The organism is Ruegeria sp. AF8 (genome assembly GCF_056541825.1).
This window is the reverse complement of the sequence record NZ_JBQFYW010000025.1, coordinates 1-48,499: the sequence shown is the minus strand read 5'-3', so window position 1 is coordinate 48,499 and position 48,499 is coordinate 1. Positions and strand designations below refer to the sequence as shown.

Genomic DNA, 48,499 nt, shown 5'->3' with positions numbered 1-48,499 from the left:
CCGCTTCAATTCCGATCGGCAGGATGTGCCCAAACTCACGCAACAAGCTACGGATCATGTTGGCCAGTTGAGTGCGTTGCCGGACGGCCAGATCGCGAGTCCGGTGGATTGAGAGAATGGCTTGCTGCTCTTCCGTCTTGATCTCGACAAACCGCATGGTTGGCCGACGGACCGCTTCGCAGATTGCCTCAGCATCAACGGCGTCGTTCTTGCCGCGTTTCACGTAGGGTTTGACGTATCCGGCGGGCATGAGCTTCACGTCGTGCCCCAATTTGCGCAGCTGGCGACCCCAGTGATGAGACGAGCCGCAGGCTTCCATCCCGACCCTGCAGGGTGGAAGCGTCTCAAAGAAGCGGAGCAGCTTTGCGCGTTTGATGGCTTTGTTGAAAATCACGCGGCCGTTCTCTGAAATGCCGTGAACTTGAAAAACATCCTTGGCCAGATCCAGGCCTACGGTCTTTACTATCATTGGGTGGCTCCTTTCCTAGCAGTCGGTGATAACTGCACTTCGGCACATTTGATGCCGGTGGAGCAGGAGCCACCCACCTCATCCGCTTCTGGTGTGCGTGCCGCACCAGATATGAGCCCCTTGCTTGTGACTCTTGCGGTCTCCGCGCTGCCGCTCAACACTAAAACCCAAACGGAAGATTCCAGATCAAACCGGCCCTAATCGCGGGGGAAGGTCAAGTGGATTGCTTTCCCGCCGATAAGTTGACTAAGCTAAATTGCGGTATGTGAACTCGTAACCTCGACTGTCGTGACCCAACCTTCACAACATAAACAGCGCCCCAATAACTAAGAGCGCTAATCGTTTTTCGCGCAACCTGAATCTACGGTTTCAATAGGAGATCGAGCGACTTTTTGTTAAACGCTCTCGTAGCCGCTCAATGACTACGTACAACACCGGTACAAGCACGAGGCTAAGTGCTGTCGCGACAATCATCCCGCCAAAGACAGCCGTTCCAAGGGATCTTCGGGCCGCAGATCCCGCACCGCTGGCAATGACCAGCGGCACAACGCCCAGGATGAAAGCAAACGCGGTCATCAACAATGGCCTTATTCGGATACGCGCTGCCTCCATTGCCGAGTCCTCAACCGAAAGACCCTCCATGCGACGACGTCTGGCGAACTCGACGATCAGGATGGCACCTTTACTTGCGAGACCGATCAACATGACCAGTCCGATCTGACAATAGATGTTGTTGTCATAGCCGCGCAGCCATTGCGCAACCAGGGCCCCGAATATCGCGAGAGGAACCGCCAGCAAAACCATGAAGGGCATAACGAAGCTTTCATACTGGGCGGCCAGAAACAGAAAGGCGAATACGACGGCCAGCGCGAAAAGGATCGGAGCCACGTTCCCAGCCTTGATTTCTTGATACGCATTACCAGTCCACTCGAAGGTATACCCCCTTGGAAGCGTTTGTTTCGCCAAAGTGTTCATGGCCGTGATCGCCTGACTGGAACTGTGTCCTTCGCCTGCAGCACCACTGATACTGGTCGAACGGAACAGGTTGTAGTGATTGATGGTGCGCGCGCCGATCTGGGGCTGCAACTTTACCAAAGCACTCAACGGCACCATGCTGCCCTTGTCGTTGCGCACGTAGAGCCGACCAATGTCTTCTTCGGCTTGCCGGGCATCTACATCGGCTTGCAGGTAGACTTTGTACACTCTGCCGTAGACGTTGAAATCGTTGACGTAGACGCCGCCCAAAAACGTTTGCAGCGCATCAAATACATCACCAATCGAAATGCCCTCGGTCAGAGCCTTGGTGCGGTCAAGCTCGATATGCAGCTGCGGAGTGCTGGCGGAAAACGGGCTGTACAGGCCAGACAATTCAGGCCGGGCATTTCCAGCCGCAACCATTTCCCGAGTCAGCTGCTCCAAGTCCTGCAGCGAGCCGCCGGTTGTGTCCTGCAGTTCGAATTGAAAACCACCGGTTGGCGAAAGGCCGAAGATGGGGGGTGGGTTGAATGTGGTAAGTATTCCACCCGGAATTTCGTCAAATTGTGCCTGCGCCTTGGCTATGAGCGCCGCTACGCTCTCACCGGATCCCTTCCTCTTGTCCCAGGACTCGAGAACTGCGAACAGGTTACCCTGGTTGGGCGCTGAAGTGTTCGTCAAGATGCTGAAGCCAGTGAAGGTAATGACGCCTTTGACCCCCGGCAGATCATGCAGAATTTCGTAAGCCTCATCCATAACCTTTTGGGTCTGACCCAACGCGGTGCCTTCCGGAGTTTCCAAACTGATGATGAAATAACCCTGATCTTCGTTTGGGATAAAACCCACAGGCACAACGGTAAACATGTAGACAGTTCCCGCCAGTAATGCCGCAAAGCCCAGGGCCACAGGTTGCCAGACCCGGATGAACCAGCCAACCACCGCCTCATAACGCCGCGTGAACCAGGCAAACCCAGCGTCGAATTTTTGGATTATCTTTGCCTTTGGCCGTGCCCCGCCCAGCAACAAACCACACAAGGCCGGGCTGAGCGTCAGGGCGTTGATCGCCGAAATGGCAACGGCCGAGGCAATGGTCAGGGCGAACTGCTGGTATAACTTACCGGTAAGCCCGGGCATCAGGGCGACAGGTATGAAAACGGCCATCAGAACCAGCGAAGTGGCCACAATCGGGCTGGTAACTTCGTCCATCGCGCGGCGCGCGGCAACCCTGGCATCCGTCTCACCGTTTTCTATATGCCTCGATACGTTCTCGACCACGACAATTGCGTCATCGACAACCAGACCAACCGCCAGCACAAGACCGAACAACGTCAGCAGGTTGATTGAAAAGCCCAGAGCGTACATCAAAGCGAAAGTGCCGATCAGACAAACCGGAATTGTTATCACCGGGATTAGCGCCGCCCGCAGGTTGGGCAGGAAGATGACGATGACAAAAACGACAAGCAGAATGGCCTGTCCAAGTGTGAAGAGAACATCCCGAATGGCTTCTCGATCGAAGTTCGTTGTGTCGTAGATAACCGTATATTCAAGGCCTTCAGGGAAATCCTGTGACAGTTCCGCCATGGTTTCGCGAACCTGCGATGCCAGTTGCAGGGCGTTGGCCCCCGGAAGTTGCATAACACCAAGGCCCACCGTCGGGCCGCTATCCAAGGTCGAGTTGAACGAATAGTCCTCGGCGCCCAGTTCCACCCGCGCCACGTCCTTAAGCCTGATGACAGCACTGTCACCGCCGATGCCCAGAACGATATCCTCAAATTCTTCCTTGCTTTGCAGCCTTCCCTTTGCAGTCAGCGTCAGTTGAAACTTCTGGCTGTTGCGGTTCGGTGGCGCGCCCAACGAACCGGCGGCGACCTGCTGGTTTTGCTCGGTGATCGCGTCATACACGTCTGAGGTTGTCAAGCCGAGGCTTGCCATCTTTTCGGGATCAAGCCAAATCCGCATTGCATAGACCCGCTCACCCCAAACCATAACCGTGCCAACACCCGGAATACGTTTGAGGCGATCCGTGATGTGAATGTCCGCGTAGTTTGAGATGAAGAGTTCGTCGAATTGGCCGTTCGGCGAAATCAGGTTAACCCCCATGATCAGGTCAACCGACTCCTTTGTGACGGTCACGCCAGACGCGACCACCTCGTCCGGGAGTTGCGCCATCGCCGTGGATACTCTGTTCTGAGTGTCCACGGCTGCGATACTGAGATCGTAATCTTCCTCGAATGTGACCGTTATGTTCGAGGTACCGTCGTTGGAGCTGGTGGACGCCATGTAAACCATGCCCTCGACACCGTTGATCTGCTCTTCGAGGGGAATGGTCACCGCCTCTTCCACGACTTCGGCGCTGCCGCCGGTATAGGTGGCGCTGACGACAACCGTTGGAGGCACGACTTCCGGGAACTCACCAACGGGAAGCAGCGGGATCGAGATCAACCCGGCAATCACAATAACCAACGCGATAACTGAAGCGAAGACGGGCCTGAAGATGAAGAACCGGCTCAGCATTCAGCCATCAGCCTTGTCAGCACCCGAGTCCGCAGATGGCTTTTTTACATCAACAGCCTGTCCTGAACGGACACGTTGTTGCCCCTGCACGAGGACCACTTCACCGTCCTTGAGCCCCGTCTCTATGATACGGCGACCTTCGTAGTCACGGCCAACAGTAACCCGGCGCATTTCGGCCTTGTCAGTTTTGTCGACAACAAAAACAAAGAAACCGGCTTGATCTTGTGCAACAGCTTCAGAGGGCACTGTTATCTGGCCCGCCTGCTCGGCCAGCTGGATGTTCACTCTGGCATATTGACCGGGGCGGAGCGTTTTTTCGGGATTGGGAAACACGGCACGCACGGCAATGGTACCGGTCGTGGGATCAATGCCCGGTTCCAAAAAATCAAGAGCGCCAGGGTGCGGGTGTACGCTGCCATCAACCAGCGTTATCGCCACCTTCAGATCCGGATTTGCCGATCTGTATTTTTCCAGCTCCAGAAATTGCGTTTCGCTTGGGCTTACATAGACAAACAGCGGATCCATTTGGACCAGTTCGGTCAGGACGGTGACATTTGCCGAAACGACGTTGCCGACATCCTGATAAACGCGTCCGATACGCCCAGTGATCGGAGCAGAAACCGTAGCATAATCAAGGTTGACCTGTGCCGATTCCACCGCGCCCTGGCTGCTGTCGAGATCACCTTTGGCTTGGGCCGCGTCGGTGGTTGACCGGTCCAATTTCTCCTGCGCAATGGTTCCATCACTTGCCAACGCGGAATACCGTTCCTTTTCCCTCTGCGCAAAATCGAAGCCAGCCTGGCTTTTGTCTCGTTCGCCCTTGTGGCGCTTGAGCTCGGCTTCGTAAGGACGTTGGTCAATTACGAACAGGGTATCGCCTTTGACGATATCTGTACCCTCTTTGAAAGGACGGGCTTCAACGTGACCATCGACGCGCGACCGCACGGAAACTGTGTTGGGTGACTCTGTACGACCGGTTAACTCAAGATAAAGCGGCACCTCTTCTGTCGTTGCCTGGGCGACGACAACCTTCGGCGCAGTGGGGGTCGATTCTTCCGCTTCTTTCTCGAAGCAACCGGTAATGAGGATCAGAAGGCATAATGAAAGAAGATGACGTGCTCCTCGGATCTCACCTATTTTCTCCAGCCCAAAGTGCACTCGCCCCTCCCAAAACCCAAAACCCTGACTAACAGATAACTCATTTTGTCAAATTTTTCACCAACAACAAATTACTGCCCGTCCACGATTTCTCGCGAAAATTTCTGACGTAAAGCGTTCAGCGAATGGATCTATATTTCTGGGCCTCGAATTTGGCCGGAAGCGTGTCGACTTTGGTCAATGTCGCATTGATCGACCCCGCACGATCGTTTTCCAGGTTAAAGCAGGTGAACAATGCTGTGCCATCAGGTTCTGAAGGTGTAGACGCCCCCGCTGGCCTCGGTGTGCCATTGTGGGTTTGCAAACAACCTGAATGGAAGCGTCTATGGAAGATATTAGCATGATTGGCCTGGATTTGGCGAAGAACGTTTTCCAAATCCGCAGGATGGACAATGTAGTATTTTTCCCAAATGGCGGGACATGTGGCTTCCGTCGCTCGTGCATCCAGTTTGAGTGCTGAGGCTTGTTCACGAACCTCTCCAGCCATGATCGGCACAACAGCGAAAACGCTGCGGCCCTATTTCTATAGGACGAATGGCGGGCTTTGCCACGGTCACACTGACAGAACCTTTGCGTAGATTGCCTTGCCGTCGCCTTCCCGGTAGAAATCGTCCAATTCAGCAGCAAGGTGATAGCCCTGGCGCAGATAGAAAGCGCGTGTGCTTGCGTAGGCCGGGCTGGACGAGGTGTCGATGAAGACCTGGCGGCCTTCGGCGCGGTCAATGGCGGTCTCTATGCGATGCAATATCTCGGCGCCCAAACCCTTGCCCTGTAGTTCGGGCTGAACTGCGATCCAATAGAGATCCCAGCTCGTCTCCGAGCCGGGGATCATGCCATAGCAGGCAAATCCCTCTAAACGGTCGCCTCGGCTGGCAAAAAGGAAATGGTACCCAGATGCACGGCCCCGCGCGATGCGCTCTTCCGCCAGTTCTTTTGCAATCGCGATTTCCTCGGCCGAAAACCGATCCGTTGCGGCGACAAGAGCGCTGATTTGTGCCGGGTCGTCGGGTCTGACCACAGTGCGCCATCGTCGCGGCATATGATTGGATTTTGCTTGTGACCACTTTCCAACCGAATGCCGCTTCGAATTAAGCCCGCTCGCGAAGCTTTCGAAAAAGGCTCGTGCGTTCGGGCCGAGTGTCCGGATCCGATATCCACCTTCTTGAACCAGTACCGTCGGATATCCTTGCTGCGCAATCCGCGCGCCGATGCGGCGAAAATCCTCGGGGCGGTTGGACCAGGTTCCGGTCGGGTCGCCACGGCCCGTGTCAAATCCCAGCGATACAACAAGATAATCGGGGCAAAACTCCGCGATCCGTGCCAGCGCCTGATCCAAGGCCAGGAGATACTTCGCCGGGGATACAGTTTCAGGCAGCGGAATGTTGAGGTTATAGCCTGCACCCGCTCCGAGCCCGGTCTCGTCTCGAAACCCGGTGAAATAGGGGTAGGCAAAGCTCGGGTCGCCGTGGATGGAAACTGTCAGCACATCGGCGCGCTTGTAGAAGATGTCCTGCTGGCCATTGCCGTGGTGATAATCAATGTCGAGAATTGCGACCTTGCCATAATGCGAAAGGTAGCTGGCGGCGATAGCCCCGTTGCAGAGATAGCAGAACCCGCCAAACGTCTTGCGTTCTGCATGATGACCTGGTGGACGCACAAGCGCATAGGCCGCCGGAGCGCCACCCAGAACTGCATCAGTTGCGGTCAGCGTGCAATCGACAGCGCGCCGCGCCGCGGGCCAGGCGTTTCGGTTGATGGGTGTGAATGTGTCGATGCACCAATAGCCCGCCAGCACCGATCGCTCTTTCGGGGGGCGCGTCGCGTTGCGCACCGGGAACACATAAGGATAGATTGAGGTCTTTTCCGGCGCTTCCGCGCATGCGCTCTTGAGGTAATCGATCAACCGGGCGTCATGCACTTCGCGTATCCACCGGTCGGGGAAATGGCGGGTCTCGTAGCGGACGAACAGGCCCGTTGCGTCGAGGTCATCGAGGATTGAGTTGATCCGGACCGGGCTTTCGACATAACCCCGCTCGCGGATGTGATGGATGTCGTGCCGGTCATTGACGATCAGCGGAATGGGTCGGCGCATGTCGTTGGGCGTGGCGACAGTCCTCGTCCCCTTATAGCGGGGTGGGCGCAGCGCATACGCTCCTTTGTGGATCGACCCCACGACCTCGGCCACATAGTCCGGCGGGCAGAGCGTGCCGTATTTCCGTTCCAGTATCGCGCGCACGATGTTTTGCAGCCTAGCGGCGTCCGGCAGGTCGAACCGGCCCAGCCCGTCGAAGACGAGATGCGGCGTGTCGGCATCTTCAGGCGAAAGCGGTGTTTCATAGGCTGTGCCGACAATCGGGCGCGCGCCGAACCGTTCATAAAATTTTAGCCGCGCCGAATTCTGTACTCGGACGGTCGGATCAAGGCTGCGCTCGGGATCGTCCGGCAGACATTCAAAATACAGGCCTTCAGCGCCGAGTGCTGCCGCCTCAAGCCGCACACGCTCATAAAGCGCTCCACCCGCGCCACGACCGGGTTTCGCGCCAGGCTCTGTCGCCAGCATGTCGAGGAAGGCAAACGCCAGTTCGGGATCATAGAGCATCACGGCCGCCGCGCGGACATGGGACCGTGCGTCCTCGGCCACCAGCAATTCGGCGACAAACCGATGGGTGAACGGGTCCGCGAGGCGCGCGGGAAGTGTGTCGATGTCTTCGGGAGCCATGCCGGGAAACTGGGCCCGCAGGATGGCTTGAGCCTCGGCAACGGCGTTTCGATTATTTGGTGCTCGTGTATCCGGGACTTTTCGTATGCGGAACATCTCAGGCCGCCTTTTTGGACGACTGCAGACCGGACGACACGATCACCGATATCACGTCATAAAAGCATAGGCCGGCCTCTGCGGCGGCGGCGACAAAACCAGCGTCTGGAGCAAGACAGGGGTTGGTATTGACCTCAAGGATCCAGGGTTGTCCCGCATCATCGACACGAATGTCGATGCGGGCATATCCCGACAGGCCGAACAGGTCCCAGCAGGCGCGGGCTAGGCGTTGCAGCTCTTGCAGCAGTGCATCGTCCGTGCTTGGAAAATCAAAGCACCGCGGGGTGTTCTGATAGCCGTGGCTGTCCTCGACCCACTTGGCGTCGTAGTCGACGATGTGATGGGCATGATCCCCGTAGCCCAGAAAGAGTGTCTCGGCCGGGGGCAGGACACGCACGCCTTCGTCAGTTTCAAGCAGGGACAGGGCGAACTCGCGGCCATCGATAAAGGTTTCGGCAAAATGGGGATCGCCCGTTTGAGCCATCTTCTCGGCGATGATCTGCGCCGCGCGCCTACCCGACATAACTGAGGTCTGGTTGATGCCGATCGAAGCGTGTTCGGTGATCGACTTGACGATCACCTTGCGCGCGCGCGCAAGAGATACGCCGTTCTGGCTCCAGGCCGGTGTCGGCAATCCGGCTGATCGCATTCGTACCTTCTGCGCAATCTTAGACCGGCAGATCCACGATGGCTCCCCGCCGCAGCCGGTGAAGAGCAGGCCGCGACGCGCAAGGCCCTTGGGGATGGCAGCTGCAGGGCTGGCGATCCCGTCAATCGCCTCTACGAGGTTGAAGACAAGATCAGGTCGGTCAGCGGCAAGCGCATCCAAAGAGTCAGCGCCCTGATCCAAAATGTAAAGCCACGACTTGGCCCCGAGGGAGACCAGCGCATCGCGGACCGCAAGCGCGGTTCGCACAGTGTCTCGTTCATCCGGTGTGTTCCCGGTGGCCCCGAGTAGGACGGGGATATTCAAATCTTTCATAGTGTGACGCGCTGCGCCTCCTGGTGTTGGTCAATCCGCAAAAGCGCCGCCGTTACAATTCCAGCGATCAGATCATCGTAGGAAAGCCCGGCCTTGCCCGACAGGATCGGCAGATCTGAATGTGTTGGGTGCAAGCCCGCCAGCGTGTTGACTTCAAGAAACTGTGGTTGACCGGAGGTATTGGATCGCAGGTCTATTCGTGCCGCGTCGCGACACTGCAACGCGTGATAGGCGCCAAGCGCGACACGCCCTGCTTCGCGCGCCTCGGCATCATCGGCGAGGGCGTAGAGGACATGGGTGTCGCACTGTTCCTTGTTCAGGAAGCTGTAGATCTGATCGCCCGAACGGTCGTGCAGCATGACCTCCATCACCGCGATGACACGCGCTTGTGCGCCATTGCCAAGGATACCAACCGTGAACTCGCGCCCAGCAAGGTAGGTTTCGGCCAGAACGGGCTGTGCGAAGCGGGCGATCAGGTCCTGCGTGACACGGACAGCGTTTTGGGCTTCGACAACCTTGGAGGCGTTTTCGTAGCCCTTTCCGGTTCCCTCGGCCAGCGGCTTGAGGAACAGGGGGAACGGCAATTCCGAGTTCGCGACGTCTTCTGTGCTGTCAAACACGGCAAAGGGCGCGGTCGGAAGGCCGGCATTGTGCACGATCCGTTTCGCCATGGCCTTGTCCAGTCCAAGCGCCTGGGTCAACGGGTCAGAGAAAGTATAGGGAATGTCGTAGGCTTCCAACAGCGCCGGGACCTGAGCTTCGCGCGAGCGGCCCGAGACCCCTTCGGCGATGTTGAACACCAGATCCCAACGATCCCCGGCCACCAGCCGGGAGGCCAGCGCGCGAATATTGCCGATCCGGTCTGTGCGGTGCCCGGTGCGCGCAAGCGCGGCCTCCAGCGCCTCTACCGTCTGCGGACTGTCGAATTCGGCCAGCGCTTCCTCGGACAGGCCCATACCAGCATAATCGTCGCGTAGGTCATAAGTCAGGCCGATCAGCATGGCGCGCCCTCTCCAATTGCTGTACCGCCTTCGAGCGGGTCGGGGTAGCGATAGTGCTTGCCTTCAAAGTTGCGCAGGATCAGGTCGTCGCCGTCGCGGCCCACGACATAGTCGGGCAGCAAGGGAATCTTGCCACCGCCATCAGGCGCGTCGATCACATATTGCGGGACGGCATATCCGGTGGTGTGCCCGCGCAATCCTGCGATGATCTCCAGACCTTTCGAAACAGGCGTGCGGAAATGGGCAGAGCCGGTGATCGGATCGCACTGATAAAGGTAGTAGGGCTTCACCCGGCGTTTCAGCAGCCCGTGATTAAGCGCTTTGATCGTTTCAACACTGTCATTGATGCCTTTCAGCAGAACCGTTTGCGAGCCAAGTGGAATTCCCGCATCAGCCAACCGCGCATAGGCTTCGGTGACTTCAGGTGTCAGTTCTTTCGGGTGGGTCGCATGGATCGACAGCCAGAGCGGGTGGTGCTTCTTCAACACCCGGACCAGATCGCGGGTGATCCGCATCGGGAGCACGGTTGGAACTTTGGTGCCCATGCGAACAAACTCGACATGTGGAATGGCGTGCAGCCGGCCCAGAAGGTAGTCGAGTTTCTCGTCGGATATGGTCAATGGATCACCGCCGGACAGAAGGACGTCGCGGATTTCCGGGTGAGCCTCAATGTAACAGAGCGCCTTTTCCCACTGACGCGTCGAGAACTGGTACTCGCCGCCCGATTGCCCGACCATGCGGGAGCGGGTGCAATAGCGGCAATATGTCGAACAGGTCCCTGTTGTCAGAAAGAGGACCCGGTCGGGATACCGGTGAACGAGTCCTGGCACGGATGTGTCGTGGTCCTCGCCCAAGGGGTCATCCGCCTCGCCTGGAGCGCGCAGGTATTCCTGACCCACCGGGATATGGGTGCGGCGGAGGGGTTCCATCGGATCGCTGAGGCCCATGAGGCTGGTGTAATAGGGCGTGATCCCCACGGGCAGTCCGCCCGCGTGACGTCCGACCGCCTGGCGTTCCTCGGCACTGAGATCGAAGACACGTTCGAGCTCGGAAACCGAGCGAATCCGGGCGCGCATCTGCCAGCGCCAGTCGTTCCAGTCAGCTGCCGTCGCATCGGGAAAAAAACGCCGTCGAAACGCGTCGGTCTCTTTTCCAATGGGAAACCGTGCCGCACGTGTTGTCGACCGTCGAGGTTCAGGTTTGGATTGGTTTAGAAAAGAAGGTATTGCGGCTGTCCCGGCGACAAACCTGAGACATGGAGGCTCCGCGCTGGGAGCGTTTTCTTGATCCATTTCGAAATGGTTCCAGCGCTGAATGCGCCGTCGCGCGCCAATCGTCGTTTCTGTCGCGGCATTCAGACGGAGTGAAGATGCGCTCACATTTTTTCCAAATCAAGAAGCTTTCAAAAAATTTCTCGATCCGCTTAGTGTGACGTGGTCATTGCCTGCAAAGCCGCCAGATAGGCCGTTAGCAGCACTGCTCCCTCACCACGTTGGGATCTGTTGCGAAGTTTCTGATTGAACGAAGAGTTGACACCGAATCCGCGGCTTTTGTCACCCAATGGTTCAGCGTCGTTTGATCTACCGCAACGCCACGCTCGGACATGATTTCTTCAAGATCACGGTAGAGGGCTGAGACCTATTCAGCAGGCTGAAGCGGTGAATTAGACGTGAAAGGCGTTGATGGCAGCTTGGACTAGGCCGACCACAAATCAAGGTATTCTCGTGGTAGGGTGGTGACAGAGATGAATACATCACATGGATGTCGGCAAAATGGTCAAGATTAGAAAACGTGAGCAGGACCACCAGAGCGCACTCGTTTTCGCGAGGCGCGACTTTCTCGCTGCATCAGGCTTTGGCGCACTGACAGTCGGATTGAGTAGCTCCGTCGTGGGCCAGACTTCAACGAGTTCGGACGCCGCGATACCTCAACCAAGTGATCCCAGCGACGCCACATTCATGGAGCGCGCTTTCGAGATGCGTCAGTACGCAATTGCACTTGGAGATCAGGGGTTTGGTGCAGTTATTGTGCGCGATAATGTCATTATTGGCCAATCATGGAGCAGGGTCATCATGGATCAAGACCCCACGGGCCACGCTGAAATGGCCGCGATCAGGGACGCGGCGCGCCGTCTCAATGACCGAGATTTGAATAGAGCGGTCATGTACTCATCTTCCAGGCCGTGCCCCATGTGTGAAGCCGCAGCTTTCTGGGCCGGGGTCCGCCACATGTTCTATGGCCGAGGAATCAGGAGCGCGGGATCACCGAAGCTTTGCAGTTAGAATGGTTTTCAGCCATCAGCAAAGTATCCTGTCGCGTTCGCTTTCCACGGTGGAAACTCTTCGGCCCAGAGCGGACACTCAATGGACCGAGCCTTGCCGTGTTGCAGCTTCACCGAACCAGTCGTTCGCTGCGCATGCGAGCTCTGAACTCAGTATGTGCCCGCCAGGAGAAAGACACTGCTGTTCGCTGCCCAGTGCTCGAATATCGGTTACTCGCGCAATCCGGCCTCACGCAGACAATCTTTAATCCGTTCCATCTCGGCGGCGTCTTTCAGTGGCATACGATCAAAATCGGAAACCGATGCGTTGGGCAAGGCAGAGTAACAGCTTTCGACAGCAGCCTTTGCGTCCTCTTGCCGCCCTGCTCTCATGTAGCTGGCAATAAGAAGGAATTGGCCGAAATACCATTGAGGCATGAGGTGAACAGCTTTTGAAGCCCACTCGATTGCCGTATCGAAGCGCTCCGCCAAATAGTGGGCCAAAGCCATACCGCTAAAACGAAAGAATATGCTGGGATCGCGCGGATTGGACCTAATGGCGATTTCTTGACTGACAATAGCCTCGTCCACGCGACTCAACAGCCCCAGTGCGGTTCCCAGTGACCCTTGGGCAACCGAACAATTTGGATTGAGCTCTACCGCTCTTTCCAAGGCGGTTACTGCTTCCTCATGGCGGCGTAGGGCAAAACAGCTGAGACCGAGAGCCCATTGCGCATATTCGTTTCGATCACCCAAACGCGTTGCGCGTCTGCCTAACTCGTAAGCTTTTGTCGCAGCTGCCGAAGAGTCCTCGGCAAACCCCAGAATGACACTGTGATAAAGGATCACAGAGTAAACCAGGTGGGCTTCAGCGCTGTTGGGGTCGCGTTCCAGCGCCCGTTCGAGCAATGCTTCGGCTTTGACATAGCTCTCCGGCGCGAAATCATAGAGCAGATGCCAGGCGCGCATGGTCAGTTCCCAAACTGTCAGGTCCGGGCGCAGGCGCTTTTCCATAGGTTGGCCCGCAGTCAGGTGTACCCGAGTCAGAATTGACGCAACAACATTTCCTGTAATCTCGTCCTGAAGATCGAATACATCGGCAAGCAAGCCATCATATCGCTCTGACCAGACATGCCCACCGGACAGTCCATCAATCAGTTGCGCCGTCACCCGGATCCGGTCGCCCGATCGACGCACGCTGCCCTCGAGTACATACCTTACGCCCAGATCATCAGCGACGCGTTTCACATCAACCTTTTCGCCCTTGTAAGTAAATGTTGTATTCCGGGCGATAATGAACAGCCACGGTGAGCGGGACAAAGCCGTAATGATGTCGTCGGTAATTCCGTCCGAGAAATACTCCTGATCCGGGTCTCCCGACATATTGTCGAAGGCCAGTACTGCTATTGAAGGTTTGTCAGGCAGTGGTGTGCCACGACTGATCGCGTCCTCCGAGCACAGAGATATTTCCTCAAGAAACTTGTGCAACTCCAGCTTTGAGGAAACCCCAAGTTTTCGATAAATGGTTGTCAAATGTGTCCGGACAGTTGAAGGCGCAATGAATAACCGATCCGCAATCTGATTGTAGCTTTCCCCGTTGGAGTATGCTTTTGCAATCTCCTCTTCCCGAGGGCTCAGCTTTTCAACCTGCGCAGAGGGTTTTTCCAAAACTCACCTCAATGACCGTCCAGTGAGAGCGGTTGCAGTCGGGTGTTCATCTAAATGCAGTACACCATTTACTGCAGCCGCAGTAGCCAAAATAGAGCACTCGGCTGATACCACCCTGTTCACCCGCTCCCTAATGTTGCGAGACTACAGTAACAAACGGAGATTTAAAATGCTGGTTACAAAGCCATCAAGTGATGCAGAAATCGTTGAAAGCGGGTGGGGCGCGGTTGCCCGTGGTGATTGGGATACACTGATTGCGGACTACACCGAAGACATGATTTTTGCGATGCCGGGCCAGAATGACGTGCTGACCGGTAAAGGCGCGTTTCGCAATTCATTAAACAATCTTGGGTCAGCTTTGCCACCGGGGTTTGCAATAACTGCGATCCGACAGATCGGCGAATCCGGCGAGGTTATCTCGATTGTTGAGTGGAAGAGCGACAGCGTTCCTGAGGGTAGCCAATTGGCCGTGTTGTTCAAATTCACCGACGCAAAGATTTATGAGGAGCGTTGGTTTGTGGACACTGAACAATGGAAAGCTGCGTTCTGAAACTCCCCCGAATCCTGCTGGTCCTGCGGTTCTGGTTCTAAAACCAACCCCGGGCAAGTGTTCAATGGCAGCCTTGCTGACCTAACGTCGATTAATTTGACCTTTGCCTTCTGCCGTAGACTGCCCAAAGGAGATCTTTATCCAAACGAGTAATGCCGCAGTGCAGCTTTCGTATTACCGCCATTCGTGCGGCCCGCAGCATTTGCCGCTTCCGTTTATGGTGATACGAAACTTTGCATGAATTCACCGTGCTTAATCCAACACCGGATTTCAGGTGTTCCAACATTTCCAGGAGAAGCGCAAGGTGCCACCGTTGGTTGAATGGGTTTGAAAAATCAGCCGACAGGCCTGTCGGCTGAATCCCATGCAAAAAGTGGATGATCCCAGCTATGCAGCGGTGAAATGATGTCAGCCCAAAACAGTCTGAACTGCTCGCGCTGTTGCGGCGACCACTTGATCCGCTTCCGCGCGGCTCAAGCAGAACGGCGGCGCAAAGCCCAGAATATCTCCCTGCGGCATTGCACGGGCGATAACCTTGTCCTGCTCCAACAGCTTAGCCGATATCCGCGGACCGATCTTGTCCGCAGCATCAAAGAAGATGCGGCTGTCCTTGTCCTTCACGAATTCCACCGCACACAACATACCTTCGCCGCGGACTTCACCAACATGAGCATGACACGACAGCGCCTCCGCCATGGCGGCGTTCAGATAGGCTCCGACCTCACCAGCGTTTTGGACCAGATTCAACTCATCGATCAGCTTGAGATTTGCAATACCGGCGGCGGCGCCGATCGGATGCGCCGAGTAGGTCCAGCCGTGTCCGATCGGGCCATTTTCGTCAGTGCCCTGTTCCAGCACTTTCCAGACCTTGTCGGAGACAATGGAACCCGAAAGCGGCGCATAGGCTGATGTAAGACCCTTGGCGATGGTGATGATGTCCGCTTCGATCCCGTAGTGATCTGAGCCGAACATGGCACCGAGCCGACCGAATCCGGTGACAACTTCATCGGCGACCAGCAGGATGTCGTATTTTTTCAGTACGGCCTGGATCGCCTCCCAGTAACCCGCAGGCGGCGGAACGATACCGCCAGTACCCAGAACCGGCTCACCGATGAATGCCGCGATGGTGTCCGCATCTTCGCGCTCGATTAGCGCTTCCAGTTCAGCCGCGCAATGAGCCACAAACTGCTCCTCGCTCTGACCCAGATCTTCGCGGCGGTAATAATAGGGTGCTTCGGTATGGATGACCTGCTCTATCGGCAGGTCAAATTTCTTGTGGAACAGCTCCAGCCCGGTCAACGAACCGGTGACCAGCCCCGAACCGTGATAGCCGCGCCAGCGGGAGATGATTTTCTTTTTCTCCGGGCGGCCAAGGATGTTGTTGTAATACCAGATCAGCTTGACGTTGGTCTCATTCGCGTCCGAGCCGCCGAGGCCAAAATACACCTTGGACATGTTCGCAGGCGCGCGGTCGAGGATCATTTTCGACAAGGTGATCGACGCCTCGGTGCCGTGGCCCACATACGAGTGGTAATAGGCAAGCTCCTTGGCTTGTTCGCCAATTGCCTCTGCGATCTCTTGCCGGCCATAGCCAGCGTTCACACAGTAAAGGCCGGCAAAGGCATCCAACAGCTTGTTCCCGTCACGGTCTTCGATGAAGACGCCGGATGCGGTCTGGATCACCCTGTTCGGGCTTTCACCGCGGGCGTGCTGGGCCAGATGGGTCGATGGGTGGAAAAAATTCTCGCGGTCCCACCGGTCGAGTTGATCATTCTTCAGCATTTAGCTTCCTTTCTCGTCCGCGCGGGGCTCAGGCCCAGTCGCGGCAAACGTATTTAATCTCGGTGAATTCTTCCATTCCCAGCCGAGCGCCTTCGCGGCCAAGGCCGGATTGTTTGGTGCCGCCAAAGGGGATTGGTGCACCCGTGACCTTGGTGCGGTTCACGGCCACCATGCCGTATTGCAGTGCGCGGCTCAGCCGGTAGATGCGGCGCGGATCGTGGCTGTGGACATAGGCAACCAACCCGTATTCGCTGTCATTGGCGCGACAGACCGCCTCCTCTTCGGTATCAAAAGCAGTGATTGGGGCGACGGGGCCGAATGTCTCCTCGGACATGATCAACGCATCCGCGGGGACATCAATAAGAACAGTGGGTTCATAGAAAAGCGGCCCCAATGGGTGCCGCTGGCCGCCGCAGGTCAGTCTGGCGCCTTTGGCCAGTGCATCGGCGACATGCTCTTCCTGCTTCTGCACCGCCTTTTCGTTTATCAAGGGGCCGAGATCACAGTCATCCATGCCCTTGCCGATTGTCAGGGCCTTTGCAGCTTCGGTGAACCTCGCGCAGAACTCAGCATAAACCGGGCGCTCCACGAAAATCCGGTTCGCGCCAAGGCAGTCCTGCCCGGAGGTTGCAAATTTCGCCTTGATGGCCTCATCCACGGCCTTGTCCAGATCGCAGCCCTTGAAAACGATCACCGGCGCGTGCCCGCCCAGTTCCATCACCAACCGTTTCACGGAGTCTGCGGACTGCCGGTAAAGCAGCTTGCCGATATTGGTCGAGCCGGTGAAGGACAGCGCTCGCACCCGGGTGTCGCGGGTCCAGGGCTCCACCACGGTCGCGGCCTTGCCGGTCACGACATTGAACACACCCGGCGGAAAGCCTGCGCGTTCCGCGAGTTCTGCCAATGCCAGGGCGCTGAACGGGGTTTCGCCTGAGGGATGGGCCACTATCGTGCAGCCTGCCGCCAGGGCCGCCGCTGCCTTGCGGGTCAGCATGGCAGAGGGAAAGTTCCATGGCGTGATCAGCGCTGCCACCCCCACCGGTTCGCGCCACAGCTCCACCTCGGCATCTGGCAGATGGCTGGTGACGCCTTCGATATTGGGACGCTTGGCCTCTTCCGCGTAGAATTCCACAAAGGCCGCGCCGTATTCGATTTCACCGCGTGCTTCGGACAAGGGTTTGCCCTGTTCCAGCACCATGATGCGGGCGAGGTCGTCCTTATGTTCCAGCAGCAGTTCAAACCACTGGCGCAGAATGGCGGCCCGCTTTTGCGGCAACAAACCTGCCCATGTGGGAAATGCACCCTGCGCCGCATCAACTGCGGCAGAGGATTCTTCTGCTGATAGGCTCGCCACATGCCCCAGTTCTGCGCCATCCGCCGGATCGCTGACCGGGAAGGTTTCGCCGTTGCCAGCTGCGCACCACCTGCCGTTTATATAGGAAAATGAGCGCACCAAGGCCTTGTCGGCAATGTCCGCACGGGCAGAGAGAGCGGTCTCCGTCATGTTTGTCCTCCTCACGTCTTGCAGAGGAAACTGACGGTTTAGAACAGAGGAAGTGACTGAAGTTGAATGGCCGCGCAGAATAAATAGCTGCCGCTCAGGTGCTTTCGCGCTTAATCAGTCGTTGCCAAGCAGAATATCCAGCGGCGGCACGCCCGCTCCTTTCACGGGCTTGGTCACCACATAGGTGAAGTAGCGGCTAAGGCCGATGCGGGCGTCCAGCATCTCATCGATCAGCCGCTGATAAGCGTCGATATCTCGGGTAACGATCTGCAAAAGGTAGTCAAATCCACCCCCCAGCGCCCAGCAGGCAGTCACTTCGCTGTATCGCCGCATGGCCGCTTCAAAAGCACGGAAACTGGCGGCGGTGTGAGCGGCAATCTCTGCTGCGACGAAAACGGTCACGTGGGGCGCCAGTTTCTTGAGGTTGATTCGGGCGCCGTAGCCTTCGATAAGCCCAGCCTGTTCCAGCTTTTTCAGCCGGTCCCAGCAGGGGGTTGGCGACAGGCCAATCCGCTCAGCCAGCGCGGCCTTGGTGATGCGGCCCTCGGTCGAGAGCACACGCAGAATGTCGAGGTCGCGCTGATCCAGTTGCATGCACTGGCCCTATCAGGCACTGGTGACGCCGACAACCGCCACGCAGTCACCGGACTTGATCAGGCCGGGGAAATGGCGGCTGATCATCAGGCCGTCTCGGCGGGCCCGGTATTCCCGCGGCGGCCGCCCGGTCCGGTCCAGTGGCCAGACGCGGGCGACCAGATCGCCCTTGGAGACCGGTGCGCCCAGATCCACCATCGCCTCGTACAGCCCGTCGTTCTCGCTGAACAAAAAGCAGTCGTCATCCGGCATCGTCAGGTTCACCGTCTCATCAATCTGCATCTCGCCCTGCAGAATTCCGAAATGTATCAGCACGTTGCGCAGACCCTTCTTGGCAATGGCATTGCTGCGCGCCGTGGACGAACCGCCGCCGCCGAGCTCGGTGGTAACCAGCACCTTGCTCATCTCCTCGACCGCGGTGTCATACATGCCCGCACTGTCGATCTCCAATAGCTCAACGGAAAAGGGTGCGTTGAACGCTTTCATCGCGGCAAAGCAGGCCTCCTGCGTGGCCTTGTCTTCCAAGATATGCGCGGCCGCAAAGGGGACGAAGTCCAGCGTTTTTCCACCCGAGTGGAAATCCACAGCAACATCCGCCAGCGGCAGAAGCTTGCGCTGAAAGTAGTCTGCGATCTTTTCGGTCACTGTGCCGTCCGGGCGGCCGGGAAAGGACCGGTTCATGTTGCCCTTGTCGATAGGGGAGGTGCGGGTGCCGGCGCGGAATGCCGGATAGTTGAACGCCGGCACGATGATCAGCCGCCCGGTCACATCTTCGGCGCGGGTGGTTGCGGCCAGCTCATGCAGGGCAATCGGGCCTTCATATTCATCGCCGTGATTGGCACCCGTCAAAAGCGCAGTCGGCCCCTCTCCGTTTTTGATCACCGTCAGCGGGATCATCACCGACCCCCAGGCGCTGTCATCGCGGCTGTAGGGCAGTTTCAGGAAACCGTGGTGCACCCCATCCTGATCCAGGGGGATGGTGGGGGAAATCGGGTTTGGCTTCATGGATTAGTCCTTCACCAACAGTTTGCGCGGCACATCGGACAAACACTCCGGCCCATTCGCCCCGATGCGGATGCTTTCGGTGATCTCGAATCCCCAGTCTTCCATCCAGAGGCCGGTCATGAAGTGGAAGGTCATGTTCTCTTCCATCACCGTCGTATCACCGGGGCGCAGGGACATTGTGCGCTCACCCCAATCCGGCGGGTAGGAAACGCCAATCGGGTAACCGGTGCGGCTGTCCTTCTCGATGCCGTACTTCTTAAGCACCTTGAAGAACGCGTTGGCGATGTCCTCGCAGGTGTTGCCCGCCTTGGCCATTTCCAACCCTGCGTCCATGCCTTCGAGAACTGCCTTTTCCGCATCCAGAAAGGTCTGCGTCGGCCTGCCGAGGAAGACGGTGCGCGACAACGGGCAATGGTAGCGATGCACGACGCCTGCGATTTCAAAGAAAGTGCCTTCGCCAGACTTCATCGGCAAATCGTCCCAGGTCAGATGCGGCGCGGCGGCATCCGGCCCCGAAGGCAGCAGTGGCACGATCGCCGGGTAGTCGCCGCCAAAGCCAAGCTCCGCGTCAAAGCGCAGGGCCGCGTCATAGATGTCAGCCACCAGATCGCATTTGCGCATGCCCGGCTCGACCTTGTCAAAAATCCGCTGATGCATCCGCTCTACGATCTTGCCAGCCTGGCGCATATAGGTGAGTTCGGCTTCGGATTTCACCGCGCGCTGCCAGTTGACCAAGGCGTTGGTATCGCCAAAGCGGGCATTGGGCAGATGTTTCTGTAGTGAGGCATAGGCGGCGGCGGTGAACCAGTAATTGTCCATCTCGACGCCGATATTGCCGCCGTCCAGACCTCGGTCCTTCAGTTGCGCCGACAGGTAATCCATTGGGTGGCGCTCGGTCGATTGCACGTAGTGGTCCGGGTACCCGATGATATTGGCAGGATCCATGAAACAGGTGCGCAGGGCACCGTTGGCATCCTGACCGCGACCGTACCAGATCGGCTCACCTTCCATGCTCAGCACCACACATTGATGCACATAGAAGGACCAGCCATCATATCCGGTTAGCCAATTCATATTGGACGGGTCGGTGACGATCAGAAGATCAAGACCGCGGCGGGCCATCTCGGCCCGGGTTTTTTCCAGGCGCCCCTGGTATTCAGCGCGGGAGAAATACAGCTTGGGATTTGCCATATGTGTGGTTCCTGATTGATTAACTGGTGAAAGTGGCGCCGACACCCGCCGCATCCGCGCGGTTGCCTGCAAGAGTTGCAATGGCAGTGTCCTGAACGCCGGTACCGGTCAAGTCGACAATGATCAGATCACTGTCCGACTGGCGCCCGGCGGCTTTGCCCGCAGTGACATCACCCAACTCGGTAAAGCTGCGGCCCTCGGAGATCAGCCCGGCTTCGATGGCGCTGCGCAGCTCGCCCTTGACGGTGCACTGCGCCTGGCTGTCGGGAACATACAGGTCTGCCTTTGCTAGGCAGGTAGGCTCCAGTTCACACTTGTGTTCCTGATCCGAACCCATCGCGATAACCAATTGCCCCGACAGCAGCCACTCTGCCTTGATTACAGGCGCGACTGCGGGCGTTGTCGTCACGACAATGTCCGCCGAAGCGATCGCCTGGGCCACGTCCGTGCTGACGGAGACTTCGATCGCAAGTTCCTTGCGCAGGCTGGTAGCGGCGACCTCGGCCTTGGCTGGGTCCCGAGCCCAGATCACAGCGCTTTTGATCCCGCGCACCAAGGTCATGGCCTTGAGCTGCATTTTCGACTGCACCCCGGCACCAATAATGCATACATGCGTCGAGTCTTCGCGCGCAAGGTGGCGTGCTGCTACAGCCCCCGCTGCAGCGGTGCGCACGTCCGTGAGGTATCCATTGTCCAGAAGCAACGACTGAAGAATTCCTGTCCGGCTGGAAAACACCACCATCAGCCCGGTTGTGCTTGGCAGTCCGAGCTTTGGGTTGTCGAAGAATCCCGGGCTCATTTTCATGGCAAAACTGTCGATCCCTGGCACATAGGCGGTTTTCACGCAAACCTCGCCGTTGTGGTCCTGCACCGGCAGGGTCAAGATCGGGGGCATTACAACCTTACCGCCGGCAAGTGTTGTGAAACCCTGTTCGACGCAATCTACCGCGTCACCGTCCAGTGGCACCAGATCGCGGAGTTCCGCTTCGGTCAGAATCTTGATTTCAGCCATCTGCGCCTCCCTTGGCTTCGGCTTCCACATCGACGTTTTCCCCATCAACGATGCGCTTGTGCAAGCCCATGTCGATGTTTTGACCGCTGACCAGCGCAGCACAATGGCCGGGGTTCTTGATCTTACCTGCGAGCAGAGCGGCGATGCCGACACTTCCAGAGCCTTCGATGATCTGACGTTCCTCGAGATAGGCGTGGCGAATGGCAGCCGCGATTTCTACTTCCGAGACCAACACCACCTCATCGACAAAAGCCTTGGTCATTTCAAAGGTATAGGTGTTGTCGAGCCCGATGCCACCCCCCAGGGAATCTGCAAGCGTTGCTTTTTCCTCAACCAGAACCGGCTTACCCGCCTTAAGGCATTCATACATCGCAGCGCCGCGTTCCATGGTGATGCCGATCACTCGGATTTTCGGGTTTGCCGACTTCAGCACCAAGCCCACGCCTGAAATCAACCCGCCGCCGGACAGCGGCACCAGCACGGTGTCCAGATCCGGCGCCTGTTCCAGTATTTCCAGCGCAACCGTGCCCTGTCCCGCGATGACGTCGCGGTGATCAAAGGGCGGCAGCATGGTCATGCCCTCGGCCACCAGCCGGTCGACCTCGACCTGCGCATCGTCTTGCGATCGGCCCACAATATGTACCTCGGCGCCGTGGGATTTGATGCCTTCGACCTTGTTCTGCGGCACTAATTCAGACATGCAGATGATGCAGCGCACTCCGGCCTGAGCGGCGGCATAGGCAAGCCCGCGCCCGTGGTTGCCAGTGGAGACGCCCACGACTCCCTCTGCGCGCTGTGCTTCCGTCAGAGACAAGACTGCATTGGTGGCACCGCGAAGCTTGAAACTGCCGGTGATCTGGGTGCTTTCCAGCTTGAGGGAAATCTGTCCGCCGCTCAGTTTGCTGAGCGAAGGAGACTCCACCAGAGCTGTTCGCCGGATGCGCCCGGCAATCCGCTCCTGTGCCCGATAGCAGTCCTGAAGGGTAATATTGCTCGTCATTGGACCTGTCTTGCCTGATTAGAGTTCGAAAAGCCGGCCATAGCCCGGTACTGAATCCGTGATCCCGGCCAGCCGCAGGCAGCGCCAGACCATCGCTTGGTTTGAACTGACGACCGGCTTGCCCAACCGGTCCTCAATCCGCTGCACGCAGGTGGCGGCGCGCAACGCGGTACAGGATAGGAATAGCGCATCTGCCCCGTCATCGCAGGCCGTAATCCCGGCCTCGATGATACAGTTCTCGGAAATCCGCGCCATTTGACGGTCGTCGGTCAGTCCAAAACAGGTAGCGCTGACTACCTCAGGTCCATGTGCTGCGAAATAGTGCGCCAGCTCATCCGTCACTTCGGGGCTGTAGGGCGTCAACACCGAGACCCGCTTGACTTCCAGCGCCTCAAACGCATCGAAGGCGGCAGAACTGGGGGTGACGCAGGGTGTATCCGGCTTGGCCGCATTCAGGTACCGGGTGACGGCATCATTTCCCAAGACAATAGAGGCCGCGGTGCAGCCGTAGGCAACGACATCCACCTCTTCATCAGGCAGGATTTGCGCTGTGGCCTCACTCAGCCGCGGGCCGGTCCGCAACAGCGTTTCCTTGGTGGTCGGGTTCTCAAACGCTATCCGGTTTGTATAAACGCCTACCTGATCCGGGTCGCAGATCCGGGCAAAGTCGCGCTCTGATGTGTGGTCTGTCGCCAGTGCCACCAGGGCGATTCTTTTTTTGACCGGGCGATCGTCCAGCACAGCGGGAACGCGCGAGGGCGTGGAGCGAATATCCAAGGCCATTTTCTCTCCTAAATAACAAGAACCGGAGTTTCAGACAGGCTCGTCAACTTGTGTGAGACACTGCCCAGAAGAACCCCTTCCAGCGAGCCAAGACCGCGGCTGCCGATTACGATCAGATCATGTCCGCGCTCTATTGCAAACACGGTGATAGTGCGGGCCACCGGCCCGGCTTTGACAAACGCGCGCGGTACTGAAATGCCGCTTTCCACCGCCAGTGATTTGCCGCGCTCGGCAACCTCTTTGGCGTGGCTGCGCATGATATCGTCCAGATCAGCGGGCTCGTCAGGGCGCACCATATGCATGGAGGCTTCCAGCAGCGAATGATGGCGGTAGACCGTCAGCAGCGTCAGCTCTGCCCCGCAGAGCTGCGCCAGTTCCGCCGCCTTGACCAACGCGGCCTCGGCGCCTTGCGAGCCATCAAAGGGAACCAGAATGGATTTGAACATCGCCTGGGCTCCTTACTTCGCAAAGGCCAGGTCGCGCAGGAACAGCGCAATCTGGGGGAAGAAGATCAGTGCCACCGACACCCCCAGCAGCATCAGGATGAACGGGGGGGTACCGCGCACCACCTCGGCATAGGGGCGCTTGAATACGGCGATGGCGGTAAAGATATCGCAACCGAACGGCGGGGTGGCTGAGCCGATAGCCACCTGCAGGGTGATGATGGTTCCGACAAGCACAGGATCGATACCCACCGATTGTACCACCGGGGCAAAGACTGGCACCAGCACCAGGATCACCACGATTGGGTCGACAAACATGCAGCCGATGAAAAAGGCTATGGAAATCACAAAGAGCACACCGATCGCCCCCATCTCGGCAATACCGATAGCGCCCAGTATCTGCTGCGGCACCTGCGCAAAGGAAATCACCCAGGAAAACGCCGCACCCGCGCCCACCAATATGAACACGATGGCTGTGATTAAGCCGGTGGATTTGGCGGTGTCATAAACATCCCTCAGCGACATGGAACGGAACACGCCCACCTCAAGGATCAGCGCATATAGCACGCAGGCCGCCGCCGCCTCAGTGGGGCTGAACACGCCGCCGTAGATGCCACCGATGATGATCACCGGAAACCCCATCGTCCACAGCGCCTGCCGCATTGTCTGCAGCCGCTGGCTCCAGGTTGCTTTGGGTTCGGTCGGGACGTTGTTACGCACTGCATAGATGTAGGCGTAGATGGAAAACAGCAGCAGGATCAGCAAACCGGGGCCGATACCCGCAATGAACAGCTCGGCGATTGAGGTGCTGGAAACCACGCCGTAGATTATCATGCCGATGGAAGGCGGGATCAGGAAAGCAATGTCGCTGGCATTCACAATTAGCGCCAGCACAAAACTGTCTTTATACCCTGCCTTCAGCATTCGGGGACGCAGCGGGGAACCGATGGCCACAACAGTGGCTTGAGTAGAGCCTGATACAGCACCAAACATGGTGCAGGCGGCGGCTGTGGAAATTGCCAACCCACCGCGGATGTGGCCCATATAGGCCATCACCACATTGATTAGCCGCCCGGCCGACTGTCCGCGGGTCATGATGTCGGCGGCAAAGATGAACATCGGTACTGCAATCAGCGAAGCGGGGCGGATGCCCGCCATCATCTGCTGCACCATGGTTTCGGTCCGGGCCAGATCGCCGAACATCATCAGAAAGCCGATGAACGCGCCAGCAATCAGCGGGATCATCATTGGAAAGCCCAGAAGCAACAGGGCAATCATGGTCAGAAAAATTGTAGCGGCCATGGATTTACCCTCAGATCTCGATTTCTTCCGCGCTCTCGTACCCCTCTTGCAAGTGGGTCGAGAGATAGATGCCGGAGGAGGTGAAGTTGCGCACGGCAGTAAGCAGGTACTGCATGCCCGTCATGAAAAAGCCTGCGGGCACCCAGACCAGTATGATCCAGACCGGGACTTGCAAGGCAGGCAGCACCCGGCCGCGCGACGCCTGCGCTGCAATGTATTTCACCGAATAGTAGCAAAGCAGGAACATAAACCCGGCGGTGATCAGGGCGATAACCACCATCAAAACCTTGCGGACCCGTGGTGGCAGCGCGTCATAGATCGCCGACATTCGGATATGACGGGCATGGCGGGCGGCGTAACTGATGCCAGCAAAAGTGATTAAAATGATCAGGATGCGGTTCAACTCTTCTGAGAAGAAGATAGAGTGGCCAAGCAGGAAACGTCCGACCACATTGGCCACAGTATTGGCGGCCATCAGAAGCACGCCAGCCGCCAGTAGAAAGGATTCGGTCCGGCTGATTGCCGCGTCCAGAACGCCCAGAAATCCAGGCAGAGCGGCCTCGTGTGTCGTCATTGTTCCCCTCAAATACTTTCAGGCGGCAGGCAAGGCTGATCCAGCCTGCCGCGGTTGCATTTTCTGGGCGTCAGTTGGCGGTGGCCGCCAGGTCTTCCTTCATCTGCGCAAGGATTGCAGCGCCGCTGTCGCCAGTCATCTCGATGAACTTGGCCTCAACCTCAGTAGCCGCTTCCTTGAAGCAGTTGCGCTGATCGTCACTGAGGACAGTCACTTTCATCTCCGGCTTGGCTTCCATGATCTTGGCCAGCTCGGTTTCCGCCGCCTGCTGCTGGTAGATCACGGTGTGGTCATAGGCTGCCTGTGCCGCGTTCTGAACCACCTGCTGATCTTCCGCGCTGAGGCCGTCATAGAATTCCTTATTGGCCATCACTGCTGTGGTGAAATTGTTGTGACCTGAGTAGGTGATGTAGTCCGTAACCTCGTAAATCTTGGTCGAATAGAGGAAAAACGTCGGGTTCTCTTGCCCCTGGATCACGTTGGTCTGCAGCCCGCCATAGACCTCGCCCCATGGCAGCGGCGTCGGGGTGGCGCCAAAGGCTTTGTAGCTTTCCACCAATAGCGGGTTGGTCATCACCCGGAATTTTACTTCATTGAGGTCGGAGCAAGTGGTGACCGGAGTCTTGGTGGTCATCGCCACTTCGCCCTCGGGGAACATGTTCAAAAGCTCCAGCCCCTGATCGGCATAGAGCGGCTTGAACATACCGTTGATTGCCTTGCTCTCCTTGTAAAAACGCGCCAGATGCTCCTGATCGGTGGGCAGCAGATAGGGAACGAAGAACACCTGCGCTTCGGGAATCAGCGAACCGGTGAAGCCAGGTGACTGATCGACAAACTGCAGGATACCGTCCTGAGCCTGCTCCATGATGTCAGCGGATTCACCCAGCGTGCCATAAGGGAACAGCTGGACCTAGTGATCCGAGTTCGCCTCGATTTCTTCCTTGAATTTCTGGGCATAGATGCCCTGCACATCGGTCATTGCCTCCTCGAAGGCATAGCGCCAGGTATCGGCCTGCGCAGCCGAACCGGCAGTCAGTACAATTCCTGCGGCGGCAACCGCGCCAAAGGTGAATTTGATGGATTTAGACATGATTTCCTCCCAAGTCTCATTGGTGCCTGCGCACCGCTGCGACAGACTTGTTAGGAATTGTACTGCATGTCAATTATTTTATTGTCGCATGACAATGTTAGTAGGCGAGCGGCGCTACTCCATCTGGCGGGCGGCTCAACATTCCGCCGATCAGCTCCATGGCTTGCTTAAACCGTGTCAGGTCCTGAACACTGCCCAGCGAGATGCGTACCGCGTTTTGAGGCGGAGTCTTGGGGGCCAGGAAGGGACCGTCCGGTGCCACTGCGACCTTCAACTGACGGGCGTAGGAAACAAAGCTACCTGTAGTCCACCCTGAATTCAGGGGCAGCCAGAGGTGCAGTGCAGATGGGTGGCCGCGAAATTGCTGCCCCCGCAGCGCTTTTGTGGCAATTTCATAACGTTCCGCCAGAGCGCGCCGCTGCCACCGCGCCAGTTCCAGTGCCGTGCCGTCCTGCACCCAACGGGTGGCGATTTCACACATCAGCGGTGTCGCCATCCAGCCGAAAACGACAATTCTCCCTGTAAGGGCGGGCAACAGATGTTCAGGAGCTGCCATATAGCCCGCTCGCAATCCGGAAACGGTGCACTTTGTGAAGGTGGTCAGATAAATCGTGCGCTCCGGCGCCAAGGCCGCAACTGGTACAGGCCGGTCTTCCGCGACGGGCCCGAAGGCATCGTTTTCGATGATGTGCAGGTCATGTTTGCGGGCAATTTGGATCAAATCCAGACGGCGTTCCTCCGGCATCATCTCCACTGTTGAATTGGCCAGTGATGGAAGCAAGAACAGTACCTTGGCGCTGTTTTCCGAACAATACCTGTCCAGGGCGTCCGGCAGGATGCCGTCTTCGTCAGCGTCAATTCCGGCAAGATTCAGCCCCAAATAAGAGCAGCCCGAAACCAGAAGATGATGCGTGATCCGGCTGGATACGACCGTGTCGCCTGGTCGGGTAAGGGCGGACAGGGCTGCTGACATGCCGTGACTGACACCATTGGTCATGATGATCTGCTCGGGTGGCGCATCCAGCCCACAGTTATGCAGCCACTTCACCCCTGCCTCCCTATGAGCGTCATGCCCAACATTCGGACGGCAACCCAGATAATAGCTGGGATCCAACCCCTGCGGCAATTCCGCCAGTGCCTGTTGAAACAACTCGGCATGATGCTGGGAGAAGGAGGGCCTCGAGATCGAAAGGTCGAAACCGTGGCCCCGCTCGGAACTGAGCTGAAACGGCTGGTCATTCGGGGTGTCCGGGTCCAGGACATAACTGCCACGCCCAACTTGACCATCGATCAGCCGTTGCCTGCGCAAACTTTCATAAGCTTTGCTTACTGTATGGACGCTAAGCCCCAGCTCTTCAGCCATTTTGCGGTGTGTCGGCAGTTGGGCCCCCTTCGGTAATTTTCCGTCCGAAATTGCCTTTGCAATGGCAAGGGCAAGGCTGGAATGCAGCGGGGAACTCAGGGTGGAGGGATCGGGTAACCATATTGTCATGCAATACATGTACAATTGAATACCGCACTTTCGCAATGCGTTTACCACACTGTGGCTATTTCCAAATGCGAAAGTCGTCTATCTGCGGAATGTGTCGACGCTTATCTGTCAAACCGATCGGATCGATGCCCCATCTGAACGGGCTCCTAACATAGAAACGACTGAAAAGGAGTCAGAGAACGCGCCGAATTTTGTAGTGGCACTTTTTGTCATGCAGATGAAGACTGGCGAATTGGGACGAGGTCGTTCGCTGAATGTCCACTTTTGCCCTTGGCAGGTTGGGCTTTCGCGCTCGCGGGCAGGGGCTGCTTCTCGCCGATTCCGTTGAAAAACAACGTTTTCCTGGTGCAGAAAGTGGGCGTGTGAATGCGGCGCATGGGCCGCGTAGTCGGAGCCGTCCCAGCCCTAGAATGCGTTTGAGGAGGGCGAAGAGCATCTCGACCTACTTTCGGAGTTTCATCGAAACGTCGTATTGCTTTGTCTTCGCAATGTCGCGGGGCGACCTGGCGGGTAATGGCTCCCGGAACAAGCCTCCATCGCAATGGTACACGCCGGCAGTTCAGCGACGAACGATAGAAGTTTGTTGCGTCTGAGTTGTTTGCGAAAAACAACGTCTCCTGCGGAGCTGCAACCATGAAGTTGGAACACATTCTTTGCCAGATCTATGCCGACAAGGTCCAAATCCGCCATTTTTGCTATGCTCCTGATGGCTTCCATCTCCAAGACCTAGCAGAGGAGAGATCAGGAGATGTCCATTTCAACACACCCATCTAAGAAGTTTGCAGGGCTGCTGATTGGCCTACTTCCCAACTTTTGCCTGGAATGCTTCCGCATGGCTGGGGAATAGCGTTTGAAGGAAATTTAGTGTTTGTGTCAGCGCCCCTTCACGTGAGTATATGTGTGGGAACAGATGCAGTTTCTGCCAGTAACCGTCAGTCAGCGTATCAATCCAGCCGCCAGCTACACTGGCCTTGTCAGGGTCTTCCGGCACCAGCTGATGGCAGATCTCGCTTAGCATCTTGGATCTTTTGTCCTCAAATTCGCGGTTGATTTCGGCATATTGTGGTACAAAATTCTGCTCCCCGAAGAAGGCAAACCAGATAGCGAGCGCACTGGAGTTGCAGATTTTGGGGCTAAAATCCGCCTCGATGATTGTGCGCAACCGGGTCGCGGGGTCTTCGGGTGCTTTGCCCAACGCCGCCACCCAGTGGGCCTCGTAGGTTTGGTACTGATCCCGCAGTGCTTCGGTAAGGATCCCGGTCTTGGACTTGAAATAGAAGACTGCCACGCCTTGGGACAGCCCGGCCTCGTTGGCTACTGTCGCCAGCGTTGTCTTTGCAAGCCCGTTAGTCACAATCGACTTAAGGGTAGCATCGAGAATCTGACGCCGTCGCATGTCGGCGTTTTCCTTGCGTTCCTTGCGCGGCTTCCTGCCGCTGCCCTGCGATGCCACCATGAGAAATCCAAACTTCAACTTTTTTCCCTTGTTCCACAATTCGCTGCTCCTGTCAGCCCACTTAATTTTATTTAAGCGCTCAAAAAAACTTTACGAAAAATATCTTCTCTACTACGCTCCGTCCGACAACGGCCGAGCCAGGAGAGATTCATGGGGCAGCACGACATATACGACGCCATCGTTGCAGGGGCAGGGCACAATGGCTTGACCGCAGCCTGCTATCTGGCCAAGGCAGGGCTGAAGGTTCTGGTCGTGGAAAAGAATGATTGGATCGGCGGTGCAGCTGTGAGCCGGTCGCTGCATGAGGGTTGGACCTATTCCAACTGCTCATATGTCTGTTCGCTGCTCCGCCGCGAAATTGTACGCGACCTGGAACTGCCAAAATATGGGCTTCAGGTGATTCCTTACGAGGGTGGTGCCAGCTTCAGCCGGGACGGCGATTACTTTGCCTATATGTCCGACCATGACGCGCTACGCCGGGAAATCAGCCGCCACAGCGCGCATGACGCGGATGCCTATGACCGGTTCAGCCAGACAGTGATCCGGCAATGCCGCTTCATCCGGCCTTTCCTGCTGCGCAACGCACCGGATCCCACCTCAATAAAGCCGCGCGACCTCGGCGAGCTGCTGTTTCTGATCAAACAGGCGCATGGGCTGGGTAAAAGGGAGCTGAGCGAGACCCTGCGCTTCTGGTCGATGTCGATCGGCGACTTTCTGGATGAACATTTCGAGAATGACCTGATAAAGGCACACATAGCCGGGGCAGGGATCATCGGTACAGGCCTGGGCGTCTATTCACCCGGCACAGCGTATGTTCTGCTACACCACTATATGGGCGACGTGGACGGCGCGATCGGAGCTTGGGGTTTTGCCCGCGGCGGAATGGGTGCCATCTCCAATGCGCTTGGAGCCTGTTTTGAGGAAGCAGGCGGCACTATCGTAACCGGCTCTGGTGTCGACCGCTTTCTGGTCTCCAGTGGCCGGGTCACAGGGGTCGCGTTGGATAACGGCGATGAATATCGCGCGTGCATAGTAGCCTCCAACTTGGATGTGAAGCGCACTTTCCTGGAACATACCGACCAGCAGCACCTGCCTTCCGATTTCCTGAAGGCGGTCAAAAGGTTCAAGATTCGCGGCTCCTCGGGCAAGCTAAACATCGCACTGGATGCCTTGCCCGAGTTTCCTGCCGCGCCCAAAGGTGCGCCTTTCTTGCGCGGGGATCTGCATTGCGCCGAAAGCCTGATTGAACTGGAACGCGCCTATGACGACTGGAAAGAGGGGCGTTGGTCGCAAAACCCTTATTTCGACATGCTGATCCCGAGCCAGATCGACCCGACTATGGCCCCGTCGGGCAAACACATGATGACTGTCTTCGTACAATACGCACCCTATGATCTGGAAGTGGGCGGCGTGCGCGCCGGAACCAACTGGAATGGCCAGACCCGCGGCGCCTTTGCGGATTGTGTCTTCGACAAACTGGAACAGGCCTGCCCCGACATTCGCAGCAAGACTGTACATGCTGAAATCCGCACGCCCTGGGACATCGAGCAAGAAGTCGGCCTTACTGAGGGCAACATCTTTCAGGGCGAGCTCACCTTTGATCAGCTGCTCTTTAACCGTCCGGTTCCCGGTTACGCACAATATGATACGCCGATTGGCGGCATGTATATCGTCGGATCCTCAGCCCACCCAGGTGGCGGTGTGATGGCAGCTCCGGGTGCCAACGCCGCCAAAGAAATCCTGCGCAACATCGGCAAAAGCAATGCCATGACCGGCTACGCAGCCTGAGGAGTAAATGATGACGACACTAACCTATGATGCGATTGTCATCGGCGCGGGCCATAACGGGCTGACCGCGGCTGCGACGTTGGCCCGCAGGGGCAAATCAGTCTGCGTTATTGAAAAGAACGAGACCGCAGGCGGTATGGCGCGCAACACCACGCTTGCAGGCGGGATTCAGGTGCCGGAGATCGCGCATCTGCTGTACAACCTTCACCCTAAGGTGACTAAAGAGTTGGGCCTTGGGACAGCACGTGCTCCCTTGGAGTTGCGCGAGCTGGCTTCAGTGTCGCTATCAGAAGACGGTAACCATGCGATCATCCGAGATGGTAAGGCTGAACTGGTAGACGGCCAACCTCATCCCGAAGCTGCACCTTTTGCCGAATTGATGCGTCGTTTGACCCTGTTTGCGGGTTTGCTGGGCCAGCTATCTACGAAATCCCCTCCGTCGTTTGAAGGCGGCTTAACCAGCCTGGACGCGCTCACCGAACTTGGCGGGTTGGCCAAGCTGGGGCTGGATCTGAAGCGGATGGGCAAGAAGGACATGCGCGAGTTTCTCCGCGTGCTCCTGTCCAACGCTTATGACTTGATTTTGGACGATCTTGAAGACAGCCCGCTCGCCGGGGCGCTGGCAGCGGATGCGGTGCGCGGCGCCTATGCTGGTCCACGCTCGCCCGGGACCGTTTTTACTTTGATGTACCGATTGGGGCAGGGTGGCGGCGCGCAGCTGCCAGTGGGCGGCATGGGCGCTGTTTCTGCTGCGTTTGAGACTGCGGCCCGCGCAGCCGGGGCTGAAATTCGCACCGGCACAGGTGTATCACGGGTGTTGGTTGAAAACGACCGTGCCGCGGGTGTGGTGCTGGAGGACGGCACTCAAGTTTCTGCTCGGGCGGTTTTGAGCAACACCGGCCCAATGCCCGCGATGATGCTGGCAGGTGCCAAGCATTACGACGTGGAAGCCGTTCGGCGAATGCGTAACCAGCGTTGCAAGGGTGCTGCCGCCAAGGTCAATCTGGTGCTCAGCGGCACACCGGAGTTCACAGGTCTCAATCCCGACCTAACTGCGAGCCGGTTGCTGATCGCTCCGAGCGCAACCTATGTGGAGCGCGCCTTTAACCCAGCCAAATACGGGGAGATGCCGGAAAACCCTGTGATTGAGGCAATCATTCCCAGCCTGGCAGACCCGACGCTGACCAAAGACGGGCGACATGTGATCTCCGCCGTGGTCAGTTCTGTACCCTACGGGCTGGAGGGCGGCTGGAATGATGCCGCGCGTGAGAGGCTAGCGGCGGTCACAATCGCTACGCTGGAGAAATACGCCCCCGGTATCGGAAATTTAGTCACAGAGACGCAAGCGCTCAGCCCTGCCTGTATCGAGGCGCGAACAGGCGCGCCGGGCGGGCATTGGCATCATGCTGAGATGGGCATTGACCAGATTCTCACGGTACGGCCCGCTAACGGTATGGCGCATTACCGGTTTGGTCCCGAAGGCTACTACCTTTGTGGCGCGGGCGCCCATCCGGGCGGTGACGTGACCGGGCTGGCCGGTCGCAACAGCGCTATGCAGCTATTGAAGGACGGGGTTTTCTGATGACCAAACATGTTCCCATCGGCCTGATCGAAACTCCATTCCAGTCACGGCTGGAAGCGCTCAGTACAGCCAAGAGCTGGACCAATTGGGCGGGCTATGTCTCGCCCGCCACGCTGGACACGGTGGAGTTCGAGTATTTTGCCATCCGCAACCAGACAACCCTGTTTGATATTTCACCGATGCACAAATATCGCATTACCGGGCCGGATGCGTTGGAGGTCGTGAACCGGCTGATGACCCGCGACGCCGCCAAGCTGCGCGACGGACGGGTCGGCTATGTTTTATGGTGCGACGAAGAGGGCATGGTGATCGACGATGGCACCCTGTTCCGATACTCGGAAACTGATTTCAGACTTTGCTGTCAGGAGCCGATGTACACGTGGCTTCTCGACACAGCCTGGGGCTTCGACGCTAAAATTACCGACGAGAGCCAAGACATCGCGGCGCTGTCTCTACAGGGGCCGACCTCGTTCTCTCTGCTGCAGGACGCTGGCCTCGGAGCCGTAGGAGACATGAAGCCCTTCGACTGGCGCGAAATCGAACCGGATCTCTGGGTCTCGCGCACCGGGTTCACCGGCGATCTCGGCTACGAGCTCTGGGTGCCAAGCAGTAAAGCGCTGGAACTGTGGGACAGGCTTTGGTCAGCAGGAGGCGATTGGGGTTTGCGGGCGATTGGTTTCGAAGCGCTCAACATTTGCCGGATCGAAGCCGGGTTCATCGCCGCGGGCTTTGAATTCCGGCCCGTTCATACAGCTATGCGTCTGGGTCGCGGCCGCAGCCCGTTGGAACTGGGCTTCGACAAAATGGTGGACTTCACCAAGGGCCATTTCAACGGGCGCCGCGCGTTGCTGAAACAGCGCCAAACCGGCCTGCGGTATCACCTGCGCAAGATCGATATTGGCGGATTCAAACCTGCGGATGGCGCTCTGATCTATCACAAGAAAAAGAAAGAGGTGGGGCACGTGACCTCTGGCGTATGGTCCCCCACGACCAAGCGAAACATCGCGCTGGCCGAGTTCAAAGCGCCTTTCGGCGAAGGCGTCACTGATGACCTCTGGGCCGAAATTTACGTCAACGAGGAAGGTCAATGGGACAAAAGGCTGGTGCCGGTCACCATCGAGGACAAGCCCTTCTTCATCAACAGCCGGGCGCGAGCGACTCCGCCACGTCCGTTTTAAATCGGATCAGGTACTCTCTATGATCAAGATGAAACCGAATACGTTTTCAAACGTACCGAGTCCAGACACCCTGCACGAGTGGGATCGCACGCATCAGCTGCACCCCTGGATGGCAATGGATGACTGGCGCGGCTACGACAACATGCTGATGGAGGCCGCCGACGGTATCCATCTGTGGGATGCGTCCGGAAAGCAGTACATCGACGGTCCGGGCGGCATGTGGTGCACCCAGATTGGCTATGGCCGTCAGGAGATGGCCGATGCCATTGCCGCGCAGGTAATGAAACTACCCTATACATCCCCCTTCACCAACACCACTGAACCATCGGCAGTGCTGGCCAAGAAGATTGCCGATATGGCACCGGGCGATCTGAATAACGTCTTTTTCACCACTGGTGGCTCGACGGCGGTAGATACGGCGCTGCGTACCATGCAGTACATGAACAACCGCCGCGGCAAACCGCAAAAGAAAATGATCATCGCCCGCGAAAAGGGCTATCACGGCTCGACCTATCTGGCCCATTCGGTGACCGGCAAAGAGCGTGACAAAAGCCATTTCGATTTTGAGACGCGGCTGGTGCATTTTCTATCCGACGTGAACCCCTATCGCCGTCCTGCGGGCATGAGCGTCGAGGAGTGGTGCGATGCCAAGGTCGCGGACTTAGAAGGTGCCATTGAAAAGATAGGCGCGGACAACATCGGCGCTTTCATCGCCGAACCGATCCTCTCTTCGGGAGGCGTCATTGTGCCTGCGCCCGGTTACCACAAACGGACCTGGGAGCTCTGCCGCGCCAATGACATCCTGTATATTTCCGACGAGGTGGTGACCGGTTTTGGCCGGCTGGGTCATTGGTTTGCCTCCGAGGCGGTATACGGCATCCAGCCCGACATGATCACCTGCGCCAAAGGGCTAACCTCTGGCTATCTGCCACTGGGCGCTTGTATCATATCCGACCGGGTGATTGAGCAGATGAGCCATTTGGGCATAGCTTCGTCATACACCAACGGGTACACCTATTCGGGTCATCCGGTCTGCTGTGTCGCAGCATTGAAAAACATCGAGATCATCGAGCGTGAAGGCATCCTGGAGCATGTCCGCACAGTAACCCCGCATTTCCAAGCACGCCTGCGCGAACTGATGAAGTTTGATATCGTCGGCGATGCCCGCGGCGAAGGACTTCTGGGCTGCATCGAATGCCGGGCAGAGGATCTTGAAGCCGAGCGCAAGCTTGGCGCGATGATTGATGCAGCTTGCGAGGAAATGGGTCTGATCGTGCGCCCGTTAATCAACATGGCTGTGTTCTCGCCACCGCTGATCATCACTTTGGAACAGATCGACGAAATGTTCGACATCCTGGAGCGTGCCATCCAGCAGGTGGAGACTCAGTTGAAAGAGTAAGGCAAGAGAGGGTGCCACAAACTCCAGTCACTCTTCCCGAACTGGCGGGTGCAACGGTGGTTCCGGCACCCGCCTTTTTTAGATTGCTGGTTCCAACGGGAACTCGCGGTCTAAAGACAACCAACATAGTCAGCAGGCCCGGTGCCTCTCGGCCCTCGGATCAGCAGAAAGAAGCCTTTGCGCAGCTTTCACAGCGGAAATCCAGTAGCGTGTATAGTCTTATACGGTGTGTTCGCGCCGTCCATATTTCTTGGCAATATCAACTTCCTGCCCTAGGTCCATCGCCGCGCGATACCCACTTTGCACGGCGGCGGCAATGATATGAGGGGCCTCTGCGTCACCGATGCGGATCACCGATTTGATGCCGGAATCGTGCAATCCATCCCCCATACCCTTTAGACCATCATAGAGATCCAGCACCGGTAGACGGCGGGTGAGCGGGATTATGACGTCGCAGGCATGGGTACTACGGTCCTCTGAGAACATGCAGGACAGTACTGCCTCTCCCATAAGGGCAGCCACCAGCATCCGGTTGGGCACCACCGCAACGCCCGCCTCAATCAAGGCGGCATTTGATTGGTAGACCTCCGTTGTCCATTGACCCCAATCGCAGGGGCGGCCAGCAGGTGTTACCAGCGTGACCCTGTACCCTTCCTTGCGTAGCTTCAAGGCTAGAACTGAGCCGAGGTAGTAGTGATCGTCATCATAGATCATCACATGGTCCGCATTGAGCGGTTCCCCATTCAGCACTGCTTCCGCCGAGACGACCATGCCGGGCGCTTCCTTCTCCAAACCGGTATCGGAATGTCGCCCGATGGTGTCCGTCGCCCAGACCGCCCCGGTGGCGGCAATGACATGGGCGGCACCAAGGTCCAGGACATCGGATGCTTTCAACGGGCTTTCCGGGTAGATTTCCACGTTGGGCAATTTTTCGATCTGCCCAACACGCCAGTCGCGTACGCGGGACCATTCAACCATCCCAGGCAGGCTGGCCTCACGGGTGACGCGGCCGCCGAGCTCACGGCGCGCTTCAGCCAACATCACCGTATGGCCGCGCTCTCCCAGAACTCGAGCCGCTTCCAACCCCGCAGGTCCGGCTCCGACAACCAGCACTTTTTCAGGCCTTTCGCTGCGCCCAGCTCTCTCGGGATGCCAGCCCTGTCTCCATTCCTCGCCCATGGTAGGGTTCTGGGTACACCGCAGCGGCACCCCAAGCGAGTCATGCGCGTAGCAGATGTTGCAACCGATGCATTCGCGGATGTCCTCGCTGCGGCCGTCCTCAATCTTCTTTGGCAGGAACGGGTCGGCGATCGATGGGCGCGCTGCGCCGATCAGATCCTGCCCACCCTGGCGGATAACCTGCGCCATGGTGTCAGGTGAAGTGTAACGCCCTACCGCCACAACGGGTTTCGAGGTCAGCGATTTCGCCTGTGCGATACTATCCGTAAAAGACGCTTCCTTGATGAAACGGCTCGCCCCCATCTCAACCCCATAGTCGGGCACCACAAGGTCCCACAAGTCTGGCAGATCTGCCAGCATGGCAAAGGCGTCATAGCTTTCGGCATCGTCCAGCCCGACGCTGAAACGGGTGGCCACGGCGCATTTGTGGCCAACGGCCTCTTTGGTTTCCTCGATGAGTTCGCGCACCAGCCGGACCCGGTTCTTCAAGCTGCCGCCGTATTCATCTGTGCGTGTGTTGTTTACCGGGTCGAGAAATTCCGACAGCAGGTAGCCGTGGGTGGCATAGACATAAACGATGTCAAAACCGGCTTCGACCGCACGTAAGGCAGCATCGCGGTGCCACTTGCGAATATTGCGGATGTCCTCCCGGTCAATTTTGCGCGCCTGTCCTGGATGCAGCACAGTGGAATCCGTCTGAGGTCGGTTGCGCATACCCAAGGGAGCAAGCCGAGTGCCGAAATTGGTCACCATACCGCCGCCGATCCACAGCTCCACCCCGGCCAACGCGCCATGTTTGTGCACGGCGTCAGTCATCAAGTGGTTGGCGCGAATATCATCCTCATCCCATAGCGCGGCATAGGGATAATAGTCGTTGTCCGAGGTCGGGTGAATCGAGCAGAATTCGGTGTTTACAACCCCCCAGCCGCCTTCTGCCTTCATCCCCCGCATCGCCGCCACGGTACGTGGGCGTCGCCAGCCCATGCCGGCGCAATGTGGTACCTGGTAAAACCGGTTCTTCGTCTCCACAGGACCAATTTTCAGCGGCTGGAACAGGATGTCATGGCGAGGATCGCGCATCAGTAATTACCCTTCGACAGGCAGGTTTCATTTCATAATTTGATTGAGCGCTCAAATAATTCTTGTGTCAAGACGGATTCCCTTTTAACCTTTTTCTTATCACGGCCAAACCTGCGCCAGAGGTGGCAAAAGGCGGGAATATAGGGCCGCGGCAACAGGGAGACTTTCATGAAATTACTGAAAACAGCCACTGCGCTTGGCATGGCCCTGTCACTTCAGGCAGGTACGGGTTTGGCTGCCGATGAGGAACTGACCGTTTTTGACTGGGCCGGTTACGAAGACCCAGAGTTCTTCTCGGCCTATATCGAGAAACATGGGGACGGACCGACCTTCGCTTTCTTCGGTGATGAAGAGGAAGCTTTCCAGAAGCTGCGTTCCGGTTTTCACGCTGACGTCGCGCACCCTTGTTCACAGTCAGTACCAAAGTGGATCGAGGCCGGGCTGCTTGCACCGCTCGACACAACACGGATCGAGCGCTGGGATGAGTTGGAGCCGAGTTTCCGTGACATCGAAGCCTACACCAAGGACGGCAAGAGCTATTTCATACCCGCAGATTGGGGTAACACAGCGGTCACTTATCATACAGAACATTTGAGCGATGCAGATGTGGCAACCCTGCAAGCCTTTGCGGACCCCAAGCATCAGGGACGGATTTCGATTGGAGACAATGTGGATGATGCCTATGCTTTGGGTTTCCTGGCCACTGGTGTTACTGATTGGACCAATGCCACCGACGAACAATTTCAGGCGGCATCCGATTTTTTGCGCACAGTGCACCAGAATGTGCGCACCTACTGGTCCGACGGCGCGTCGCTGGCGCAACTGATGCAAAGCGGCGAAGTCTATCTGGCCTGGGCCTGGAACGAAACCTATTCGACAATGACCTACGAGGGCCACCCAATCGCAATCAAGCGCGACACGGATGAGGGCGCGTCCAGCTGGGTCTGCGGTTATGCAAAACTAGCCAATGCGCCCGGCTCTGAAGACAAGTTCTATGACTTCATCAACGCCTGGTTGGAACCGAAAACCGCTAATTACCTTGTGTCCAGTTGGGGCTACGGCCACGGTAACGCAAAGGCCATGGCGGACATGAACGCAGACGACCTTGCCGCAATGGGGCTGGAAAGCAGCGAAAGCCTGCGGGCCAAGACATTGTGGCAGGCACCGGTGCCTTCGGACCTGCGCGAGAAGATGATTGCTGAATTCGAATTGATTAAAGCTGGTTTCTGAAACCGACCTGTCTGTTCGAAAGACGAAACGCCCCGCAAAATTGGCGGGGTGTTTTCTTTTTTTCTGAAACTTGACGCCTTTCCGGGCGACCCGCTGAGGCAGCCCGGGTTACTGGAATAGCACGATGGAGTCCGCACCCCAGCCCACCGGGACCTCGCTGCCGGGAGGGACGATGGAACGGCCTGCGGTGTTGCGCATAGAGATGGTCACATCCTCGGTGTGACCAGGCAGACGCACGCTGTAATAGGTCATGTCGCCATAATAGGCAGTGCCGGTCACCTGCCCCCTGGCCACCTGCTCGGTTGGTTCGCTGCCGTCAAAGAGAATGGTCAGCATCTCCGGACGGATGCCAATCGAATCCAGGTTCCGAAAATCCAGCCCTTCGGGAATTTGAGCCGATGGTAACTCGATACTGCCGAGGGCCGGGATATCGAGCGCCAGATGGCCGTTCATACGTCCCGAGGCCTTGGCGTCGAGGAAATTCATCACTCCGATAAACGATGCAACTCGTTTGTCCACCGGGCGGCGGTACAACTCCTCGGGGCTTGCAAGTTGTGCAATTCTGCCTTCGAACATCACGGCGATCCGGTCTGACATGGTCAGTGCTTCTTCCTGGTCATGAGTCACCAGGATGAAGGTAATACCGAGTTTTTGCTGGAGTTGGCGCAGTTCCACCTGCATCTGATCGCGCAGCTTTTTGTCGAGTGCCGACAAAGGCTCGTCCAGCAACACAACCTTCGGTTTCATCACCAAAGCCCGGGCCAGAGCAACCCGCTGGCGCTGACCGCCTGACAACTCGTGGGCAGCGCGATCGCCCAGCCCGCCAAGGTCCACCATTTTGAGCGCCTGCTCCACTTCGCGGGCGATTTCTGCTTTGGGCATCTTGCGTGTCTTCAAGCCGTAACCGACGTTTTCTGCCACGCTGAGATGTGGGAAGATCGCATAGGATTGAAAAACCATATTGGTGGGGCGGCGGTTGGCGGGGACGCCTGCCATGTCCTGGCCTGCTATCACGATGGTGCCGTCCGTTGGCGTCTCAAACCCGGCGATCATGCGCAGTAGGGTGGTCTTACCGCAGCCCGAGGGGCCCAGCAGTGAAAAGAACTCGCCCTCGTAGATGGTTGCATCAATGCCCTCAAGGGCCTGAAAGGTTCCAAAATTCTTGGTGACGCCGGTAAGGTCGATGATGGGCTTAGGGTATGGGGTAGCCATTTCAGGCAAATCCTCCGGTAGCTGAAGCTTCGATACCCTGTTTCCTGGCTGAGCGGCGACGGAACGACTCGGCAAGGATCAGGAGCAGGACGGACAGAGTCAGCAAGATAGTCCCGAGCGCCATCACAGACGGCAGCTTGGCAGGAAAACGCAACTGGCTCCAGATATAGACCGGCAGGGTGACTTCCGTGCCGGTCAAGAAGAAGGCGATGATGAATTCGTCCAGCGAAATGGTGAAAGTGATCAGAAGGCTAGACACAATGCCGGGTGAGACCAATGGCAGAACCACACGGCGGAAGGTGCCCCAGCGGCTTTCGCCCAGGTCATAGGAAGCCTCCTCCAAGCTCTGATCCAGCCCCTGAAAGGCAGAATTCAAAATGGCGATGGAGAAGGGCGTGCAGATCAGCACATGGCCCAGCACCACAGTTGCCAGCGACAGTGGCATGCCCAGCTGAATCAGAAGGACCAGCAAGGCCACTGCCACGATGATCTCCGGCAAAACCAGCGGTAGCATGATGAAACTCATGATGCCGTGTTTGCCCGGGAACCGGTAGCGAGCCGCCGCCCGCGCTGCGCAGGCGCCGAGGATGGTGCTCAGTACCGCCGACGTGACGCCGACAACCAGAGAATTCCGTACCGCCCCGTGCAGGGCATCGGTTTGCCACAGCACATCGAACCATTGGGTGGTGAAGCCGGTCAGCGGAAAGGAGATGATTGTGGCGTCGTTAAATGCAAACATCGGCAGCAGGATGACCGGTGCGTAAAGAAACACCATGTAGGCAACGGCGTAAAACGCCAGCCATTTGGCGGAAAGCCCTTTCCGTACGGAGTTCATTTCACCTTTCCTCCAAAGCGTTTGCCAGCAAGGAAAATCAACGCGCTGATGCTAGCCACTATCAGCATCGAGGAGATCGCTAAAGCCGCACCCAGCGGTGCGTTGTTTGCCTTGCCGAATTGAATCTGGATCATGTTTGCGATCATCAACCCGTCGGTGCCGCCCACTAGTTTCGGGGTGATGAAATCGCCGATAGTCGGGATGAGTACGATCAGGGTGGAGGCTACGACCCCGGGCATGGCCAACGGCAGTGTGATCCGAAAGAACCGACGCACCGGTCCGTCGCCCAAGTCTTCGGCGGCTTCCAGAAGCGAGCGGTCGATCTTCTCCAGCGCCACGAATATCGGCAAGATCGCGAAGGGTGCCCAGGCATGGGCCAGGGTCAGCACCACTGCATTGGCATTATACAACAGAAAAGTCAGCGGCTGGTCTATGATGCCCATCCCCGTGAGCGCGGTGTTTAGAACACCGTTGTATCCGAGGATCACTTTCCACAGAAACACCCGAAGCAGATAGCTGGTCCAGAACGGCACGGTGATCAGAAACAACCACAACGCCTTGCGCTGCTTGACGTGGAAGGAAAGGTAATAGGCGATCGGAAACGCCAGAGCCACGGTTACCACCGTAACAATCAGCGAAATCTTCAGTGAGCGGAGCAGCAAGGTACGGTAGATCGGTTTGCTCCAGGCTTCGCGGTAATTGTCCAGCGTTAAGGTCGTATCAAGCTCGAGATAATTCTGGGTCCAAAAACTGAACGTCACCACCATCACCAGCGGAGCGGCCAGCAACAGTAGCGAATAGAGTAAAGTCGGGCTGATCAATACGAGGCCCTGACGCCTCTCTCCGGTTAACATTCCTGGCTCCTCCCGGCCGGTACTAAAAGCGCCGCCCTGTTAATGGCGGCGCACGCCTTCATGTTTTGTCCAGCTGTGCAAGCAGCTCTGCATTGCGGGCCTTTAATTGGCCCGGATCGGGTTCATCATCTTCCAGCACCGGGAACAGCTTGCGCAGCTCATCGTGGTAGCTGCGCACACCGTGCTCCAGATCCGAAAGGATCACGCCATCATAACCGCTGGAGAAGGCTGCTTCCCAGCACCATTCGATCAACTGTTCATCCTCTTTCGAAGTGATCCGGTCGATCCGCCCGCTGAGGTAGCGTGCAGCACGCAATTGTCGGTTCTCTGCCGGTCGCTTGTAACAGGCGGCTCGCTGGATGGTGCGTCCATTTTCCTCCGGGAACTCGTGGTAGAAGATCACCGAGTCCGGGTAGATACCAAACACCAGATTGGGGAAGAGCCCCAGATAGAGCCAAGCCGCCTTATGTTCGTCATCCAAAGCCTCGGCTTTCGGCAGCAACTTCTTGTAGTTGCGCACGCTCCACATTCGCCCGTCACCGGGACGGAAGCTGCCAAAGGACCGCGCGGCGCCATTAATAAACGGTTGATCCGCATAGTTGCTGCCAAATAGATCATGTAGGCCAGGATGCGCCAGTGGCACATGGTAGCCTTCGTTGTCGACATCGCGAACGCATTTCCAGTTTGCTGCAATTTCCGTGATGCTGATCCCGCACCCGTCCGGCACAAGCTCTGCCAGGCCGTAAGGAGCCAACTCTTTTTCAAACTGAGCCATCACCTCGGATACCTTGGGCTGTGGCCCCGACTTGAAGCGGACAAAGACAAAGCCGTGCCAAATATCCATCTCGACCGGCTTCAATCCCCACTCCACCGGATCCAGATCCGGCAGCGTCTCGGGGCGTGCTGCACCGCGCAGCGTTCCGTCCAGGTTGAAGGCCCAGCCATGGAACGGGCAGATGATGGCGTTCTTGCAATGGCCCTTGTTTTCAGCCACGACGCGGCTTCCGCGGTGGCGGCAAAGATTATGGAAGGCGCGGACTTCGCCGTCCGCCCCCCGGACCACCAGAGCACGTTCACCAGTGAAATCTGCGGCCATGAAATCGCCGGGTTCGGGAACATCGTTCACATGGCAAACAAGCTGCCAGTGTCGTCGGAACAGAAGCTCCTTTTCTTCTTCCAGAAGCTCAGGATTGGTATAGCTCCAGGCAGGTAGCCCGGAACGTCCGGCTCTGGGATCAGAGTGAATCAGCACTTCGTCCTTCATAAGGATCTCCTTTCCTCTCATGGGAATCACTAGCACTCTTTATTTGAGCGCTCAAATAAAAAAATGCCATACTGCGCTTTGATGGCTGGACAAACCGAATTTCGCGCGTCAAGTTTGAGCGGTTACTCAAACTTTTAGGATGGAAGCGATGCGCCGCAGAAGAAGCCGCAGAAGATCTCCGTTGTTCACTGAGGCTCCCGATAACAAAGGTCTGCATTCACTGACCACACCAGCTTACACGCCGCTTACACAAACGCAGGTTGATGAGATCGTAAACACAGCTATCGAGCTGCTTGCCACTTCGGGCGTGGTGTTTGAGCCAGGAGGTGAAGCAGACGACCTGTTGCGTGATGCCGGTTGTAATCTGTCGGACGATGGGATCGTGACGATCCCGGAACCCGTGACCCGCATGGCGCTGGAAACCGCTGCCCGCAATACAACATTATGGGACCGCAACGGAGAAAACTCCATCTCGATTGATTGCGATCACACTTGGTTCCTGCCTGGCATGACCTGTATTGCAGTTTATGATGAGGATACCGGCGAGCCCCGGCCTTCGACGCGCGAAGACCTTGCACTTATCACACAGGTTGCAGACAAACTTCCGCATGTTGATGGGGTTTGCATCGCGGTAAAGAATGTCAAGGAATCAAACCAGTTCGGCGAAATCGATGAATTCGCTTGCTTGATGGAAAACACTACTAAACCGTTGGAATACCTGTGCGAGCATCCCTCATCTCTGGAAGCGGTGATCGACATGGCCGCAGCTCTGCGAGGATCGCATGTTGCACTTAGAGACAAACCCTATTTCTTGCATCTGATTACGCCGCTGCCAGTCAACCTTGCGCGGATCCACTCGGATCAGATCATCACCGCTGCCCGGGCAGGCATTCCGGTTGGAGTCGGTACCCTGCCGATTGGCGGCGCCTCTTCGCCTATCACATTGGCTGGCTGTATTACCCACGCTCTGATGACGGATTTCGCCGCCATCGTGCTTGGACAACTGGCTGCCGAAGGCAGTTTCTGCGTTGGGTGTTCGGACGTGAACTTCATGGAACCGGCTACAGGTGCCATCGGTAGCTTCTCTCAGACGTCGGTTGCTGATATGGCGATGTGCCAGGTGCGCCGCGCGCTGGGGTTCCCCTCGCTAACCGGCATCGGCGGCTGTTCGGTTGCCCGCCGCTTCAATCAGGACGCAGTCTGGGAGATTTCTTCGAACATGACGCAGATGTTCTACAATCGTCCTGCCACAATCGACTACATGGGGTCGCTCGATCAGGGTTTGACCTATTCGCTGCACGCGCTTTTGTTATGTGACGATCTGGCAGGGCTGCTGCGAAAGATGTGGCAAGGGTTGGAAATTTCTACCGACCAGATGGCTGTTGATCTCATTCGAGAAGTTGGTCCCACAGGTAATTTCCTCGCTCACCAGCACACGGTTGACAATTGCCGGACCCAAGTGTGGAACTCCCGCTATTTCGGTCCGAACATTCCGCTCAGCAATGCAGGGCTAGCAGATCAGGACTTGTTTGAGCGCATCGACGATGACCTCAGGGAGAAGTTGGCGGAGCTGCAGCAGCCCGAAATGTCGCCGGAAAATAAGGCGGCAGTAACCGCGATTTTGGAAAAATACCGCGATCTCGCTGTCTAGTCAGGCCGCAGCTCTGATTGCGGTATCGCCAAGTTGCCTGACAATCTTTCCCGCGCTATCCGCCTGGGATGAAGGTTCCGACCAACATGCTTCGCCTGAAAGGCTTTCGCTTTTCTCGTGAAATCATCGCCTACGCAGTTTGGGCCTATCACCGCTTTGCCCTCAGCACGGCCGATGTTGAAGATTTGCTCGCGGAACGGGGCGTGAATTTGAGCCGTGCGGCAATTCGGCTTTGGGTTAATCGCCTTGGTCGACATTTCGCGGATTGGATTCGACGGGATCGGCCGCGGCTGAACGATAAATGGCACTTGGAAGAGGTCGTGTTCACGATCTGCGGCGAAAAACACTGGCTTTGGCGCGCTATCGACGCGGATGGGAATGTGCTCGATATTCTGGTCCAGTCACGGCGGAGCGCGAAGGCCGCAAGGCGCTTTCTGCGAGGATTGATGCCCGGTTTGGCGAGCCGAGGGTTGTAATCGCGGACAAATTGAGAAGCTACACCAAGCCAACCGGGCATCTTGCTCCAGACGCTGATCATCGCGCGCATAAGGGATTGAACAATGCCAACGAAGTTTCGCACCGGCCAACTCGCAAACGCGAGAAGATCATGGGCCGTTTCAAATCACCACGACAGGCACAAAGGTTTCTTGCCGCTCACGACCAAATCAGCCTGATCTTTCGACCCTGTCGCCACAAAATGTCCGCCGCCTCCTACCGCCTCGCCAGAGCAGATGCCCTTAGCCTCTGAGCCGACTACACCGCGGAACTCGCGGCCTGACGGTCGTCAAACTGGCCCATCGCAGCCGACCTAAAACAACTTGGCGATACCCGCACCAGCTAGTCACTAGACAAACAAGCTAACTTTCTCGAACTTCGTCACATCGACAATACCAAGATCGGAGATGCGGATTTCGGGAATAACAACTAACGCTAACAATGAGTGCTGCATATAGGCGTTGTTGAGCCTGCAGCCACAGCTTTCCATTGCCGCAACCATTGCGGCTGCTTTATCTGCGACGATCTCGGCCCTTTCGTCTGACATCAGTCCAGCGATGGCCAGTTCGACGGTCGCCAATTCCTGGCCTTCAGAGAATACGGTGATACCACCACCCACTTTGCCCAGGTGGTTGGCGGCCGCGGCCATGTCTTCTTTGGAAGTGCCAACGACAATCATATGGTGGCTGTCATGCGCTACAGTCGATGCGACTGCGCAGGGTTTGTTGTAGCCAAAACCGGACACAAACCCGTTGACCACGCCACCTGTTCCGCGATGGCGTTCAACAAGGGCAATCTGGCAAATGTCATTTTCACCATCCATTTGTACCATGCCGTTCTCGACGGAAAGATTGGCTTCAAGCGCACGTGTGGGGGCCTGGTTCTCGATCACGCCAATGACGCGTGCTCGAACTTCTGCGGCACCTTTCGGTCCGTAGATGTCAAAGTCGTCTGCGGAGAGTTTCTTGCCAAGATTGACCGTGTTCTTTGAGAAATCCGGATAACTGGCTTCGGGGATGTCGGCAATAAGTGTGCCGTTTTCAGCAAGAATCTCTCCTTCGGCCATGACCAATTCAATCGGAAGTGTGGGTAAATCGGAGGTCAGAATGATATCTGCCCGGCGGCCCGGCGCGATGGAGCCTACATCCCGTTCCATCCCGAAATGCTGCGCGGTGTTGAGCGTGGCCATCTGAATCGCCGTCACAGGCTTGACTCCCTGGGCGATTGCGTGCCGCACCACTCTGTTCATATGGCCTTCGTGGACGAGAGTGCCGGAATGGCTGTCATCGGTGCAGAGGATGAAGTTGCGCGGGTCGAGACCATCCTCAGTTATCGCCTTGATCTGTTCCGCCACATCATACCAGGCCGAGCCCAATCTCAGCATGGCGCGCATGCCCTGTCTGATGCGCGCGATCGGATCTTCCTTGCGCGTCCCTTCGTGGTCGTCGGCGGGACCACCTGCCACATAGCCGTGGAACATCAACCCCAGATCTGGCGAGGCATAGTGACCGCCCACGGTTTTTCCCGCTTGTTGCGTCGCCCCTATCTCACCGATCATCTTGGGATCGTTCATGGCGACCCCCGGGAAATTCATCATCTCGCCAAGACCGCATGTTTGTGGCCAAGCCAGCGCTTCTGTCACATCCTCGACGCTGAGCTCCGCACCGGCGTTTTCAAGGCCAGGCGCTGAGGGCACGCAAGAAGGAACCTGCACCTGCACATTGATTGGCAAGCTGGCGGCGTCATCATGCATCAGCCGGACGCCCGGCAGCCCGAGAACATTGGCAATCTCGTGGGGGTCAATGAACATCGATGTGGTGCCGTGCGGAATAACCGCGCGGGCGAATTCTGTAACGGTGACCATCCCGCTTTCCACATGCATGTGCGCGTCGCAGAGGCCCGGTACCATGTAGCGGTCACTGGCCTCTATCACTTTGGTCTGGTCGCCTATCGTGTGGCCGGCATCAGGACCAACATAGGCGATCCGACCCATCGTGATTGCGATATCGGTGTCTGGAATGATTTCGCCTGAATAGACGCTCACCCATTTTCCACCGCGGATGACACTGTCCGCATGTGTGCGGCCCATGGCTACATCGATCAGGCGGGGTGCGACTTCGGTCCAGGAAGAAACAGGCATGGGAACTCCGGTCTTAATGTCTGAGATAGGGAACGCCGAGTTTGGCGGGTTGGCCCGAGCGGCTGCGGATCATCACCAGCAACATGATCGAGGCGACATAGGGCAGCATCAGGAAGAACTGATAGGGGACGTTGACGCCCACGCCCTGAGCGTGAACCGCAAGACTGTCCAATATTGCGAACACCAAAACCGCGACCATTGTGCGAACGGGCCGCCAATTTCCGGCGATCACCGCAACGATGGCCAGCCAACCGCGCCCACCCGAAATGTCGGGCCGGAACTGATCGGCGAAGGCCAGCATCAGGAACGCGCCGCCAAGGGCGGTCAGGGCTGATCCGAACAGAAGCGCGCTATATTGCCGTTTGGCGACGGACAAACCCTTGGCTTCCAGAAATTGTGGGTTTTCCCCCGCAGCGCGGGTTTCCAGCCCGTAGGTCGTGCGTCGCAAGAAAAACGCGATGAACGGTACGCTGAGAAAGGCAACATAGGTTAACAGGTGCTGATCGAACAGGATTGGTCCCAATATCGGAAAATCGTGCAGAAGCGGTATGGGGCTTTTGTCGATTGTGCTGTAGCTGGGCGGTTTGCCTCCACCAACAAAACTGCGGAACCAGAATAGCGTAAGTCCACTGGCCAATAGGTTGAAACCCAACCCCGTGACAAAATGATCGACACGTAATGTCACGGTCAGAAAGCCTATCAACAGGCCGGCAGCCAGCCCACCAGCAATCGCCGTCAGCCCGGCCAGAACGGGTGAACCGGTCGCGACCATGGCGAGATAGGCCATCAGGCAACCTGTCAGCATCGTGCCTTCGACACCCATGTTCCAGATACCGGCGCGCTCTGTCACCAACTCACCAACGGCGGCGAGCAGAATAACGGTTGCCACCCCCATGGCCGCTGAGCCTCCCCAACTGAACTGGTCCACCGTTATGTTTAGGAAACGGAGGACCAAGAATGGCAAACAAGAGACCGAAGCCGGAAGAGATTAT

Annotated in this window: 37 protein-coding genes and 4 pseudogenes; 9 read left to right on the top strand and 32 right to left on the bottom strand. The window is 57.3% G+C overall.

The features are described 5' to 3' along the window. The 9 genes and pseudogenes from ACR0AO_RS22725 to ACR0AO_RS22685 form a co-directional block, all read right to left on the bottom strand. A partial coding sequence (locus ACR0AO_RS22725; RefSeq protein ID WP_480608784.1) for an IS110 family RNA-guided transposase occupies positions 1-469 on the bottom strand: 469 nt, incomplete at its 3' end. A gap of 369 nt (positions 470-838) precedes the next feature. Then, positions 839-3,958, bottom strand: a complete 3,120-nt coding sequence (locus ACR0AO_RS22720; RefSeq protein WP_480608783.1) for an efflux RND transporter permease subunit — start codon at positions 3,956-3,958, stop codon at positions 839-841. After that, complete coding sequence (locus ACR0AO_RS22715; protein ID WP_480608781.1) at positions 3,959-5,116, bottom strand: efflux RND transporter periplasmic adaptor subunit; 1,158 nt, start codon at positions 5,114-5,116, stop codon at positions 3,959-3,961. A gap of 118 nt (positions 5,117-5,234) precedes the next feature. Then, on the bottom strand, positions 5,235-5,603 hold the full coding sequence (locus ACR0AO_RS22710; protein WP_480608779.1) for a hypothetical protein: 369 nt from the start codon (positions 5,601-5,603) through the stop codon (positions 5,235-5,237). A 66-nt stretch (positions 5,604-5,669) separates the two neighbouring features. Beyond that, the gene (locus ACR0AO_RS22705) at positions 5,670-7,931 is read right to left on the bottom strand and encodes a GNAT family N-acetyltransferase (RefSeq protein ID WP_480608777.1); all 2,262 of its coding nucleotides are present in this window, start codon (positions 7,929-7,931) and stop codon (positions 5,670-5,672) included. 1 nt (position 7,932) lies between these two features. Next, positions 7,933-8,847, bottom strand: a complete 915-nt coding sequence (locus ACR0AO_RS22700; protein ID WP_480608776.1) for a D-alanine--D-alanine ligase family protein — start codon at positions 8,845-8,847, stop codon at positions 7,933-7,935. 62 nt (positions 8,848-8,909) lie between these two features. Continuing rightward, positions 8,910-9,914: a D-alanine--D-alanine ligase family protein gene (locus tag ACR0AO_RS22695; RefSeq protein ID WP_480608774.1), complete on the bottom strand. Its 1,005-nt coding sequence runs from the start codon at positions 9,912-9,914 to the stop codon at positions 8,910-8,912. After that, positions 9,908-11,206, bottom strand: a complete 1,299-nt coding sequence (locus ACR0AO_RS22690; RefSeq protein WP_480608787.1) for a KamA family radical SAM protein — start codon at positions 11,204-11,206, stop codon at positions 9,908-9,910. The genes ACR0AO_RS22695 and ACR0AO_RS22690 overlap by 7 nt, the downstream gene beginning before the upstream one ends. Positions 11,207-11,455: 249 nt before the next feature. After that, positions 11,456-11,540: pseudogene (locus tag ACR0AO_RS22685) on the bottom strand (IS6 family transposase); the annotation flags it as partial. A gap of 131 nt (positions 11,541-11,671) precedes the next feature. On the opposite strand from ACR0AO_RS22685, the gene ACR0AO_RS22680 reads away from it, so the two are divergent. Further along, on the top strand, positions 11,672-12,196 hold the full coding sequence (locus ACR0AO_RS22680) for a nucleoside deaminase (protein WP_480608772.1): 525 nt from the start codon (positions 11,672-11,674) through the stop codon (positions 12,194-12,196). Between the two features lie 209 nt (positions 12,197-12,405). Here the strand turns inward: ACR0AO_RS22680 and ACR0AO_RS22675 are convergent, their stop codons facing one another. Further along, positions 12,406-13,842, bottom strand: coding sequence for a tetratricopeptide repeat protein (locus ACR0AO_RS22675; RefSeq protein ID WP_480608770.1), 1,437 nt, complete (start codon positions 13,840-13,842; stop codon positions 12,406-12,408). Between the two features lie 169 nt (positions 13,843-14,011). Between ACR0AO_RS22675 and ACR0AO_RS22670 the strand changes: the two genes are divergently transcribed. Continuing rightward, on the top strand, positions 14,012-14,392 hold the full coding sequence (locus ACR0AO_RS22670; RefSeq protein ID WP_480608768.1) for a nuclear transport factor 2 family protein: 381 nt from the start codon (positions 14,012-14,014) through the stop codon (positions 14,390-14,392). A gap of 408 nt (positions 14,393-14,800) precedes the next feature. Here the strand turns inward: ACR0AO_RS22670 and ACR0AO_RS22665 are convergent, their stop codons facing one another. The 15 genes and pseudogenes from ACR0AO_RS22665 to ACR0AO_RS22595 form a co-directional block, all read right to left on the bottom strand. Continuing rightward, positions 14,801-16,174, bottom strand: coding sequence for an aminotransferase (locus ACR0AO_RS22665; RefSeq protein ID WP_480608766.1), 1,374 nt, complete (start codon positions 16,172-16,174; stop codon positions 14,801-14,803). A gap of 28 nt (positions 16,175-16,202) precedes the next feature. Further along, positions 16,203-17,678 carry an NAD-dependent succinate-semialdehyde dehydrogenase gene (locus tag ACR0AO_RS22660; protein ID WP_480608764.1) on the bottom strand — a complete coding sequence of 492 codons (1,476 nt, stop codon included), beginning with the start codon at positions 17,676-17,678 and terminating at the stop codon, positions 16,203-16,205. 114 nt (positions 17,679-17,792) lie between these two features. Beyond that, positions 17,793-18,272, bottom strand: a complete 480-nt coding sequence (locus ACR0AO_RS22655; protein WP_480608762.1) for an Lrp/AsnC family transcriptional regulator — start codon at positions 18,270-18,272, stop codon at positions 17,793-17,795. A 12-nt stretch (positions 18,273-18,284) separates the two neighbouring features. Continuing rightward, on the bottom strand, positions 18,285-19,277 hold the full coding sequence (doeB, locus tag ACR0AO_RS22650; protein ID WP_480608761.1) for a N(2)-acetyl-L-2,4-diaminobutanoate deacetylase DoeB: 993 nt from the start codon (positions 19,275-19,277) through the stop codon (positions 18,285-18,287). Between the two features lie 3 nt (positions 19,278-19,280). After that, positions 19,281-20,468, bottom strand: a complete 1,188-nt coding sequence (gene doeA / locus ACR0AO_RS22645) for an ectoine hydrolase DoeA (RefSeq protein WP_480608759.1) — start codon at positions 20,466-20,468, stop codon at positions 19,281-19,283. A 19-nt stretch (positions 20,469-20,487) separates the two neighbouring features. After that, positions 20,488-21,480, bottom strand: a complete 993-nt coding sequence (eutC, locus tag ACR0AO_RS22640) for an ectoine utilization protein EutC (protein ID WP_480608757.1) — start codon at positions 21,478-21,480, stop codon at positions 20,488-20,490. Continuing rightward, positions 21,473-22,480: a hydroxyectoine utilization dehydratase EutB gene (gene eutB, locus ACR0AO_RS22635; protein WP_480608755.1), complete on the bottom strand. Its 1,008-nt coding sequence runs from the start codon at positions 22,478-22,480 to the stop codon at positions 21,473-21,475. Before eutB ends, eutC begins: the two co-directional genes overlap by 8 nt. A gap of 18 nt (positions 22,481-22,498) precedes the next feature. Then, complete coding sequence (eutA, locus tag ACR0AO_RS22630) at positions 22,499-23,263, bottom strand: ectoine utilization protein EutA (RefSeq protein ID WP_480608753.1); 765 nt, start codon at positions 23,261-23,263, stop codon at positions 22,499-22,501. Between the two features lie 8 nt (positions 23,264-23,271). Continuing rightward, positions 23,272-23,709, bottom strand: coding sequence for a universal stress protein (locus ACR0AO_RS22625; RefSeq protein WP_480608751.1), 438 nt, complete (start codon positions 23,707-23,709; stop codon positions 23,272-23,274). A 12-nt stretch (positions 23,710-23,721) separates the two neighbouring features. Then, entirely contained in the window at positions 23,722-25,008 is a 1,287-nt protein-coding gene (locus tag ACR0AO_RS22620) for a TRAP transporter large permease (RefSeq protein WP_480608749.1), read from the bottom strand. Positions 25,009-25,018: 10 nt separating this feature from the next. After that, positions 25,019-25,582 carry a TRAP transporter small permease gene (locus tag ACR0AO_RS22615; RefSeq protein ID WP_480608747.1) on the bottom strand — a complete coding sequence of 188 codons (564 nt, stop codon included), beginning with the start codon at positions 25,580-25,582 and terminating at the stop codon, positions 25,019-25,021. Positions 25,583-25,652: 70 nt separating this feature from the next. Further along, positions 25,653-26,672 (bottom strand): annotated as a pseudogene (locus tag ACR0AO_RS22610) (TRAP transporter substrate-binding protein). 97 nt (positions 26,673-26,769) lie between these two features. Continuing rightward, the gene (ehuR, locus tag ACR0AO_RS22605; RefSeq protein ID WP_480608745.1) at positions 26,770-28,164 is read right to left on the bottom strand and encodes a MocR-like ectoine utilization transcription factor EhuR; all 1,395 of its coding nucleotides are present in this window, start codon (positions 28,162-28,164) and stop codon (positions 26,770-26,772) included. Between the two features lie 510 nt (positions 28,165-28,674). After that, positions 28,675-28,854, bottom strand: a pseudogene (locus tag ACR0AO_RS22600) (IS110 family transposase); the annotation flags it as partial. A 109-nt stretch (positions 28,855-28,963) separates the two neighbouring features. Next, positions 28,964-29,659 (bottom strand): TetR family transcriptional regulator C-terminal domain-containing protein, encoded by a 696-nt coding sequence (locus ACR0AO_RS22595; protein ID WP_480608743.1) that lies wholly within the window; start codon positions 29,657-29,659, stop codon positions 28,964-28,966. A gap of 111 nt (positions 29,660-29,770) precedes the next feature. Here ACR0AO_RS22595 and ACR0AO_RS22590 point away from each other — a divergent pair, with 111 nt between their 5' ends. Genes ACR0AO_RS22590 through ACR0AO_RS22575 form a run of 4 tightly spaced genes read left to right on the top strand, consistent with a single transcriptional unit; the run spans position 29,771 to position 35,567 of the window. Continuing rightward, on the top strand, positions 29,771-31,408 hold the full coding sequence (locus tag ACR0AO_RS22590; protein WP_480608741.1) for a phytoene desaturase family protein: 1,638 nt from the start codon (positions 29,771-29,773) through the stop codon (positions 31,406-31,408). A 10-nt stretch (positions 31,409-31,418) separates the two neighbouring features. After that, the gene (locus ACR0AO_RS22585) at positions 31,419-32,990 is read left to right on the top strand and encodes a phytoene desaturase family protein (RefSeq protein ID WP_480608739.1); all 1,572 of its coding nucleotides are present in this window, start codon (positions 31,419-31,421) and stop codon (positions 32,988-32,990) included. Beyond that, positions 32,990-34,168: an aminomethyl transferase family protein gene (locus ACR0AO_RS22580; RefSeq protein ID WP_480608737.1), complete on the top strand. Its 1,179-nt coding sequence runs from the start codon at positions 32,990-32,992 to the stop codon at positions 34,166-34,168. The genes ACR0AO_RS22585 and ACR0AO_RS22580 overlap by 1 nt, the downstream gene beginning before the upstream one ends. A gap of 28 nt (positions 34,169-34,196) precedes the next feature. Then, the gene (locus tag ACR0AO_RS22575; protein ID WP_480608786.1) at positions 34,197-35,567 is read left to right on the top strand and encodes an aminotransferase; all 1,371 of its coding nucleotides are present in this window, start codon (positions 34,197-34,199) and stop codon (positions 35,565-35,567) included. 219 nt (positions 35,568-35,786) lie between these two features. Here ACR0AO_RS22575 and ACR0AO_RS22570 read toward each other — a convergent pair whose 3' ends face one another. Then, on the bottom strand, positions 35,787-37,826 hold the full coding sequence (locus tag ACR0AO_RS22570; protein ID WP_480608735.1) for an oxidoreductase: 2,040 nt from the start codon (positions 37,824-37,826) through the stop codon (positions 35,787-35,789). 168 nt (positions 37,827-37,994) lie between these two features. Between ACR0AO_RS22570 and ACR0AO_RS22565 the strand changes: the two genes are divergently transcribed. Further along, positions 37,995-39,056 (top strand): extracellular solute-binding protein, encoded by a 1,062-nt coding sequence (locus tag ACR0AO_RS22565; protein WP_480608733.1) that lies wholly within the window; start codon positions 37,995-37,997, stop codon positions 39,054-39,056. 108 nt (positions 39,057-39,164) lie between these two features. On the opposite strand, the gene ACR0AO_RS22560 is transcribed toward ACR0AO_RS22565, so the two are convergent. From ACR0AO_RS22560 to ACR0AO_RS22545, 4 genes are read right to left on the bottom strand one after another with little or no spacing between them, the layout of a single operon-like run. Continuing rightward, positions 39,165-40,268, bottom strand: coding sequence for an ABC transporter ATP-binding protein (locus ACR0AO_RS22560; RefSeq protein WP_480608731.1), 1,104 nt, complete (start codon positions 40,266-40,268; stop codon positions 39,165-39,167). A gap of 1 nt (position 40,269) precedes the next feature. After that, a complete protein-coding gene (locus ACR0AO_RS22555) occupies positions 40,270-41,103 on the bottom strand; it encodes an ABC transporter permease (RefSeq protein WP_480608729.1) in 834 nt (277 codons plus the stop codon). Beyond that, the gene (locus ACR0AO_RS22550) at positions 41,100-41,957 is read right to left on the bottom strand and encodes an ABC transporter permease (RefSeq protein WP_480608727.1); all 858 of its coding nucleotides are present in this window, start codon (positions 41,955-41,957) and stop codon (positions 41,100-41,102) included. The genes ACR0AO_RS22555 and ACR0AO_RS22550 overlap by 4 nt, the downstream gene beginning before the upstream one ends. Before the next feature lie 58 nt (positions 41,958-42,015). Next, entirely contained in the window at positions 42,016-43,221 is a 1,206-nt protein-coding gene (locus ACR0AO_RS22545) for an aromatic ring-hydroxylating oxygenase subunit alpha (protein WP_480608725.1), read from the bottom strand. 139 nt (positions 43,222-43,360) lie between these two features. Here ACR0AO_RS22545 and ACR0AO_RS22540 point away from each other — a divergent pair, with 139 nt between their 5' ends. Both ACR0AO_RS22540 and ACR0AO_RS22535 read left to right on the top strand, forming a co-directional pair. Then, positions 43,361-44,872, top strand: coding sequence for a trimethylamine methyltransferase family protein (locus ACR0AO_RS22540; RefSeq protein ID WP_480608723.1), 1,512 nt, complete (start codon positions 43,361-43,363; stop codon positions 44,870-44,872). Positions 44,873-44,940: 68 nt separating this feature from the next. Then, positions 44,941-45,620: pseudogene (locus ACR0AO_RS22535) on the top strand (IS6 family transposase). 96 nt (positions 45,621-45,716) lie between these two features. Here the strand turns inward: ACR0AO_RS22535 and ade are convergent. Together ade and ACR0AO_RS22525 are read right to left on the bottom strand one after the other, a co-directional pair. Then, positions 45,717-47,507, bottom strand: coding sequence for an adenine deaminase (gene ade / locus ACR0AO_RS22530; protein WP_480608721.1), 1,791 nt, complete (start codon positions 47,505-47,507; stop codon positions 45,717-45,719). Positions 47,508-47,520: 13 nt separating this feature from the next. Further along, a complete protein-coding gene (locus tag ACR0AO_RS22525; RefSeq protein ID WP_480608719.1) occupies positions 47,521-48,402 on the bottom strand; it encodes an ABC transporter permease in 882 nt (293 codons plus the stop codon). Positions 48,403-48,499 lie beyond the last annotated feature (97 nt).

What these genes read in the sequence shown, in the direction of transcription:
- ACR0AO_RS22590 (WP_480608741.1), top strand. Translation starts at nt 29,771, where the DNA reads ATGGGGCAGCACGACATATACGACGCCATCGTTGCAGGGGCAGGGCAC.
- ACR0AO_RS22705 (WP_480608777.1), bottom strand. Translation starts at nt 7,931, where the DNA reads ATGTTCCGCATACGAAAAGTCCCGGATACACGAGCACCAAATAATCGA.
- ACR0AO_RS22555 (WP_480608729.1), bottom strand. Translation starts at nt 41,103, where the DNA reads ATGAACTCCGTACGGAAAGGGCTTTCCGCCAAATGGCTGGCGTTTTAC.
- ACR0AO_RS22690 (WP_480608787.1), bottom strand. Translation starts at nt 11,206, where the DNA reads ATGGATCAAGAAAACGCTCCCAGCGCGGAGCCTCCATGTCTCAGGTTT.
- ACR0AO_RS22560 (WP_480608731.1), bottom strand. Translation starts at nt 40,268, where the DNA reads ATGGCTACCCCATACCCTAAGCCCATCATCGACCTTACCGGCGTCACC.
- eutC (WP_480608757.1), bottom strand. Translation starts at nt 21,480, where the DNA reads ATGGCTGAAATCAAGATTCTGACCGAAGCGGAACTCCGCGATCTGGTG.
- ACR0AO_RS22615 (WP_480608747.1), bottom strand. Translation starts at nt 25,582, where the DNA reads ATGACGACACACGAGGCCGCTCTGCCTGGATTTCTGGGCGTTCTGGAC.
- ACR0AO_RS22570 (WP_480608735.1), bottom strand. Translation starts at nt 37,826, where the DNA reads ATGCGCGATCCTCGCCATGACATCCTGTTCCAGCCGCTGAAAATTGGT.
- eutA (WP_480608753.1), bottom strand. Translation starts at nt 23,263, where the DNA reads ATGGCCTTGGATATTCGCTCCACGCCCTCGCGCGTTCCCGCTGTGCTG.
- ehuR (WP_480608745.1), bottom strand. Translation starts at nt 28,164, where the DNA reads ATGACAATATGGTTACCCGATCCCTCCACCCTGAGTTCCCCGCTGCAT.
- ACR0AO_RS22525 (WP_480608719.1), bottom strand. Translation starts at nt 48,402, where the DNA reads ATGGGGGTGGCAACCGTTATTCTGCTCGCCGCCGTTGGTGAGTTGGTG.
- ACR0AO_RS22580 (WP_480608737.1), top strand. Translation starts at nt 32,990, where the DNA reads ATGACCAAACATGTTCCCATCGGCCTGATCGAAACTCCATTCCAGTCA.
- ACR0AO_RS22710 (WP_480608779.1), bottom strand. Translation starts at nt 5,603, where the DNA reads ATGGCTGGAGAGGTTCGTGAACAAGCCTCAGCACTCAAACTGGATGCA.
- ACR0AO_RS22655 (WP_480608762.1), bottom strand. Translation starts at nt 18,272, where the DNA reads ATGCAACTGGATCAGCGCGACCTCGACATTCTGCGTGTGCTCTCGACC.
- eutB (WP_480608755.1), bottom strand. Translation starts at nt 22,480, where the DNA reads ATGACGAGCAATATTACCCTTCAGGACTGCTATCGGGCACAGGAGCGG.
- ACR0AO_RS22665 (WP_480608766.1), bottom strand. Translation starts at nt 16,174, where the DNA reads ATGCTGAAGAATGATCAACTCGACCGGTGGGACCGCGAGAATTTTTTC.
- ACR0AO_RS22680 (WP_480608772.1), top strand. Translation starts at nt 11,672, where the DNA reads ATGGATGTCGGCAAAATGGTCAAGATTAGAAAACGTGAGCAGGACCAC.
- ACR0AO_RS22540 (WP_480608723.1), top strand. Translation starts at nt 43,361, where the DNA reads ATGGAAGCGATGCGCCGCAGAAGAAGCCGCAGAAGATCTCCGTTGTTC.
- ACR0AO_RS22550 (WP_480608727.1), bottom strand. Translation starts at nt 41,957, where the DNA reads ATGTTAACCGGAGAGAGGCGTCAGGGCCTCGTATTGATCAGCCCGACT.
- ACR0AO_RS22585 (WP_480608739.1), top strand. Translation starts at nt 31,419, where the DNA reads ATGACGACACTAACCTATGATGCGATTGTCATCGGCGCGGGCCATAAC.
- ACR0AO_RS22565 (WP_480608733.1), top strand. Translation starts at nt 37,995, where the DNA reads ATGAAATTACTGAAAACAGCCACTGCGCTTGGCATGGCCCTGTCACTT.
- ACR0AO_RS22545 (WP_480608725.1), bottom strand. Translation starts at nt 43,221, where the DNA reads ATGAAGGACGAAGTGCTGATTCACTCTGATCCCAGAGCCGGACGTTCC.
- ACR0AO_RS22670 (WP_480608768.1), top strand. Translation starts at nt 14,012, where the DNA reads ATGCTGGTTACAAAGCCATCAAGTGATGCAGAAATCGTTGAAAGCGGG.
- doeB (WP_480608761.1), bottom strand. Translation starts at nt 19,277, where the DNA reads ATGAAGCCAAACCCGATTTCCCCCACCATCCCCCTGGATCAGGATGGG.
- ACR0AO_RS22660 (WP_480608764.1), bottom strand. Translation starts at nt 17,678, where the DNA reads ATGACGGAGACCGCTCTCTCTGCCCGTGCGGACATTGCCGACAAGGCC.
- ade (WP_480608721.1), bottom strand. Translation starts at nt 47,507, where the DNA reads ATGCCTGTTTCTTCCTGGACCGAAGTCGCACCCCGCCTGATCGATGTA.
- ACR0AO_RS22720 (WP_480608783.1), bottom strand. Translation starts at nt 3,958, where the DNA reads ATGCTGAGCCGGTTCTTCATCTTCAGGCCCGTCTTCGCTTCAGTTATC.
- ACR0AO_RS22695 (WP_480608774.1), bottom strand. Translation starts at nt 9,914, where the DNA reads ATGCTGATCGGCCTGACTTATGACCTACGCGACGATTATGCTGGTATG.
- ACR0AO_RS22575 (WP_480608786.1), top strand. Translation starts at nt 34,197, where the DNA reads ATGAAACCGAATACGTTTTCAAACGTACCGAGTCCAGACACCCTGCAC.
- ACR0AO_RS22620 (WP_480608749.1), bottom strand. Translation starts at nt 25,008, where the DNA reads ATGGCCGCTACAATTTTTCTGACCATGATTGCCCTGTTGCTTCTGGGC.
- doeA (WP_480608759.1), bottom strand. Translation starts at nt 20,468, where the DNA reads ATGGCAAATCCCAAGCTGTATTTCTCCCGCGCTGAATACCAGGGGCGC.
- ACR0AO_RS22625 (WP_480608751.1), bottom strand. Translation starts at nt 23,709, where the DNA reads ATGTTCAAATCCATTCTGGTTCCCTTTGATGGCTCGCAAGGCGCCGAG.